This window comes from Bacillus sp. ISL-47 (assembly GCF_018613175.1).
GTDB lineage: Bacteria > Bacillota > Bacilli > Bacillales > Cytobacillaceae > Cytobacillus.
In genome coordinates this window covers 179,219-222,388 of sequence record NZ_JAGGQS010000019.1, presented here as the reverse complement: position 1 = coordinate 222,388, position 43,170 = coordinate 179,219, and the positions used below count along the sequence as shown (strand labels likewise).

Annotated in this window: 36 protein-coding genes (1 of these 36 running past the window's edge); 2 read left to right on the top strand and 34 right to left on the bottom strand. The window is 42.8% G+C overall.

Features of this window, described 5'->3' with window-relative positions:
- Positions 1 to 64 precede the first annotated feature (64 nt).
- The 11 genes from ftsY to J7I93_RS07350 form a co-directional block, all read right to left on the bottom strand.
- Positions 65 to 1,066, bottom strand: a complete 1,002-nt coding sequence (gene ftsY / locus J7I93_RS07400; RefSeq protein WP_214724802.1) for a signal recognition particle-docking protein FtsY — start codon at positions 1,064 to 1,066, stop codon at positions 65 to 67.
- Between the two features lie 75 nt (positions 1,067 to 1,141).
- Positions 1,142 to 4,708, bottom strand: coding sequence for a chromosome segregation protein SMC (smc, locus tag J7I93_RS07395; protein ID WP_214724800.1), 3,567 nt, complete (start codon positions 4,706 to 4,708; stop codon positions 1,142 to 1,144).
- A gap of 194 nt (positions 4,709 to 4,902) precedes the next feature.
- Positions 4,903 to 5,646: a ribonuclease III gene (gene rnc / locus J7I93_RS07390; protein ID WP_214724798.1), complete on the bottom strand. Its 744-nt coding sequence runs from the start codon at positions 5,644 to 5,646 to the stop codon at positions 4,903 to 4,905.
- A gap of 375 nt (positions 5,647 to 6,021) precedes the next feature.
- A complete protein-coding gene (locus tag J7I93_RS07385; protein ID WP_009330799.1) occupies positions 6,022 to 6,255 on the bottom strand; it encodes an acyl carrier protein in 234 nt (77 codons plus the stop codon).
- Positions 6,256 to 6,345: 90 nt separating this feature from the next.
- Positions 6,346 to 7,089 carry a 3-oxoacyl-[acyl-carrier-protein] reductase gene (gene fabG, locus J7I93_RS07380; protein WP_214724795.1) on the bottom strand — a complete coding sequence of 248 codons (744 nt, stop codon included), beginning with the start codon at positions 7,087 to 7,089 and terminating at the stop codon, positions 6,346 to 6,348.
- Positions 7,086 to 8,033: an ACP S-malonyltransferase gene (fabD, locus tag J7I93_RS07375; protein WP_214724793.1), complete on the bottom strand. Its 948-nt coding sequence runs from the start codon at positions 8,031 to 8,033 to the stop codon at positions 7,086 to 7,088. The genes fabG and fabD overlap by 4 nt, the downstream gene beginning before the upstream one ends.
- A gap of 86 nt (positions 8,034 to 8,119) precedes the next feature.
- A complete protein-coding gene (gene plsX / locus J7I93_RS07370) occupies positions 8,120 to 9,124 on the bottom strand; it encodes a phosphate acyltransferase PlsX (protein ID WP_214724791.1) in 1,005 nt (334 codons plus the stop codon).
- A gap of 21 nt (positions 9,125 to 9,145) precedes the next feature.
- On the bottom strand, positions 9,146 to 9,706 hold the full coding sequence (gene fapR / locus J7I93_RS07365; RefSeq protein ID WP_214724789.1) for a transcription factor FapR: 561 nt from the start codon (positions 9,704 to 9,706) through the stop codon (positions 9,146 to 9,148).
- Positions 9,707 to 10,168: 462 nt separating this feature from the next.
- Positions 10,169 to 12,217, bottom strand: coding sequence for an ATP-dependent DNA helicase RecG (gene recG, locus J7I93_RS07360; RefSeq protein WP_214724787.1), 2,049 nt, complete (start codon positions 12,215 to 12,217; stop codon positions 10,169 to 10,171).
- Between the two features lie 351 nt (positions 12,218 to 12,568).
- Positions 12,569 to 14,245 carry a DAK2 domain-containing protein gene (locus tag J7I93_RS07355; protein ID WP_214724785.1) on the bottom strand — a complete coding sequence of 559 codons (1,677 nt, stop codon included), beginning with the start codon at positions 14,243 to 14,245 and terminating at the stop codon, positions 12,569 to 12,571.
- Positions 14,246 to 14,261: 16 nt separating this feature from the next.
- Entirely contained in the window at positions 14,262 to 14,624 is a 363-nt protein-coding gene (locus J7I93_RS07350; RefSeq protein ID WP_214724783.1) for an Asp23/Gls24 family envelope stress response protein, read from the bottom strand.
- A 456-nt stretch (positions 14,625 to 15,080) separates the two neighbouring features.
- On the opposite strand from J7I93_RS07350, the gene rpmB reads away from it, so the two are divergent.
- On the top strand, positions 15,081 to 15,269 hold the full coding sequence (gene rpmB / locus J7I93_RS07345) for a 50S ribosomal protein L28 (RefSeq protein WP_019381740.1): 189 nt from the start codon (positions 15,081 to 15,083) through the stop codon (positions 15,267 to 15,269).
- A gap of 158 nt (positions 15,270 to 15,427) precedes the next feature.
- Here rpmB and spoVM read toward each other — a convergent pair whose 3' ends face one another.
- From spoVM to J7I93_RS07260, 17 genes are all read right to left on the bottom strand, one after another.
- Positions 15,428 to 15,508 (bottom strand): stage V sporulation protein SpoVM, encoded by an 81-nt coding sequence (gene spoVM, locus J7I93_RS07340; RefSeq protein WP_019381739.1) that lies wholly within the window; start codon positions 15,506 to 15,508, stop codon positions 15,428 to 15,430.
- Between the two features lie 173 nt (positions 15,509 to 15,681).
- Complete coding sequence (locus tag J7I93_RS07335) at positions 15,682 to 16,326, bottom strand: thiamine diphosphokinase (protein ID WP_214724781.1); 645 nt, start codon at positions 16,324 to 16,326, stop codon at positions 15,682 to 15,684.
- Positions 16,327 to 16,436: 110 nt separating this feature from the next.
- Positions 16,437 to 17,081, bottom strand: coding sequence for a ribulose-phosphate 3-epimerase (rpe, locus tag J7I93_RS07330; protein ID WP_214724779.1), 645 nt, complete (start codon positions 17,079 to 17,081; stop codon positions 16,437 to 16,439).
- Between the two features lie 3 nt (positions 17,082 to 17,084).
- A complete protein-coding gene (gene rsgA, locus J7I93_RS07325; protein WP_214724777.1) occupies positions 17,085 to 17,966 on the bottom strand; it encodes a ribosome small subunit-dependent GTPase A in 882 nt (293 codons plus the stop codon).
- Between the two features lie 18 nt (positions 17,967 to 17,984).
- Positions 17,985 to 19,952: a Stk1 family PASTA domain-containing Ser/Thr kinase gene (gene pknB, locus J7I93_RS07320; protein ID WP_214724776.1), complete on the bottom strand. Its 1,968-nt coding sequence runs from the start codon at positions 19,950 to 19,952 to the stop codon at positions 17,985 to 17,987.
- Positions 19,953 to 19,958: 6 nt separating this feature from the next.
- Positions 19,959 to 20,708 carry a Stp1/IreP family PP2C-type Ser/Thr phosphatase gene (locus J7I93_RS07315; RefSeq protein WP_214724775.1) on the bottom strand — a complete coding sequence of 250 codons (750 nt, stop codon included), beginning with the start codon at positions 20,706 to 20,708 and terminating at the stop codon, positions 19,959 to 19,961.
- A 4-nt stretch (positions 20,709 to 20,712) separates the two neighbouring features.
- Positions 20,713 to 21,798, bottom strand: a complete 1,086-nt coding sequence (gene rlmN, locus J7I93_RS07310; RefSeq protein WP_214724774.1) for a dual-specificity RNA methyltransferase RlmN — start codon at positions 21,796 to 21,798, stop codon at positions 20,713 to 20,715.
- Positions 21,799 to 23,154: a 16S rRNA (cytosine(967)-C(5))-methyltransferase RsmB gene (gene rsmB / locus J7I93_RS07305; protein WP_214724773.1), complete on the bottom strand. Its 1,356-nt coding sequence runs from the start codon at positions 23,152 to 23,154 to the stop codon at positions 21,799 to 21,801. It abuts the gene before it with no gap.
- Positions 23,151 to 24,101, bottom strand: coding sequence for a methionyl-tRNA formyltransferase (fmt, locus tag J7I93_RS07300; protein WP_214724772.1), 951 nt, complete (start codon positions 24,099 to 24,101; stop codon positions 23,151 to 23,153). The genes rsmB and fmt overlap by 4 nt, the downstream gene beginning before the upstream one ends.
- A complete protein-coding gene (gene def, locus J7I93_RS07295; RefSeq protein WP_214724770.1) occupies positions 24,098 to 24,583 on the bottom strand; it encodes a peptide deformylase in 486 nt (161 codons plus the stop codon). Before def ends, fmt begins: the two co-directional genes overlap by 4 nt.
- Before the next feature lie 75 nt (positions 24,584 to 24,658).
- Complete coding sequence (gene priA, locus J7I93_RS07290; RefSeq protein WP_214724768.1) at positions 24,659 to 27,073, bottom strand: primosomal protein N'; 2,415 nt, start codon at positions 27,071 to 27,073, stop codon at positions 24,659 to 24,661.
- Positions 27,070 to 28,278: a bifunctional phosphopantothenoylcysteine decarboxylase/phosphopantothenate--cysteine ligase CoaBC gene (coaBC, locus tag J7I93_RS07285; RefSeq protein ID WP_214724766.1), complete on the bottom strand. Its 1,209-nt coding sequence runs from the start codon at positions 28,276 to 28,278 to the stop codon at positions 27,070 to 27,072. The genes priA and coaBC overlap by 4 nt, the downstream gene beginning before the upstream one ends.
- A 239-nt stretch (positions 28,279 to 28,517) precedes the next feature.
- On the bottom strand, positions 28,518 to 28,739 hold the full coding sequence (rpoZ, locus tag J7I93_RS07280) for a DNA-directed RNA polymerase subunit omega (RefSeq protein ID WP_214724764.1): 222 nt from the start codon (positions 28,737 to 28,739) through the stop codon (positions 28,518 to 28,520).
- Between the two features lie 2 nt (positions 28,740 to 28,741).
- Positions 28,742 to 29,356: a guanylate kinase gene (gmk, locus tag J7I93_RS07275; RefSeq protein ID WP_214724762.1), complete on the bottom strand. Its 615-nt coding sequence runs from the start codon at positions 29,354 to 29,356 to the stop codon at positions 28,742 to 28,744.
- Between the two features lie 10 nt (positions 29,357 to 29,366).
- Entirely contained in the window at positions 29,367 to 29,630 is a 264-nt protein-coding gene (gene remA / locus J7I93_RS07270; protein ID WP_026585597.1) for an extracellular matrix/biofilm regulator RemA, read from the bottom strand.
- A gap of 60 nt (positions 29,631 to 29,690) precedes the next feature.
- On the bottom strand, positions 29,691 to 30,569 hold the full coding sequence (locus J7I93_RS07265; protein ID WP_214724760.1) for a YicC/YloC family endoribonuclease: 879 nt from the start codon (positions 30,567 to 30,569) through the stop codon (positions 29,691 to 29,693).
- Between the two features lie 216 nt (positions 30,570 to 30,785).
- The gene (locus J7I93_RS07260) at positions 30,786 to 33,464 is read right to left on the bottom strand and encodes a calcium-translocating P-type ATPase, SERCA-type (protein WP_214724758.1); all 2,679 of its coding nucleotides are present in this window, start codon (positions 33,462 to 33,464) and stop codon (positions 30,786 to 30,788) included.
- A gap of 822 nt (positions 33,465 to 34,286) precedes the next feature.
- Here J7I93_RS07260 and J7I93_RS07255 point away from each other — a divergent pair.
- Positions 34,287 to 35,999 (top strand): Rqc2 family fibronectin-binding protein, encoded by a 1,713-nt coding sequence (locus tag J7I93_RS07255; RefSeq protein ID WP_214724756.1) that lies wholly within the window; start codon positions 34,287 to 34,289, stop codon positions 35,997 to 35,999.
- A gap of 136 nt (positions 36,000 to 36,135) precedes the next feature.
- Here J7I93_RS07255 and pyrE read toward each other — a convergent pair whose 3' ends face one another.
- The 6 genes in view from pyrE to J7I93_RS07225 are tightly spaced (each overlapping or abutting the next) and all read right to left on the bottom strand, a layout consistent with a single transcriptional unit that may run on beyond the window.
- Positions 36,136 to 36,768 (bottom strand): orotate phosphoribosyltransferase, encoded by a 633-nt coding sequence (gene pyrE / locus J7I93_RS07250; protein WP_214724754.1) that lies wholly within the window; start codon positions 36,766 to 36,768, stop codon positions 36,136 to 36,138.
- A complete protein-coding gene (pyrF, locus tag J7I93_RS07245; protein ID WP_214724752.1) occupies positions 36,758 to 37,477 on the bottom strand; it encodes an orotidine-5'-phosphate decarboxylase in 720 nt (239 codons plus the stop codon). The genes pyrE and pyrF overlap by 11 nt, the downstream gene beginning before the upstream one ends.
- Positions 37,449 to 38,390, bottom strand: a complete 942-nt coding sequence (locus J7I93_RS07240; RefSeq protein ID WP_214724750.1) for a dihydroorotate dehydrogenase — start codon at positions 38,388 to 38,390, stop codon at positions 37,449 to 37,451. The genes pyrF and J7I93_RS07240 overlap by 29 nt, the downstream gene beginning before the upstream one ends.
- Entirely contained in the window at positions 38,387 to 39,163 is a 777-nt protein-coding gene (locus J7I93_RS07235; RefSeq protein WP_483297128.1) for a dihydroorotate dehydrogenase electron transfer subunit, read from the bottom strand. The genes J7I93_RS07240 and J7I93_RS07235 overlap by 4 nt, the downstream gene beginning before the upstream one ends.
- Complete coding sequence (gene carB, locus J7I93_RS07230; RefSeq protein WP_214724746.1) at positions 39,163 to 42,375, bottom strand: carbamoyl-phosphate synthase large subunit; 3,213 nt, start codon at positions 42,373 to 42,375, stop codon at positions 39,163 to 39,165. Before carB ends, J7I93_RS07235 begins: the two co-directional genes overlap by 1 nt.
- Positions 42,354 to 43,170 carry the 3' portion of a carbamoyl phosphate synthase small subunit gene (locus J7I93_RS07225; protein ID WP_214724744.1) on the bottom strand. 290 nt of this gene lie beyond the right edge of the window, so only the last 817 of its 1,107 coding nucleotides appear in the window; its start codon lies beyond the right edge, outside the window; the stop codon is at positions 42,354 to 42,356. Before J7I93_RS07225 ends, carB begins: the two co-directional genes overlap by 22 nt.

Below are 43,170 nucleotides of genomic sequence, written 5' to 3'. Positions count from 1 at the left end.
CCAACAAATATTATAGAACCAAAAAAACAGCCAAAGATTCCTCTCCGGCTGTTTTTCATTCTTATTATTCTTCTTCCTCTTCTACTTCTTTTTCAACCATGTCGGCAAATAGGCCGTAAACATATTGTTCTGCATTGAATTCCTGGAGATCATCCATTTTTTCGCCAAGGCCGACGAATTTAACCGGTATTTCCAGTTCGTTTCTGATGGCGAGAACAATTCCGCCTTTTGCTGTACCATCCAGCTTGGTAAGGACAATACCTGAAACATCAGTTGCTTCTTTGAAAGTTTTCGCTTGGATCATCGCATTTTGTCCTGTGGTTGCATCCAGAACCAGTAAAACCTCGTGCGGCGCGCCGGGAACTTCCCTTTCAATGACACGCTTGACCTTTTCCAATTCCTTCATCAAGTTTACCTTGTTTTGCAAACGTCCTGCTGTATCGCAAATCAAAATATCTGCTTTGCGCGATTTTGCAGATTGAACTGCATCGTACATGACTGCAGCAGGGTCAGAACCTGCCCCCTGCTTGATGACATCAACTCCGACTCGTTCTCCCCACACCTCAAGCTGTTCAATCGCTCCGGCACGGAACGTATCGCCTGCTGCCAGTAATACACTTTTCCCTTCATTTTTGAACTTATGGGCAAGCTTGCCGATAGTAGTGGTTTTTCCAACACCATTAACACCTACAAACAGGATAACGGTAAGTCCATCAGGCTGAATATTTAAGTCTGTGGAGACCTCACCAGCACTTTCATATATTTCCACAAGCTTTTCTGAAATGACACCTTGTACCTCACGCGGATCCTGGATATTCTTACGCTTGACTTCACTCCTTAGCTCTTCCACCAATTCCATGACAGTGTCGAAACCCACATCTGCTTGAATTAAAATTTCTTCCAGTTCCTCGAAAAATTCTTCATCAACTTTACGGTACCTGGAAACAAGATCATTCACCTTATTGGAGAAGTTATCGCGTGTTTTTGTTAATCCATCTTTGAACTTTTCAGTAACTGTATCTGTTTGCTTGGTGATTTTTTCTTTTAATTTCTTAAAAAAACTCATTTTCTCACTTCCTTTTTTAAAAGCTTAATATGTACGGGTGTGGAACAGCTTTAAAATGCTGCTCCACAAATAATGCTATTGAGGAATTAATTCCTTCGTTTCTTCAAGACGTACAGATACGAGTTTTGACACTCCGGATTCCTGCATGGTAACACCATAAAGAACATCTGCTTCCTCCATTGTTCCCTTTCGGTGGGTGATGACAATGAATTGTGTTTCATCACTGTACCTCTTTAGGTACTGGCTAAATCTTTGCACATTCGCTTCATCCAGCGCAGCCTCAACTTCATCGAGGATACAGAACGGTACCGGCCTGACTTTCAGGATTGAGAATAAGAGTGCGATTGCGGTCAGCGCCCTTTCTCCCCCTGATAGAAGGCCAAGGTTTTGCAGCTTTTTGCCTGGAGGCTGTGCCACGATTTCCACCCCGGTGTTCAATAAGTCATCAGGCTGGGTCAATCTTAAGTCTGCTCTCCCGCCGCCAAATAATGATTGAAAAACAGATTCAAAATGGAAACGAATTCCCTCGAAGGTTTCTTCAAAGCGCCTTTTCATTTCTACATCCATCTCATCAATAACCTGAAATAATGTGTCTTTTGCTTCCTGAAGATCCGTTTTCTGTTCAAGCAGGAATTCGTAGCGCTCCGAAACACGTTCGTATTCTTCAATTGCGCCAAGATTGACAGCACCCAGCTCTTCAATAGCCAGCTTAATTAGTTTTACCTTTTTACGAGCCTCTTCCACTTCGATTAGAAGCGGGTATTCATCTTTGGCAGCTTCAAAGGAAAGCAGGTATTCTTCCCTTAGATGGTTTAGCCTATTTTCAAGCTCTACATCCAGGCGGGTTTGCTTCACTTCTTCATCCTTAAGTACCTCAACCATGCCTTTGTGCTGTCGTTTTAATTCCTTTGCCTCCAGCTCGAGGTCCTCCAATTCTATTTGAAGCTTTAATCGCTCTTCCCGTCTTGATGCAATCAATTCAAGCGTTTCGTTTTTTTCTTTGAATTTCTGCTGTGCAGCTTCTTCCAAATGCTGTTCTCCAGAAGAACTATTTGTCATTTCCGAAGATAAAAGCTCCAAATCCTCTTTAACCGTCTTCAGCTTATCATCATTAATAGCAAGTTCAGAGATTATTGCTGCCAGCTTATCTTCGGCATGATTCAGCTGTTCGCTTTTGGAAGCGAACCCGATCTTAAGCTCATTAATCTCAGAGACCAATGTTTCTTTTGAAGTTTGCTGAGTATTTTTTCTATCGGTTAAAGCTTTTATTTCCTGGTCCAGATTGCTTATTTGTTTTTGCTGATCTTCCAATAGGGATCCGAGCTCAATCTTTCTGCTTAAAAGCTTTTCCCTGTCTTCTGAAAACTGGGCCTTGTCCATATCATAAAGAGACAAGCGTTCATTAATGCTTTTCTCCTCAAATTCCACTTCCAGAAGGTCGCCTTTAACAGCTTGTTCCCTCATACGAAGTTCTTCACCGGCTTTTCTGAGCTTTTCAATATGGGCTTCCTGCTTTTGAATCTCGCTTTTTTGAAGCTTTACTTGCTTTTCGAGGTTTGCTGTTTTGGATTCCATGTCGGCAATCCGGTCTTTCAGCTCCTCCAGCTCACCTTTACGGGATAAAATCGAAGAGTTTTTTTGTTTTACAGCTCCACCTGTCATGGAACCGCCAGGATTAACGACATCACCTTCGATGGTTACAAGTCTCACACGATACTGAAGGAGTTTTGCCAGTTCATTGGCACCTTTTAAATCCCTTGCAATGACAACATTGCCCAGCAAGTTTTCAATTGCGGGCTGATGTTTGCCATCAAACTGTATAAGTGAAGTTGCTTCGCCAATAAAGGCAGGGTGTGCTTTTACAGATTGCAATTGGGCAGAGTTTAGCTTTTTCCCTTTTACTATACTTAATGGAAGGAAGGTTGCTCTGCCAAATGAGTTCTTCTTCAAGTAGTGAATTGCATTTCGGCCATCCTGTTCAGTCTGGACAATGATATGCTGCATGGCTCCGCCAAGTGCCGTTTCTATCGCGGTGCCGTACTCCTTTGGCACCTGAATCAATTCGGCCACCGCTCCTTGAATCCCCTGGAGCTTACTCCCGCGTGCTTTCAGAATCTCTTTTACCCCCTGGAAGAAGCCTGAATAATCTTCTTCCATTTCTTCGAGCATTTCCTGCCTTGATTTGGCTTGCTGCAGATACTGATATGCTTGATATAAGGTCTTTTCCTGCTTTTGATAATTATTTTTCAAGGATTCAAGATGACGATCTTCATTCCGGAAAAGATGGACCTGGCCCTCTAATTCTTTCTGCAGATCGTCGAGATTTGACTGTATGGCATGCTTTTTCTCTTCAATTTTCTTGCGCTCGGCAATGTACTTTTCATTGTCCATTTCAAGCTTTGAGCTCCGCTGTCCATGCTGGCTCAGCTGCTGCTCAATATTTTGCAATTCATTTCTGGAAGCTGCCTGACTGTTAAGCACTTCGATATAATCACTTTTAAGCGATTCTATCTTTTCTTCTGTATTCTCACTGAAAAGCTTGAGCTGCTCCTGCTTTTCTTTCAAAGCCTTCTGAAGCTTAAGTGCCTCAGCCTTTACTTTCTCTTTAGAAGCTGCTTGTTTTTCTTTTTGCTCTTTCAGGCCTGTTATTTTTAAAGCCAGTTCTTCCATATTTCTTTGAAGCTGGTCTTTATTTTGGTTTGCATTTTTCTTCCGCTCTTTTAGTACTTCTTTTCTGCCTTCAAGCTTTTCCAGCTCTTCACTTGCATGGAGAAGGACCTCCTGCAAATCATTTACCGACTCATCGAGGGCAGCGATATGGTCTTTTAGTTCCTCCATTTTCGCTTCTTTGTACTGCAGCACTGAGGAAAGTTTCATTTCGTCCTCTGTATGCTGTTCAAGCTGGCGAGAAAGCTGTTCCCATTTTGAGTGCAGGTCTTCTATTTCATAGACAGTGAGAGCAACCTCTATTTTCTCCAATTCTTCTTTCTGCTGCAGGAAATCCTTTGCAATTGAAGCCTGAATCTTTAGAGGCTCGACCTGGTTTTCAAGTTCATAAAGAATATCATGAACACGATTTAAATTATCCTGTGTTTCAGAAAGCTTGCTCTCCGCTTTTTTCTTTCTTGTTTTATATTTAAGAACACCTGCTGCTTCTTCAAATATTGTGCGGCGCTCTTCCGCTTTGCTGTTTAAAATTTCTTCGACCCTGCCTTGGCTTATGATCGAAAAAGCTTCTCTCCCCAGGCCGGAATCCATAAATAAATCCACAATGTCTTTAAGTCTGCAAGTTTGCTTGTTGATTAAATATTCGCTGTCTCCTGAGCGGTATACCCTTCTCGTCACACTAACCTCACTGTAATCAATCGGCAACCCTTGATCACCATTATCAAGTGTCAAGGTAACCTCTGCAAAGTTCTGCGCTTTTCGGGAATCGCTGCCCGCAAAAATGACATCCTCCATTTTAGCGCCGCGAAGGGATTTAGCCGATTGCTCGCCCAATACCCAGCGGATAGCATCCGTAATATTGCTCTTACCGCTTCCGTTCGGACCTACAACAGCAGTAACACCTGGAACAAAATCAACAGTGATTCTTTCAGCAAATGACTTAAATCCAACTACGTCAAGCCGTTTTAAAAACAACTTTGCTCCCCCTCTGTCTCCTCCGAGTCTCCATTCTTTGCTGTCAGAGTTTACTTTATCGCAGTCTAACAGGCAGTAACCCCACTCATGACCTAATATCTGTAACCTACCTAATTTTTAGTGGGGCACAACTGCCCGTAAGGCCCGATTGGTTCAACTAACATCAGCGGAAAGGTCATCCGCTGATTGAAGTTTCACTTTATATGGTTCTTCAATACTTCCAGAGCCATTTGGGCAGCATGCTGTTCCGCTTCCTTCTTTGAACGTCCTGTGCCTGTTCCGAGCTCCCTGCCATTCAAGGAAACGGTGGAAACAAATTCACGATTGTGAGCAGGCCCTTTTTCCTGAAGTATTTTATATTCAATTGAACCTGCGCCGTCACGCTGGACCAGCTCCTGCAGCTGGCTCTTAAAATCCATCACATGCGAAAAAGCACCTGAATCGATTTTTGGAAAAACGACTTTTTCCAAAAAGGCAACAACTGTATTCAACCCTTTATCCAAATACAAGGCGCCAACAAAAGCTTCAAATACATCTGCAAGCAGTGCAGGACGAGCTCTTCCGCCTGTCATTTCTTCTCCTTTTCCAAGGAGGACAAGATCTCCAAAGGATAATTCATGGGCAAAAGAAACCAGGGATGGCTCACAAACAACTGCCGCTCTCAATTTAGTTAATTCTCCTTCGCTCATCATAGGATATTTAAGATAAAGGAATTTCGAAACAGTCAATTCCAGGACAGCATCCCCCAAAAATTCAAGTCTTTCATTATCCTCGTAGGGTTTTCTCCGATGCTCATTCACATAAGATGAATGGGTAAAAGCTTGTTTCAAAAGCTTTTCATTTTCAAATTGAATTCCGATTTTTGACTGAAAATCTTTAAATTGTTTTTCGATTGCGCGAAATGATTTTCTTTCCTTGTCTTTATTGTTACTGCGCATAATACATCCACCTTGCTAACATAATATATTCTTGCTTTCTTAGTATCATTGTTAAAGATAGAGTTTAACATGGTCTTCCCTAAGTTTACGTAATAAAAATGAAAAACGCAAAAAACTTCGATGCTTTTTACCGTCCAATACAAACTAATTGTGCATAATCCATTTTTCACAGAAGAAAGCCCCGTTATCTAAACGGAGCTTTTGTAGAATCATATTTACTGTCCGCAGCCACCTGATTGAAACTGGCAGATATCGTCTTGGCACGAATCTAGCTTCTGGCAAATGCAACAGGTAACAACGGACAGTAAACATCCACTGTTAAAATTGCTGCAGTGAGGGGGAGTCCCTCACTGCAGAGTTTGGTTCACCTAACGATTATTGGCTAGCTTTTATGTAATTTACAGCGTCACCGACTGTTGCAATCTTTTCAGCATCATCGTCAGAAATTTCCATATCAAACTCATCTTCTAATTCCATAACTAATTCTACTACATCAAGGGAATCAGCGCCAAGATCATCTTTAAAAGAAGCTTCCAATTTCACTTCAGACTCTTCAACACCAAGACGGTCTACGATGATCTTTGTTACACGTTCTAATACTTCTGCCATGCTTGTTCACCTCCCCTCAAGTATTATAGATTATTTTAAGCCTTTATTGAACGGTTTTATAAATTTTTTTGCATTACAAGCCTGTTACAGCTACATAACCATTCCGCCATCTACATGCAGGGTCTGCCCTGTCATATAGCGGCTGTCATCGGAAGCAAGAAATACTGCTACATTTGCAATATCTGCCGGGTCGCCAAAACGTGCTAACGGAATTTGTTTTAGCATCTGGTCTCTAACTTCCTCGTTCAGCTTATCAGTCATGTCAGTTGTAATAAAACCTGGAGCAATTGCATTAACCGTAATCCCTCTTGTTGCAAGCTCCTTGGCAGATGTTTTAGTCAGGCCAATCACCCCAGACTTCGCAGCCACATAGTTAGCCTGACCAGGATTACCGCTTACACCTACAATGGAGGAAATATTGATAATGCGTCCGCTGCGCTGCTTCATCATCTGCCTTGTTACAGCTTTCGTACATAGGAATACCCCTTTGAGGTTTATGTTAATAACATCATCCCACTCGTCTTCCTTCATTCTCATAATCAGATTGTCTTTTGTTATGCCGGCATTATTGACAAGAATGTCAAGCTTGCCAAACTTTTCAATCGTTTCCTTTACCATGTTTGCCACTGATTCACTATCGGAAACATCGCACTGAACCGCAAATGCATTTCTGCCCAATGCTTTGATTTCATCAACTACTTCATTTGCTCTTTTTTCGCTTCCTGAGTAGTTAACCGCAATATCTGCCCCCTGCTTTGCAAGACCAAGAGCGATTTCCCTGCCAATTCCACGGGAAGCACCTGTTACCAATGCTGCTTTTCCTTCCAATTTCATCGTATTTCCTCCTTTAGGGACTCTTGTACAGCCAGGCAGGTTTCTGCATCAGAAACCGCATAGGTTTTTAAGGAACGATCAACCTTTTTAACCAAACCTGACAATACTTTTCCAGGTCCTATTTCTATAAAAGTATCGACTCCAAGATCTACCATTTTGCGGATGGAGTCCTCCCAGAGTACAGGTGAATACAATTGTTCAATCAATCTGTTGCTAATCTCGGAGGCAGATGTCATTTCAGATGCAGTAACATTTGCGATAACTGGTACTGCAGCATCCTTTATTTCAATTTCGTCCAAGATCTTCTTGAACTTCTCAGCAGCTGGCTTCATAAGTTCGGAATGGAAAGGCCCGCTTACATCCAAAGGAAGCACGCGTTTAGCTCCTGCTTCTTTAGCCTTTACGGAAGCTTGTTCTACACCTGCTCTAGAGCCGGAAATAACGATTTGGCCAGGACAATTTAAGTTTGCCAGCTGCACAGAGTTCCCTTGTTTGGTTACCTCTTCTGTCACAGCAGCCAGCTTATTCCTGTCAAGACCTAAAACAGCTGCCATGGTACCTTCCCCATTCGGGACAGCTTCTTCCATAAATTCTCCTCTTTTTCGGACAGCATATACACCATCTTCAAAGGATAGAGCCCCTGCAGCAACCAGTGCTGTATACTCGCCAAGACTGTGGCCTGCTACGTAATCTGGTGTAAGGCCAGATCTTTTAAAGTAATCGAGAATAGCCATGCTTGTTGTCAGCAGCGCAGGCTGAGCATTTGTTGTTAATGTCAGCTTGTCCTGCGGCCCTTCAAAAATAAGTGATGAAAGTGAAAAACCCAGTTTCTGATCAGCACTTTCGAAAAAGGATTTTACCTTCTCATCTTGTTCAGCTAATGCTTTTCCCATTCCTGCAGTCTGTGATCCCTGACCTGGAAACAAAAAGGCGATCTTACCCATCGTGCATCCCCCCAAAATAAAAATGAATGACTTTTTAATCCAGCTCTGTTAAACTTGCCTATTGCTTAAGCTTTAAAACAGCCTATTTATTTAATAGCTGCTTTGCCTGCTTCTTTCTCAACAGCAGCCTTAATCGTTTCGGCAACATTGTTTTCGACCATATTTCGGGTTTGCCTTACCGCATTGTATAAAGCATTCGCATCCGAAGAACCATGGGCCTTAATGACAGGCGCCTTTAGCCCAAATAATCCCGCTCCGCCATATTCGGAATAATCCATTTTGGATTTAAGCTCATATAAGTCAGGCTTCAAAGCTGCTGCTGCCAGTTTGGTCTTAAAGCTGCTTGTCAAAGCTGTTTTTAACATTTTAAAAACAGAAAGGGCCGTGCCCTCAATTGTTTTAAGTACCATATTTCCGGTAAATCCATCTGTTACAACGACATCGGCGGCACCTTCAAGCAAATCGCGTGCTTCGACGTTGCCGATGAAATTTATATCTGCCTGCTTCAGCAAGCCGAAAGTATTTTTAGCTAGTTCATTTCCTTTTTTATCTTCTGTACCAATGTTTAAAAGGCCGACCCTTGGGTTTGATACACCGCGTACCTTTTCTGTATAGATGGAACCCATAATCGCATATTGGAGAAGATGTTCAGGCTTTGCATCCACATTAGCTCCTACATCCAGCAGAAGGAAACCTTCCCCGCCAATCGTTGGAAGTGTCGGTGACAATGCCGGGCGTTCAATCCCTTCAATTCTTCCTACTACAAAAAGGCCGGCTGCCATTAAAGCGCCCGTGTTGCCTGCCGATATACAAGCATCTGCCTTTCCGTCGGATACGAGCTGGGCCGCCAGCACCATCGATGCATTCTTCTTTTTCCGGACCGCCCTTACCGGTTCATCTTCCGGCAATATGACTTCAGCTGTATGTAAAATTTCTATCCGGTCATTTGGTGTTAAGTGTTCTTTAATTTTAGACTCGTCCCCAACTAGGGTAATATGTATATCCTTAAACTCCGCTGCAGCTTTCATCGCTCCCAGTACAATTTCCTTCGGAGCGTTGTCGCCTCCCATTGCATCAATTGCAACTTTCATGATGATTCATCCTTTTAGTCTTTATTTTTTTCTGAACATATCAAATTCGCCTTTAAAAACTAATTCATTGTTGACGAAGCTATTTACCTCGACAATCGTCCTCCCGCTGGCTTTGTCGATTGTCAGCACTTTGGCTTTGGCAATAACGCGTTCATTCAATCTTACAGGTCTTGTAAAATGAATACTTGCTTTTGCTGTTAAGGCAAGCTCATCGTTTATAACAGCTACTGCCAGTGAGTTGGCCTGTGCAAACATATGGTGTCCGCGGGCTATTTGATTTCTTTTAAAAACATGCTCTTCCTTAACATCAAAAATGGAAATAGCCGTTTTATCCAATTCTATATCTATTATTTCACCGATTATTTCTTCTATAGGCAAGGAACGGACTTCATCCTCAAATCTTTTCTCAGCCACATGCTTGATCCGTTCGCGCAATTCGGGAATGGATAATTCAAGGCGGTCGAGCCGGATCGTCTGGACGCTTACCAAAAATTTTTCAGCAAGCTCTTCATCCGTAACAAAAGGGTTCTCTTTTATTGTATCCGTTAATAATTGCTGGCGCTCTTTTTTATTTCTTTTCATAAAATCCCACCGTCCGAGATATTAAGACTAGGTACTAATAGTAGTATATAATCAAAAAAAGCAGATTGCAAGAATGAACTTTTCTGCAATTCTGCTTTGGTGATCCATTGAATTTTGTTTTAGCTTATGAATGCTGACCGTTGATTTCCGCAGCAGGTACTTGCTTACCTATGGGAGGAATGAGAGCCCCCTCGGCTTCGCCTGTGGGGGCTCACACTCGCTCTCCTCCCGCAGGACATTGAATTTGCTTCCATGAATTCGTTGTAAGAAAATGCGAATGCATTTTCGAGGATCAAGTACCCTCCGCTCCAATCAACTCTGTGAATTAAACCTAGTTAAAAAAATACAAGATCAACCGTCATAAAGGAAAAAAGCATCATACCAGCTCTTTGATCCAACTTCTTGGCCATTTCACAATATTATCCGCTCTTTTGTGCTCCTGATCCATCGGACCCTCTGGCCCTAGTCCAGCTTTTCTCCTTCAAGAACTCCAGTTTCCTTTAGATAATTCCTTAATGGCAAGTATTCATCAGAGTTCCAAAACTCGTTTGATTCAACCAGGGCAGCTGCGTCATTTCTTGCTGTTTCAAGTGCGCGGTAATCATGGACCATATCCGCAATTTTAAACTCAGGGAGGCCGCTTTGTTTTATTCCAAAAAAGTCTCCCGGGCCTCTTAGCTCCAAATCCTTTTCACTGAGCGCAAATCCATCATTTGTTTCAGTCATGATCTTCATACGCTCTTTTCCTACTTCTGATTTTGGATCTGCAAGGAGAATGCAGAAGGATTGTTTATCTCCCCGGCCAACCCTTCCCCTTAACTGATGGAGCTGTGCAAGTCCAAATCTTTCGGCATCATAGATAACCATCATGGTAGCATTGGGAACATTTACGCCAACCTCTACAACCGTAGTAGAAACCAGAACCTGAATTTCATTCTTGCTGAACGCCTTCATGACGTTTTCTTTTTCTTCTGGATGCAGCCTTCCATGCATTAACCCGACTTCATACCGGGCATGGAAATGGTGCATCAAAGTAGCATGGACATCAATGGCATTTTGGACATCCAATTTGTCTGATTCTTCAATAAGGGGGCATATTACATATACCTGCTGGCCGGCTGAAAGCTCTTTTTCCATAAAGCCCAGAACCCGGTCAAGCATTTCCGGCTTGGCCCAATACGTTTCAATTGCCTTTCGGCCTGCGGGCATTTCATCGATGATGGATACATCCATTTCCCCAAAGACGGTGATAGCCAAAGTTCTTGGAATAGGAGTAGCGGTCATGAATAGCACATCGGGATTTTCCCCTTTTTCCCTTAGAATTCGGCGCTGTCCTACACCAAATCTGTGCTGCTCATCGGTAATGACAAGTCCCAGTTTTTGAAACTCCACCTCTTCCTGGATTAGCGCATGGGTTCCTATGAGAACATCAATTTTGCCTTCTTTAAGCTGCTGAAGAACTTCTCTTCTCCGCTTTCCCTTCACTGAGCTAGTCAGCAGTTCGCAGCGCAATTCAAATGGCTCAAGCATGGCTTTTAAAGATTCCGCATGCTGTTCTGCCAATATTTCTGTCGGAACCATTAAGGCTCCCTGGAATCCAGCTGTTCTGCTGGCAAATAGTGCAATGGCTGCTACGGCCGTCTTACCCGAACCTACATCTCCCTGCAGAAGCCTGTTCATCCGGTAAGGAGATTTCAGATCAGCCAGAATTTCGTTTTCAACTCTTTTTTGCGCGCTGGTTAGTGAAAAAGGCAAAGAATCTACAAATTCCATTAACCTGGGAAGATCATAGGCTTGTACAATTCCTCTTGAATGCTCTCTTTCAATCTTTCGAAGTGCCTGCATTTTTAATTGAAAATAGAAAAATTCTTCATAGACGAAACGCCGCCTTCCCTGCTTCAGCTCATTTTCATTTGCAGGAAAGTGAAGGGATCTCATTGCATCTCTTCTATTAAGAAGCCTATATTGCAATAAATAACGTTCAGGCAATGTTTCTTCTATCTCATTCCCGTATTGAGAGAAAGCCATATTGATAAAGCGTCTGATACCTTTAACGGTTATTTTGCCCTTAACAGCATAAACCGGCTCAAAATCTTTCGTATTAGAGGCTGAGCCAATTTTCAATTCATTCGCCGTAATAACCTGACGGTGCTGGTCCCACTTGCCTGTAACCGTTACCGTTTCATTCAAAGTGATTTTATTTTTTAAATACGGCTGATTAAAAAGGACTGCCTGAATAAGATATCGGTCGACAAGCACCCTGACTGTCAGCCTCGATCGTTTTCTTCCATAATAAACAAGAGAAGGCTCACTGTGGACCTTCCCTTCCACGGTCACTCTTTCATCATGTTTGATATCCGCGAGGTCCTTAAGCCGGTAATCCTCGTACCTGTAAGGAAAATGCTCAAGCAAGTCCATGACAGTATTTATATTCATTTCGGCCAGTGATTCTGCTGTTTCCTCGCCTATTCCTTTAACAGCTGTAACAGACTGGTTTAAGTTTAGATTCACGTTTATTGAGCAGTATGCCAATTATTTTTTGTATTTGTCTTAAAAGGCAGACCGCCAACCCTCCCTGCGCAGTTTCTTTTATTCTGCAGGCATTAAAATACCTAGTTTATACCTAGCACATTTTCATTTGAATATGCAAATAAATAAATCACATCTAATCATTAATTTCAGGCTCACGTCAGAGAAGGAAATGCTAGTGCATTTTCGAGGATTTCGCACCTTTCCCCTCCCATCAGCAAAGTGCCAAAACAACATCGCCTTTAGAACGGCCTAATTTTCTCTGTGTGCCGTAAAAAATCAAGATTTTTAAACAGTCAAAAAGCGAAGGCAGTGCCCTCGCTTTTATCATTATTATTCAATTGAGAAGATGAAAGAGTATAGCGGCTGTTTGCCATCATGCACTTCCACTTCGACATCTTCATACTTTTCTTCAACATAGCTGATAAGTGCGTCAACTTCTTCCTCTGCTACATCTTCACCTTTTAATATGGTTAAGATTTCAGTATCATCGTCGATCATTTGATCAAGAAGCTCTTTAGCAGATTGCACTCTATCCTTGTTTTTTACAACTATTTTCCCATCCGCTATGCCCATGAAATCATCTTTTTCAATTTCAAGTCCATCAATGCTCGTATCGCGGACAGCAAATGTGATCTGGCCCGTTTTAACATGCTGAAGGGCATCTGTCATGCCTTCCTCGTTTTGGCCAAGATCAGCACTTGGATTAAAGGCAAGAAGCGCAGCCATTCCTTGTGGAACAGTTTTTGAAGGTACAACGACTGCATCTTCCTCTGTCACTTCTGCAGCCTGCTGAGCTGCCATGATAATATTTTTATTGTTTGGCAAAATAATGACTTTCTTTGCATTCACTTCTTTGATGGCTTTCACGATATCCTCCGTACTTGGATTCATCGTCTGACCGCCTTCAATAACTGCATGTGCTCCAATGCTGCGGAAAAGATCAGCGATTCCGCTGCCCATTGATACTGTAACAATACCATATTCCTGCTTTTCTTTCGGCTTTGCTTCTGCAGCCAAAGGAGTCTGTACTTCTTCTACCAAATTTGTATGCTGCTGGCGCATATTCTCAATCTTCATATTGATTAAACTTCCGTAGCGCTGGCCATAAGTTAAGCAATCGCCAGGCTGCTCGGAGTGAATATGTACTTTTACTAGCTGCTCATCTGCAATTACTAACAGGGAATCACCATATTGGCTTAAATCCTGGCGGAATTTTTCTTCTGAGAAAGGACTGGCAGATAGCTTTTCATCTTCAAACCTTACCATAAACTCGGTACAATAGCCGAATTCAATATCTTCAGTGTTCATGAAACTATGAACATTTTTGTGATGCTCCGCGCTGACCAGATCATCCATTTTTGGAAGTGCAGCCGGTGTATCCGGGAGTTTCTCGCCTTTAAGCTCTGCAAGGAATCCCTCATAGACAAAAACAAGGCCTTGGCCGCCGCTGTCTACAACACCCACTTCTTTTAGAACAGGGAGAAGGTCTGGAGTCCGGTTTAACGAAGCTTTTGCTTCTTTTAAAACCTCTTCCATGATGGCAATAATATCGTCTTCATTTTTCGCGGCTTGCACAGCCTTCTTGGCCGAATCCTTGGCAACGGTTAAGATTGTTCCTTCTACAGGCTTCATTACTGCTTTATAAGCAGTCTCAACCCCAGAATTCAAGGCATCAGCGAACTCTTTTCCATTAATATCAGCTTTCTGTTCAATGGCTTTGGAGAAGCCACGGAACAGCTGGGAAAGAATTACACCGGAATTTCCGCGGGCACCCATTAACAAGCCTTTGGAAAGGGCAGAGCCCACCTTTCCGATATGTTCCTGAATATTACTCTTAACTTCCTTTGCACCGGAAGTCATGGACAGATTCATGTTTGTTCCCGTGTCACCATCAGGAACAGGGAAAACGTTTAATGCATCTACTAATTTTGCATTAGCAGATAAATGGTTCGCTCCTTGTATAACCATTTCGGCAAAAAGCTTCCCATCTAAAACTTTTTTTGACACAAGTCTTTCCTCCTCACTACGGGTTCGTTACACGAACTCCCTGAACGTAAATATTAACCGAGTCCGTGCTGAGCCCCACTGTTTTATCAAGGGTGTACTTAACTTTAGATTGCACATTGTGGGCAACCTCGGAAATTTTCGTTCCGTAACTAACAATAATATACATGTCGATATGTACTTCATCATTTTCCTGGCGAACAATGACTCCGCGCGTGAAATTCTCTTTGCGAAGAATATCAGTTAAGCCATCTTTAATCTGGTTCTTAGAGGCCATTCCTACAATACCATAGCAGTCAACTGCTGCTCCTCCTGCGATTGTTGCAATAACGTCATTTGAGATATCAATTTGCCCGAAATTAGTTTTTAGTTCGATGGACATGTTTCGTTCCCCCTTTGGAAATTGCTTCGAATTAAGAAAAGCGAACTGCACTCAAACGCTCCTATTCTTGACGGAGCGCTTGCGTTCCTCTTGGAAACTGCCGCTAAGCCCTAGCTGCAAAATAAAAACAATGCGGCTTCCTTCAGCCGGACAGATTTCTTTCTAACTCCCAAGCTTTAAGCATATCTTATGACATTTTACTATATGGGCTGTAAATTTGAAAGTCATACTTCCCCATCTCTATTATAGCTCATGTTGCCTACCCCTATGTCAAGGGAATTTTCTTGAAAGCAAACTATTGCAATCAGAAGGGTTGTGTGATAAATTATTAAAGTATCTTTTAATGTCGAAAGCCGAACAGGATTTTCACATTAATTCAGATGGATGAATCTGACTATTGCAAATGAAAGCATGAAAAATAGTTTCAGCTTTGGTATAGTAAGGAGGGAAACATACATGCCACGCAAATGTGTTGTAACTGGTAAAAAAACAACTTCAGGTAATGCACGTTCTCACGCGATGAACGCTAACAAGCGTACTTGGGGTGCTAACCTTCAAAAGGTACGTATTCTTGTAGACGGTAAGCCTAAACGTGTTTGGGTTTCTGCAAGAGCACTTAAATCAGGTAAAGTTGAGCGCGTATAATATGCGCAGGACATCCATTCTGGATGTCCTTTTTATTTTGCCGGAATTCTACTCCATAACCAGTTTTCCCAACTCTGCCAAAAAATAAAAGCACCCCGATGATGAGGTGCCCAGCTTTAACTCTAATATTTGCTTTTATCTGTTTTGCATGTATGGGTTTAGCCCTTTTTGAAGGTTCCTAGCATGGCACGTACAATGCCCCCTAAAAATTTCGGAAGTTTAATTGTATAAAATCTCATTACTCGTGTCCCTCCTCACGATCTTACGCATCCATTCTGTCCTTAAATCGTCCTTACTATCTTATTCAAATGATGAAAGATAAGTACTCATGATTTCTAAAAATGATTAGAAAGCAATTCCAACTTAGACAGATGTGTGGTTCCGGCATCATCTGGTGCTCTCAGCTTTTCATTTAATCCTTGCTTCTTACAACCATTAATATGCCTTCAGTAAAAGAAAAAGTACCATAATCATTAATAAGTTCATTACTTATACATAGTGTCGAACCGATAGGAATTGAACGATTTGCCAGTGGATACTTGAAATCCTTAAGCGTAATGTCTTTAACTTCCATGGTGATCGGGATAAACGAAATGTACTTGAAATCTTTATTTTTTTGTATAGTGTACTCTCCGGCCGGTTTTATATAAACGATATTGGTTCTGTCGATTATTTCAATTTGAACATAGTTCTCTTGCAGAACAGGATTTATAAGAAGTTGAATATTGGCGAACAAGTGATCAAGCCTTCCTCCCGTTGCCCCAAAGAGCCTAATTCTCTCAGGACTTTGGCCCAGAGCCCATTTCAATGCAAGCTCCATGTCTGTTTCATCTTTCTCAGGCTTGAACCTGTTTAGCTCTTGTACTTTTTGTTCAATTAATGACATCTCTTCCGTCGTCACTGAGTCAAAGTCGCCAAATGCAAGACTTGGCTGAATGTCATTTCTGATCAGTGTCAAGACTCCTCTATCTACTCCGATCCAAATACCGCCATCAATATAAAGTGACAACTCCGGAAGCAGGTCCTCCGGTCCGCCTGCCAGAATATTTATCTTCATTTATCTTCACTCCAATTCCACAGCAAAATACGCGCTCATAGCTGCTCTAAGAATATTTCTTGTATTTGCAAAAGGAAGCCAGCTGGTGCTCAGCTGGCTTCCTTTTATCTTCAACCTTTTAAAGCGGCAATTGCCTTGGCCCTGTCAGTTTGATTATAAATTGCAGATCCGGCAACAAGGACATTTGCTCCTGCTTCAACACATAGCTTGGCGGTTTCTTCATTCACGCCGCCGTCAACCTCAATTTCAATTTCCAATCCCTTTGCATCTGCCATTTTCTTAACAGCTGAAATCTTTGGAAGTACTGAAGGGATGAATTTCTGGCCGCCAAAACCCGGGTTAACAGACATGAGCAAAACCATGTCGAGATCTTCAATGATGTGCTCAATTGCATTTACCGGGGTTGCCGGATTAAGGACCACACCAGGTTTTACACCAAAGGATTTAATATATTGGACAGTTCTGTGCAAGTGCCTGCATGCTTCAACATGAACAGTTATATAGTCGGCTCCTGCTTTGGCAAATGCCTCAATATAAGCATCAGGGTTTTCAATCATCAGATGGACATCCAATGGCAGCTTCGTTACCGGACGAATGGCATCCACAATTAAAGGTCCAATCGTGATATTGGGAACAAAATGGCCATCCATCACATCCACATGGATATAATCTGCTCCTCCCCGTTCAACGTCCTTAATCTCTTCCCCCAATTTGGAAAAATCGGCAGATAAAATAGAAGGTGCGATTTTAACCATAAATTAATACCTCGGCTTTCTATCTTTTATTTCCTGTAAGAAAGTTTTGTAGTGCTCGTACCTATAGGAAGGAATTTCGCCATTTTCACTTGCTGCCTTTACGGCGCACTTTGGCTCTGCCATATGGAGGCAGCCCCTGAATTTGCATTCCTCGCTTTTCGCCTGAATTTCAGGAAAACAGAAGTTCAGCTCCTCCATTTCAATATCTGTGAAATCCAGAGAACTGAATCCTGGAGTATCAGCAACAAGCCCCTTGCCTACCTCAATAAGCTCTACATGCCTTGTCGTGTGCTTCCCCCTGCCTAAGTGTGAAGATATATCATTGGTTTTCAGTTCCAAATCTGGCCTCAAAACATTTAAAAGGGAGGATTTCCCCACACCTGACTGTCCGGCAAATACCGAAATCTCACCTTCCAAATATGGCATTAGATCCTTGACCCCTTCCTCTGTTTCGGAAGAAGTGAGCAGGACATCATATCCGGCTTTTCGGTAATCTTCTGCATATTGCTGAATCTGCTTATATTCCCCTTGATTTGTCAGGTCTATTTTCGTAATACAAATGATTGGCTTAATATGGTTATATTCCACCAGAACTAAGAACCGATCCAAAAGCGTCGTGCTAAACCCTGGTTCAACCGCCGAAAATACCAGGATAGCCTGGTCCACATTTGCAATCGGCGGCCGTATCAGTTCGTTTTTCCGGTCCTTCACTTCCAGAATATACCCTTCAGTATTATTCTCGGCCTGGAATACCACTTCATCACCGACAAGCGGGGTTACCTTATTTTTGCGGAAAACTCCCCGGCCGCGGCATTGGATCGTTTCCTCACCGCTTATCACATAATAAAACCCGCTTAAGGCTTTAATAATTTTGCCCTCAGGCATAGCAACACTCCTTGCTTATCATTCTTCTGGATATGGAACTTCTTTCTGGTCATAAACCTGGCCATCTATCTGAACTTTATAGAAGCCATTTAGTCCAGGAGCAATAGTCATATCTATCGTTATGACTGTATCTTCCTCAATAAACTGATCCACTGCCGGTGCATCGCCAGTATTGTTCATATCCCTAAAAAATATTTGAATATGCTGAGGCTCTCCTTCTACTTTAGGCTGGTATGGCACGTTTATATCCACATTCACTGTTTTTGGCGGAAGTTCTTCCTTCCCTTTTGATAGCACCACTGTAACCTTCTGGCCTCTTGTAAGGTTTGTGCCAGGTGCAGGATTTTGCTTAATAACAAGACCTTCTGGAACTTCATCATGAAACTCAGCTTCGCCATATTCTATTTTTAGGCCAGATGACTCTTCATATTCCTGCAGGCCTTTTTCATTATATCCCTGTAAATCTTTCAATGAAATGGGAGCGGGGCCTTTGCTGACGGTAAATACCAGGTCCGTTTCTTCAGGAACGACAAGATCGCCTTCCGAAAAGTTTTGGTCAAGGATTGTTCCTGCCGGCTCACTTTCATTAGTTTCTTCAGTCTTTTCGATGCTTTTAAAATTTTTGCCTTCAAGCAATCGAACAACTTCATCATATTCACGGCCCTGGTAGTCGGATAGTTCAAACTTTTCCTTGCCAGTGCTTTCATAGATGTCTATGGAGGTTCCTTCTTTAACGGTTCTACCCGCTTTCGGATCCGTTTTAACCACAAGTCCTTCTTCTATTTCAGGGTCGCTGACCGGAATGGATTCATTGACGGCAAACCCAGCAGCAACAAGCTCTGCAACCGCATCTTCCACTTCTTTCCCGGACACATCGGGAACCTCGACATCCTTCGGTTCCAAAAGGTCAGGAAGAACGGTTACAGTCAGAACTCCTAATGTAATTAGTGTCAGAAACAATGATACCAAAATGATTGGCCATTTCTTTTTCTTTTTCTTCTTTTCCGGCTTTTGCTTGGCAATCGGCTGGGTATCAGCTTTATGGTCTTTTGTGTGAACAAGCGTCTCATCCATATTTTGATAGGGCCGGTCATCTGTTATGACAGGTATTGCTTTTGTGGCGTCATCATCTATTGGAGCCATGAATTTTTCTTCATGCAGCCTCTCCGGGTCAAGCGCAGTTCTTATATCCTCTTCCATTTCATCCACAGTGTCATATCGGTGGAAAGGATCTTTGGCTGTGGCTTTTAAGACAATATTTTCAACACTCTGAGGTATTGACGGGTTCCATCTTTTAAGAGATGGCGTCTCTGACTGCAGATGTTTAAGAGCAATAGATACAGCTGATTCGCCGGAAAATGGCAGCCTGCCAGTCAATAGTTCAAACATTACAATTCCGAGGGAGTAGATATCCGACTTTCTATTGGCCATTCCTCCCCTGGCCTGTTCAGGAGAAAGATAATGAACAGATCCCAGGACAGAGTTAGTCTGGGTTATGCTAGTCGCACTTAAAGCCATAGCAATGCCGAAATCGGTGATTTTAACATTTCCATGCCTGTCTATTAAAATATTATGCGGTTTAATGTCCCTGTGGATAATATGGTTTTGGTGTGCATGTGAGATAGCGGAAGTGAGCTGTTTCATAATCTCCAGAGCTTCATCAATTCGCACCGGGCTGTTTTGCTGTATGTATTGCTTTAAGGTTTGTCCATCTACATATTCCATCACAATATAATAGATTGAATCCTCTTCGCCAACATCATAGATACTTACTATGTTCGGGTGGGCTAAGCTTGTAGCAGATTGGGCTTCACGATGGAAACGGCGGATAAATTCCTCATCTTCGGCAAAGTCCAGCCGCAGCACTTTAACGGCTACATCGCGGTCCAGGATCATATCATGTGCCAGGTAGACATTTGCCATGCCCCCTCCGCCAATCATATCAAGAATTTTATAGCGGCCGCTTATTCTTCTGCCTTTAATCATTTTTTATCACCCGCTCTCACTGCCATCATAAAACTCGACAATCACGAGTGTAATGTTATCCTCGCCGCCATTATTGTTAGCTTGCTCAATCAGCTCTGCAGCTTTTTCCTCAAGACTTCGTCCACCCTTTAGGGTTTCTTTCATTTCTGATAATGTGACCTTGTTGGATAAGCCGTCAGAGCAAAGCAATAGTAAGTCATCTTCTTCAAAAGTGATGGTTTTGATATCCATTTCAACTGATGATTCTGTCCCCAATGCCCTGAGAAGGACATTTTTTCTTGGGTGATGCTCGGCATCTTCCTTTGTAATTTGCCCTGAACGAACAAGTTCGTTAACAAGGGAATGATCTTCTGTCAGCTGCTGGAAACCTAATTCATTAAGGATATAACAGCGGCTATCACCTATATTGGCAATAGTTGAAAATCGGTCTGTACAGATGGCCGCAACAATGGTTGTACCCATCCCCTCACATTCAACGTTCTCCTTCGAATGTTCAAAAAGGATTTTGTTCACCTGGTCAATATGCTGCTTGAGCCAATTCTCTGCTTGTTCTGCTGTTTGTATTTCATCCGTTTGTTCCCAAAACTCTTTTAAACTGATTATGGTCATTTCACTGGCTACATCGCCAGCACGGTGGCCGCCCATGCCATCTGCGACGATGGCAAGGCGCTGCCCGATGCTGTTCATAAAGATGCCGCCATTGTCTTCATTATGCTGTCTGACTTTGCCACGATCTGTCATAAAAACAGCTCTCATTCTGTCACCTCGTCTCCTCTTTTCGCTCCTTTGCACGAAGTTGTCCACATGCTGCATCTATATCATGACCGTGCTCGCGGCGAATGGTTACATTAATGCCATGTTTCTTTAATGTTTTTTCAAACGCAAAAATTTGATCCTTTGGTGTCCGGACATAATCTCTTTCAGGCACATAATTTACCGGAATCAGATTGACGTGGCATTTAACATCCTTAATGAGTTTTGCCAGTTCCTCTGCATGTTCAACCTGATCGTTGACACCGCCGAATAAACCGTACTCGAAGCTGACACGCCTTCCTGTCTTATTAATATAATACCTGATGGATTCCATCAGATCAGGCAATTTATAAGCCCGGTTAATCGGCATCAGACGGCTTCTGATTTCTGTATTCGGAGCATGCAGGGATATAGCAAAATTGATCTGCATATTTTCATCCGCAAACTTATAAATTTTAGGGATGATGCCGCTTGTGGAAACGGTGATATGGCGCGCTCCGATATTAAGCCCTTTATCATGGTTGATGATTTTTAAGAACGAAAGCATATCGTCATAATTATCAAATGGCTCGCCGATGCCCATGATTACAACCGAGCTGACACGTTCATTTGTTTCATCTAGTGCCTGTTGTACTTTTACGACCTGGGCAACGATTTCTCCTGCTTCAAGGTTGCGTTTTAACCCGCCTAATGTAGAAGCGCAGAAAGTACAGCCGATTCGGCAGCCTACTTGAGTTGTTACACAGACAGAATTACCGTAATCATGCCTCATTAGGACGGTTTCAATCGAATATCCATCGTGAAGTTCAAAAAGGAATTTGATTGTACCGTCAGCAGATTCCTGCTGAATAATGGTTTTAAGAGTTGTCAAAGAAAAATTCTCAGACAGTATATCCCTTAATCCTTTTGACAAATTGGTCATTTCTTCAAAGGAAGAGACTCTTTTTATATATAACCAATCAAAAATTTGTTCTGCACGAAAAGCTTTCTCATTATTTTCTTTTAGCCAGTTTTTTAACTCATGCAGCTGTAGAGTGTAAATGGATGGCTTTTGTTCTGCTGTTGTTATTTTCTCAGTTGCTGTTTGTTCCATTTATTGCACCTTCTTTCTCAGACAGGCGATATAAAACCCGTCCGAACCTATATCTTGCGGCAAAATTTGCAGTTCATATCCATCTATAAACGGAGCTACGGGTTTTGGCATTCGCTCCCGGACTGATATGTCTCCTTCAAATTCCGCATGTTCATTTAAAAATGACTGTACGACATGCTGATTTTCTTCCTTGTCCACTGTACATGTACTATAAACAAGAATACCACCTTTTTTCAGCAAAGGCGAAACTGCAGCCAATAGATTTCTCTGAACCTTATGAAGATGGTATAAATCCTCTTCCTTTTTCGTGTATTTCATATCCGGTTTTCTTCTCATAACACCGAGGCCGGAACATGGAGCATCCACTAAAATCCTGTCAAAAGATTCTTTTTCAAAATGCTCCTGCACTTTCCTGCTGTCAAGCGCATTTGTTTTGATATTTGATAATCCCAGTCTCCTGGCATTATCATTAATCAGCTTAACCTTATGCTCGTGAAGATCCAGCGAGACCACCTGTCCAGTATTTTGCAGTTTTTCGGCGATATGCGTCGATTTTCCGCCAGGAGCAGCACATGCATCCAATACGGTTTCATTCTCATTTCCGCCAAGCGCATAGGCAACGAGCATGGAACTCTCGTCCTGAATCGTTATCAGCCCTTCTCTAAATATCTGTGAGTTTGCCAAATGCCCTCTCAAGCACTTAATAGCTACAGGGATAAACGGACTCGCTTCTACCTCATAACCCTCCTCCTCAAGGAGCGTTAAGCATTCTTCTCTTGAAGCTTTCACCTCATTAACCCTTGCAGTCTGCAGCGGCGCAGTCAAATTGACTTCGCACATTTTCTTTGTCTCTTCATAACCAAGCTGCTCAACCCATCTTTTTACGAGCCACATTGGATGGCTTGTTTCAATGGATAGACGCTCAACCGGATCCTCTATTTGTTCCAGGGATGGCAGCCCTTGTCTTTGAACATTTCTCAGTACACCGTTAACCATGCCAGAAATCCCTTTATGTCCCTTCCGCTTGGCAATTTCCACTGCCTCGAAAATAGCTGCTCGGTCAGGGATCTTATCCAGGTAAACCATCTGATATAGAGTCAGCCTTAACAGCTGTTTTACCCAGCTCTCGACTTTTTTATTTCCTTTTAAAAAAGGATTTAAGTAAAAATCAAGGGTCATCCGGCGCTGAAGCGTGCCGTATATCAATTCTGTAAGCAGTCCAATATCCTTCTGGCTGATTTCATTCTTTTTTATGGCATTATTCAGCAATAGATTGCTGTAGGACTGGTTTTTTTCTATGGCTTCCAGCAGTTCTAATGCAGTTTCTCTGACATTTTTCGTTTTTTGATTCTTCATTCGCTGTCTCCCAGACGGCTACCGGCAGAAAGATGGGAGCCTGCCCCTCTTAAAAATTGTTCCGCAGGCATCCTTTTCTTGCCGGAAGGCTGCAGCTCTGTGATTTTGATTGCAGTATTATTTCCGGTTGCAACTACTACTCCATCCGCTTCAAGCCTGATGATCGTCCCAGGTGCCTCGCTGCCTGCTGATTTTTCCTTTTCTGAACCCCAAACTTTAATCACCTTGCCATCAAATGTTGTATATGCAACTGGCCAGGGATTCAATCCCCTTATATGGTTGTAGATTTCCTCACCAGTTTTGCTCCAGTCGATTTGTTCCTGCTCCCGTTTAATGTTATAAGCGAAGGTAGCATCCTCGTCTTTTTGCTTTATAGGTGTTAATTCACCATTCAGCAGTTTTGGCAATGTTTCAGACAAAAGCTTTGAACCAGCTGCGCTTAACTTATCATGCAGGGTGCCTACTGTATCTGTCTCAGTGATAGGCACTTCCACCTGTGTTAATATATCGCCTGCATCAAGCTTTTCAGCCATATACATGATTGTAATGCCTGTCTTTTCCTTTCCCTGTAAAATGGAATAGTGGATCGGCGCTCCGCCGCGCAGTTCCGGAAGAAGCGAAGCATGGACATTGATACAGCCATTTTTCGGTGCTTCCAAAAGCTCTTTCGGCAAAATTTGGCCAAACGCGGCTGTCACGACTAAATCAGGCTTAAGTGCAAGAATTTTTTCCAGTTCCTCAGGCTGGCGGATTTTCTCAGGCTGGTAAACAGGAATGCCCTGTTTTTCAGCTTCCACTTTGACTGGCGGAGGAGTAAGAACTTTCTTTCTTCCAACTGGCCTGTCAGGCTGAGTGACAACTCCAATCACTTCATAGCCATCCTTTATGATTTGCTGCAACACTGGTACGGAAAAATCAGGTGTCCCCATAAAAACAATCTTTGTCATTCAGCTTCCAATCCTTCCAACTCTTCTTCATTCAAATACTTGGTCACTTTTGATGTAAATAAAACTCCGTGCAAATGATCAATTTCATGCAGGATCGCTCTTGCCAGAAAATCTTCAGCTTCAAGCGTATAGTATTTCCCCTTGCGGTCCTGGGCCTTTATTTTTACATAATCAGGCCTTTTAACTTCCCCGTATAAACCAGGAAAACTTAAGCATCCTTCAGGCCCTGTTTGTTCTCCATCTGTCTCAAGAATTTCCGGATTAATCATCTCAATAGTGCCAAATTCATCATCTATATCAACGATGGCGATTTGCTTGTCAAGACCGATCTGCGGAGCAGCGAGCCCGACACCATCGAATTCAACCATTGTATCGTACATATCGTTTAATAATTTGCCCAGCTTTTTATCAAAATCCTTTACAGGATTGCATTCTGCTTCCAGGATTTCAGCCGGGTACGTAACTATCCTTTTAACCGCCAAAATATTTCCTCCATTTTTATCTATTTTCAACCAATTCTTGCTTATTCATAACCATTATTAAGACAACATGAATCTCTACATTAAAATATACGGATTCAGGTCAACTGAAATAGTAAGTCCACCTGTGGCGATTTCCTGCTGATAATTGTCAAGGACTTTTTTCAGTGCCTGTCCTAGCCCAGGTTCCCGTTTGTATTTTATCAAACATTGATAGCGATATCTATTATTGATCCGCGGAATTGGCGATGCAACCGGACCAAGCACGATGCTTTCCGCCGTTAGGCGGGACTGAATATATTGAGTGATTTTTTCAGTAACGGAAACGGCCTTCATCAATTCCTCATGACTAACTGTGACAAGGGAGATATAGTAGAAAGGAGGGTATCTATGAATTTTGCGGACCATCATTTCCCTTTCATAGAACTTATCGTAATCCTGCTCTCCTGCAAGCTCGACACTGTAATGTTCAGGTGTATAGGTTTGGATAATAACCTCACCCTCAAGCTCATGCCTCCCTGCGCGCCCGCTAACCTGGGTCAAAAGCTGAAAGGTTTTTTCCGAAGAACGAAAATCAGGCAGATGAAGCATTGTATCAGCTGAGAGAACACCTACCAAAGTAATATTGGGAAAATCAAGACCCTTTGCTATCATTTGCGTACCAAGGAGAATATCCGCATGACCTTCCTGAAATTGGTCTAACAGCTTTTCATGGGAGCCCTTTCTGCTCGTAGTGTCCACATCCATTCTGATGACCTTTGCTTCAGGCAAAACCTTTGCCAGCTCTTCTTCAACCTTCTGTGTCCCGGTTCCAAAATAACGGATATGTTCACTTTCACATTCCGGGCATGTATTTGGGACTGATGCTTCATAGCCGCAGTAATGGCATTTCATTTGCTGGTTAAACCGGTGATAAGTCAAGGAGATGTCACAATGAGGACAATTAATGACATAGCCGCAATCCCTGCACATAACAAATGAAGAATGCCCTCTTTTATTAAGAAATAAGACAATTTGTTCCTTCTTTTCAAGCCTGTCTTTTATTTTATCAAGGAGCATTCTCGAAAACATGGAACGATTGCCTTCCCGGAGTTCTTCTCTCATATCAATAATCTCAACTGATGGCAGCGCCTGATTATTCATCCTTTTAGGCAGAGATAAAAGCTGATATACTCCTTTGTGTGCTCTTGCAAACGATTCAAGCGAAGGAGTTGCACTGCCCAGAACAACCGGGCATTTATATTTTGCAGCCCTTTCAATCGCCACATCCCTTGCGTGGTACCTCGGGTTCTCCTCCTGTTTGTAGCTTGTCTCGTGTTCTTCATCGATAATGACAATTCCGAGGTTCTCAAAAGGAGCAAAGATTGCGGACCGTGCTCCGACAACCACCTTTACTTCCTTCCTTTGAATTTTTCTCCATTCATCATACTTTTCCCCGGCAGAAAGGCCGCTGTGCATAACGGCAACCTGATCGCCAAATCTTCCTTTAAAGCGGTTGACCATTTGTGGAGTTAACGAAATTTCAGGAACCAGGACAATTGCTTCTTTTCCGTCCTGAAGGACTCTTTGTATTGATTGAAGATAAACCTCTGTTTTGCCGCTGCCTGTTACGCCATACAGCAAAAACGTTTCATGCCTTTTTTCCTCTATGGAATTCAGGATGGGAATCATTGCTTTTCTCTGTTCGTCGGTCAAAGAAAGGGGTTCCGTTCTTTTAAACTCCCGGTCCCCGAAAGGATTTCGGTAAATTTCCACTTCTTTCTGACCAAGAAGATCTTTTTGAATAAGCCCTTTGATTGTTGACGAGGTTATTCCCAACAAGGATAGTATCTCTTTTTGTTCAATCGGGCTGCCATCCTGAAGGAAGTATTCAAGCACCTCTTTTTGCTTTGTTGCATTTGCAGGCAGCTTTTCGATGTATTCCTCAATGACATTTTGGTCTGCGGCTGGAAATAGCTGCTTTACTTTTTTCTTTTTCACACGTTCTTTTACTTGATAGATAATGTCAATATTCCCATTTGAAGCTTCTTTCTGCAAAAGTGACAGAGTTCCATCCTTCACTGCTTCGTCCCAGGGTATTGCCTCTCTATTTTCAAAAAGAATTTGCATTTTTTCTGGAAGCGCCACACGGTCTGCTTTTTCCGCCAATACTAGTTTTTTTTCATATTTTGCCTTAAGGGCTGCTGGCAGCATTGCCTGGTAGGCTGATATTTTATAGCATAGTGTTTTCTCTGTCAGCCAATCTCCCAGAGACAGAAGCTCCTGATTTAGAACAGGATTTAAATCCATTGGTTCTGCAATTGACTTTAATTGGCTGAATTCCGATTCTGTCTTCAGGCCTGTTACAAAACCCTGGATTTTCCTGGGACCGAATGGAACGATGACTCTCATGCCAGGCTGTATGACACCTGCCAAATGGTCAGGTATTTTATAGTCAAACGCTCGGTCTGTCTGCTTGGCAGGTACATCAACAATTACACTGGCAATATTCATTTTTGCTCATCCTTTAGTAAAATCGCAGCTTCCTCGAGAATCTTTGCAGCAACATCTTTTTTGGACATAAGAGGGAGCTCTTCAGAAGTTCCATCTTTTTTAAACAGTGTAACAATATTGGTGTCTGTTCCGAATCCGGCACCTTCTGATGTTACATTATTTGCAACGATCATATCGGCGTTTTTCTTTTTTAGCTTGCCCTGTGCATATTCATCAACCCGTTCAGTTTCAGCAGCAAATCCTATTAAAACTTGGCCCTTCTTTTTCTGCCCGAGCTCAAACAAGATATCTTTTGTTCTTTCAAGCTTCAATACTTCATCTCCAGGCTGCTTCTTCATTTTTTGACTATAGCTTACTTTTGGACGGTAGTCTGAGACCGCTGCTGTTTTTATAACAATATCAGCAGTTTCAAACTCTTCCATTGCAGCCTGATACATTTCTTCGGCGCTTTCAACATTTATAAGCTTGGCTCCATCAGGGGCTTTAATGGTTACAGGCCCTGAGATTAAAGTAACTTCTGCACCGGCAGCAGCTGCTTCTTCCGCAATCGCATAGCCCATTTTTCCCGTAGAATGATTGGTAATGTAACGGACCGGATCAATTTTTTCCCTCGTGGGGCCTGCCGTAATCACAACTTTTCTTCCTGCGAGATCTTGCTTTGGCTTGCTGAAAAACAAACGGATTATCTCTGTAATCTTCTCAGGCTCCTCCAGTCTGCCCTTTCCAACATAACCGCAGGCAAGATATCCTTCAGAAGGTTCAATAAACCTGCACCCAAAGCTGTATAATGTTTCAATATTTTTTTGGACTGCCGGATGGCTATACATATGTACATTCATTGCAGGAGCAATCCAAATAGGCGATGTGGCAGCCAATAAGGTTGTTGTAATCATGTTATCCGCTATTCCGTTGGCCAGCTTTCCAATTACATTAGCTGTGGCCGGAGCAACAAGAATCAAATCTGCCCAGTCCGCAAGATCAATATGGGCAATCACCTTTGAATCTTTTTCATCAAATGTGTCAGTATAAACATCGTTTCTGGACAATGCCTGAAATGTTAAGGGAGTCACAAATTTTGCGGCAGAGTCACTTAATATAACTTTTACATCCGCTCCCGCCTGGGTAAGCTTGCTCGTCAATGCTGCTGCTTTATAAACAGCAATTCCCCCCGTAACGCATAATAATATTTTTTTGCCTGAAAGCATTATTAGACCCACCAATCTTAGATAAAATAATCGTATCTATTTAATGGCCTGGCCCCTTGTTAACACAGTTTATAAAGTGTTAATCTCCTAATGGCCAATACCGCACGATTGATTGAATTTTTTGGCTGGATATTCCCAGCTAGTTTTATTATGCAAGAAGAGCTGTCAATTTTCATCTATTAAAACCAAAAGAAGAAATAAAAATAACAACCTTTTTGAAAGGTTGTTATTCAGCGTTTTTACTCGTATGATTCATTAGCCTTTTTCTCACCCAGACGGTAGTGAAGCTGGTCGGCATGGATTTCTTCCAGAGCCTTGCCCACATTTTTATGTGATTTATAGTTTTCAAGCTGTGGCCTTGCGTTTAATTGCAGCTTACGTGCACGTTTGGCAGCAACGGAAACAAGTGAATATTTGGAATCAATCTTAGTCATTAAGGAATCAATAGAAGGATAAAGCATCTTTATTCAGCCTCCAGCATCTTTTTATATTTCGGTTCTACACGTTCCCTGCGGCAGTGTTCAGCTACCACAATGGATTTAATTCTCTCACAGGCAAGGTCAATTTGATCATTTTCCACCACATAGTCGTAGAGGTTCATCATTTCAATTTCTTCTTTTGCCACACTCATGCGATTGTTAATAATATCTTCCGTCTCTGTTCCTCTTGTCACGATACGGTTCTTAAGCTCTGATAAGCTTGGAGGTACAAGGAAAATAAATAGACCATCAGGAAATTTCTCACGGACCTGGCGGGCACCTTGAACTTCTATTTCCAGGAATACATCTTTGCCGCGGTCCAGAGTCTCTCTAACATAATCTACAGGCGTACCGTAATAATTCCCGACAAATTCGGCATATTCAAGCAGTTTGTCCTGGCGGATCAGTTCTTCAAATTCTTCACGGGTTTTGAAAAAATAATCAACCCCGTCTACTTCTCCCTCTCTTGGCGCTCTCGTTGTCATGGAGATAGAATACTCAAACGAGGTATCTGGCTGAGAAAATATTTCTTTTCTAACAGTTCCTTTTCCTACACCTGAGGGTCCGGATAGAACAATTAATAACCCTTTTTCTTTCATTTAAACAATCCTACCCTTCCTCAATAATTTCATCACGGTCGTTTAATCGGTGCGCGACAGTTTCCGGCTGGACCGCAGACAAAATAACATGGTCACTGTCCATAACAATAACAGCCCGGGTGCGCCTCCCATATGTCGCATCAATCAAAGAGCCCCTGTCACGCGCGTCCTGAATGATCCGTTTAATTGGGGCAGATTCAGGACTTACTATAGAAATTATCCGGTTGGCAGAGACAATATTGCCAAAGCCGATATTGATCAGTTTAATTGACATTTGGGTCCTCCAATCATCAGTTATTTATTTTGACCCCCAAAGCGGCAATCTAAACAACTGCTATTCAATATTTTGAATTTGTTCCTTCATTTTTTCCAGCAGGCTCTTTATTTCAACCACTTCTGCAGCAATCGCCGCATCATTCGCCTTGGATCCAATCGTATTGGCTTCCCTGTTCATCTCCTGCAGAAGGAAATCAAGCTTTCTGCCAACAGGTTCTGTTAGCTGAAGCGTTTTTTCAAATTGGCTGATATGACTTTGCAGCCTTGCCAGCTCCTCATTAATATCCGCTTTATCAGCAAACACCGCAACCTCTGTTAATATCCTTGATTCATCAATCTGGCCGTCCAGATAATCTTTTATGCGCTTTTCCAATCTTTCCTGGTATAGCTGAACTACTTTTGGAGAGAGCTCACGCAGCAGGATTACCCTTTGGCTAAGCAGACCAAGATGGCAGCGGACATCCTTCTCTAACTCAAGCCCCTCAGCTTGACGCATCTGGGTTAGATGCAAGCATGCTTCTTCAGCAGCGGAAAGGACATGCTGGCTCAATTCCTCATTGCCAGCTTCCTTTTCCTTTTCCTCTATGCCAATCAGTTCTTCCCGAATAATGTCCTCTATAGAAAGATCATTTTGGATATCGTACTTTGTTTTAATTGCAGTTATGTATTGATAATATTCATCTAAAAGTTCCCAGTCAACATTTACTTTTCGGCTGGCCAAACCTTCGCCTTCAATTGTGACATAAACTTCTATTCTTCCTCTTCCAATATGCTCGCCAAGCTTTTTCTTAATTTTATCTTCCATGTGCATCAGCTGCCTGGGCATACGCATATGAAACTCGGAAAAACGATGGTTTACAGTCTTAATTTCGACAGTAATAGAAAATTGCCCGGAATCTTTCTTGCTTCTGCCAAAGCCAGTCATACTTACAACCATTTCTTACACTTCCTTTTGGGAAAAGCACAGCTTTTAAGAGGATCTATGGCCTAACAGTTAACCCTTCAAAAAAGAACAACAATCCAGCTCACAAAAAGACTGTGCCATCTATGATAAAGATATAGTAATTTATGGGGATTATAACTTGCAGTTTTTTTTACGCAAAAAAGAAAGGTAATAGAGTCATCTCTACTACCTTAAGGATTATAACATATTTTATTTTGTTTTTCTTGCCAAAAATGTACCGGCCAGCAAAAATGTTGGAATAGCTGACAGTCCGGTAATCATAAACCAGTCGCGCATGTCAATCGGAACCGTGTGGAAGATAGGCTGCAGCGGCGGATAGTATATAACAATGAGCACTAAAAGAAGGGATGAGATAACTGCCCACACCAAATACTTATTGCCGAAAGGATTCCTTGAAAAAACAGATTTTTCACTACGGCAATCAAACACATGGATCAGCTGTGCCATAACCAAAGTGGCAAAAGCAACAGTCTGGGCGTATGCCAGGTGGTCAGGGTGTGCTTTATAGGCAAAAATAAACGCAAGCAATGTGACAAGCCCGATTAAAAACCCTCTCGATACAACCTTCCAGCCCAGCCCCCTGGAGAAAACACCTTCCTTCGGGCTTCTCGGTTTTCGCTTCATTACATTTTCTTCCGGCTGGTCAAGGCCTAGCGCCATTGCCGGCAGACCGTCGGTTACCAGGTTGACCCAGAGAATCTGGATAGGCACTAAAGGCAGCGGAAGAGCAAGCAGCATTGCGAAAAGCATAACAAGAATCTCTCCCACGTTAGAAGCAAGCAAGTATCTGATAAATTTCCGGATGTTTTCGTAAATATTTCTTCCTTCTTTTATGGCGGCTTTTATCGTAGCGAAATTGTCATCCAGTAGTACTAAAGCAGATGCCTCTTTAGCCACGTCTGTTCCGGTAATGCCCATCGAAATGCCTATATCTGCCGCTTTTATTGCAGGGGCATCATTGACTCCGTCTCCGGTCATAGCAACAATATGGCCTCTATTTTGAAGCGCCTTAACAATCTTTAGCTTATGCTCTGGTGATACCCTTGCGAATACGGCCACATCCTCAACCACATCTTCAAGATCTTCAACCGACATCTCGGCAAGATCTTTCCCTTGAAGAACTTGGGAGCCCTTTGTTAAAATGCCTAACTGTTTGGCAATTGCCTGGGCTGTAATGACATGGTCGCCAGTAATCATGACCGTTTTGATCCCGGCTTCCTTGCATTCCTTGACAGCTTCTCTGACTTCAGGCCTAGGAGGATCGATCATCCCTTGCAAGCCAATGAAGGTAAGCCCCTGTTCTGCTTCTTTCTCGTCAAGAATCACGTTCTTTGAAGGAATTTCTTTATAGCCGATCGCAATTGTTCTTAATGCCTGCGAAGCCAGTTCCTCAATCGCTCCCTGAATCTTGCCTGTAAGCTCCCTGGTTAATATCTGGCGTTTTCCATCCCAAAGAACCGCTTCACTCTTGCCGGCTAAAACATCTGGCGCTCCTTTTGTCACGATAAATTGTCTGCCATTATGGTCCTTAACGACAACACTCATCATTTTCCTGGCAGAATCAAATGGAAACTCATTGATAATCCGGAACTGATTCAACAAACTGCTCCGGTTATAGCCCGCTTTCATAGCAGCTACAAGCAATGCCCCTTCCGTCGGATCCCCATCAATTATAAATTCATTATTTTTCTGCTGTATCTCTGCATGGTTGCAGAGCATCCCAAACATGAGCATCTGCTGAAGCGCCTTATCACTTTTAGGTTCAATTTGATTATCATTGCGGTAAAATTGTCCTTGTGGCTCATAGCCAATGCCGTCAACTCTCCACTCTTTTCCGCCGCTCCATAAATGAGTAACCGTCATCTTGTTCTGTGTCATCGTACCGGTTTTATCTGAGCAGATTACAGAAGCACAACCGAGCGTTTCGACTGCCGGAAGCTTTCGGACGATCGCCTTTTTCTTTATCATCCTTTGGACACCAAGTGACAGGGCTACTGTAACGATTGCCGGAAGTCCTTCTGGAATAGCAGCAACAGCCAGTGATACACCCGCAAGGAACATTGTATATAACTCCTGGCCCTGCGCTACCCCAGCTGCAACGACTAGCACGGTTAGTAAAATAGCGGCAGTAATCAAGATCTTGCCGAGCTGTTCGAGTCTGCGCTGCAAAGGTGTAACCATTGTTTCCGCATTCTGCAGGAGATCAGCAATTTGCCCCATAGCTGTATTCATACCTGTTCCAACTACAACACCTAATCCATTGCCGCGGGTCACCATCGTACCCATAAAAGCCATATTTTCCATATCCCCTATGGCAAGATTGGCAGTTTTTAAAGACCCGGTCGTTTTCTGGACAGGCAGAGATTCACCTGTTAAAGCGGACTCCTCAATTTCCAGGCTATTCGACTCTACTATTCTCACATCTGCCCCTATTCTGTCACCCGTAACAAATTTCAGAAGATCGCCTACCACTACTTCTTTCGAAGGGATCTTCATCCACTGGCCATCTCTGAGCGCAATTACTTGGGGAGCTGATAATTCCTTAAGTGCATGAAGCGATTTTTCTGCTTTCCTCTCCTGGAAAAAACCTAAAAACCCATTTATGACCACTATTGCAATAATTGCTATCGCATCAATATATTCACCAAGCAGCCCTGAAATCAAGGTGGCGGCTAATAAGACAAGGACCATGAAATCTTTAAATTGACTAAAAAATAAGAGCAAAGCCGACTGCTTTTCTCCCTCTTTTAACTCGTTATAGCCGTATTGTTTGCGCCGTTTCTTTACATCATCTTCCGTTAAGCCCGCCTTAATATCTGTATTTAAGGCTTGCTCGACCTCTCTTTCGTTCATTTCATGGAACTTCATCCGGACATCACACTTCCTCCTTTGTGGTTTGAGAAAAGCGGAGAGCGGCTTGGGACACTGGAATTAATCGAATTCCCGCTTGCTAAAACGATGCATCCATCACTTCCAGCAGCGCTCACAGCTAGACATTAAAGAGAATCCGCCATGCGGCGGACCGTCCTGCTTCTTTTGCTAAATTCAAGTGAAGCAGAGTTGTCCAATCTCACTCTAAAGAAAGCTTATTCAGCCCTGTCCAAAAAAATGCTATTATTAATTAGAAAAGCGGAATCGGTTTGTCTATTAAGAGATTAACTGCTAAGATCGCTTTCTTGTACAGAATGAATAGCATTTGGGTTATGGTCGTTTATCGGCAGGATTAACTACCTTTTCCGCTCTCCGGCTCGGATTACCGTCGTTAATCAGCGGCATTAACTACCTTTTCCGCTCTCCGGTACGGATTATCGTCGTTTATCGGCAGAATTAACTACCTTTTCCGCTCTCCAGATCGGATTATCGTCGTTAATCGGCGGGATTATCTACCTTTTCCGCTCTCCGGTACGGATTATCGTCGTTAATCGGCAGGATTAACTACCTTTTCCGCTCTCCAGATCGGATTATCGTCGTTAATCAGCGGGATTAACGCCTGCATACCTTTTCAAAGCTTTCGTCCGTTAACCAGCTGGTAAAAATCGTAAGAGATCTTAAACAGACCAAAATAGAATCGGGGCTTTAGACTTGATTTTTATTATTTTAATGAAAGAATAATTCTATAACTTTAAATAAAAATGTCAGAGAAGCAAATCAATATCAAAAGCAATTTCCAATAGAAGAGGATGTTCCAATATGTCATTTGACGGTTTATTTACAAGAGCTATGACCGAAGAGCTCAACAATACTTTAAAAGGCGGAAGAATAAATAAAATCCAGCAGCCTTTTAAAAATGAAATTATCATGGTTGTGCGCGCAAACGGCAAAAATCACAAGGTTTTGCTGTCCGCGCATCCAAGCTATGCCAGAGTACAGCTTACGAATGAGGCACATGAAAACCCTTCCGAACCTCCAATGTTCTGCATGCTTTTAAGGAAGCATTTAGAGGGATATATACTTGAAGATGTCCATCAAATTGGATTGGACCGGATCATTATATTTGAAGTGAAAGGAAGAAATGAGATTGGCGATACGTCCTATAAGCAGTTAATCGTGGAAATCATGGGCCGGCACAGCAATATCACGCTGGTGGATAAAACTCGAAACATTATCCTGGACAGCATTAAGCATGTGTCGTTTGCGGTTAATAGCCACCGAGCAATTTTGCCGGGACATGAGTATGTTCTTCCGCCTTCACAAGACAAACATAACCCCTTTGAGGCAAGTGAACAGGAAGTATTATGCAAAATTGATTTTAACAGCGGTAAAATTGATAAACAGATTGTTTCAAGCTTTGCTGGAATTTCACCGCTTTTTGCAAAAGAAGTCATTCACCATGCAGGCCTTGCCAACCGGACAACGGTTCCAAAAAGCTTGTTGCATTTTATTAACCTTGTGAAAAACCATTCCATACAACCGTCTATCACAGCTGGAGAACAAAAAGAAAACTTTTACTTATTTCCGCTCCAGCATTTAAAAGGCAAAAGCCGCGAGTTCAATTCACTAAGCGACATGCTTGACCGCTACTATTTCGGAAAAGCTGAAAGAGACCGGGTCAAACAGCAATCAAATGACCTGGAGCGCTTCATTGTGAATGAAAAAGAAAAAAATGAAAAGAAAATCGAAAAACTGAAAAGAACATTGAAGGAAGCTGAAAATGCCGATAAGCATCAATTATTCGGCGAACTGATTACGGCTAATATCTATGCAATTCAAAAAGGAATGAAAGAAGTTGAAGTTATCAATTATTATGATGAAGATGGCGGAACCGTTGTAATTCCATTGGATCCACGTAAGTCACCATCCGAGAATGCACAAAAATACTTTACAAAATACCAAAAGGCGAAGAACGCAATCATTGTTGTGAAAGAGCAAATTAAAAAAGCTGAAGAAGAAGCAGCCTACTTCGATTCTCTCTTACAGCAGGTGGAAACGGCTTCAACGAGGGATATTGCCGAAATTAGAGAAGAGCTTGTTGATGGCGGTTATATAAGAGAAAGACAAAAGCGCGGCGGCAAAAAACATCAAAACATTAAGCCCAACCTTGACCGTTATATGGCCACAGACGGCACAGAAATATTGGTTGGGAAAAATAATAAGCAAAATGATTATTTAACCAACAAGGTGGCAGCGAGAGATGAAATTTGGCTGCATACAAAGGATATACCGGGGTCCCATGTTGTTATCCGCAGCAAGCAGCCAGCCGAGCAAACTATACTCGAAGCCGCTTCCCTTGCTGCTTACTTCAGCAAAGCCCGCAGTTCCAGCTCAGTACCGGTGGACTTCACCCAGGTTCGGCATGTAAAAAAACCGAGCGGCGCTAAGCCGGGATTTGTGATCTATGACCATCAGCAGACAGTGTATGTTACACCGGATGAAGAGATAGTACTGTCTTTAAAACAAAATTAAGTAATTAAAAGAAAAAGCAAGCAAAAGATGCTTGCTTTTTTCTTTATGAAAATTAATTTTTCAAAACTGGATATCGATATTTTAGGAACAACAAACCTATTTAAGCCATTCCTAAATTCAATTTACACTAAGCAGGTTATTGCTTAACCTTCCCCCACTCGGCAGGGTCTTTACGCCACTCCATCAATTTCTCCATATCCTCTTCCTGAATATAACCCATCTCGATTGCTACATCTGTTAGAGCTTCGATATCTGTCAAAGTGATTGCCTCAATATTCTCTTCAGCAAGCATTTCTTTGCCTTTTTCAAGCTGGTATGTAAAGATCGCGGCAACACCCAATACTTCACAGCCTGCTTCTCTTAGCGCCTTTACCGCAGTTATTGCGCTTCCCCCAGTTGAAATCAGGTCCTCTACAACAACTACCTTCTGTCCCGCTTCAGCTTTTCCTTCAATTTGCTTGCCTTTGCCATGCCCTTTTGCCTTAGAGCGGACATAGCACATAGGGAGATCCATTAAGTCACTTGTCCAGGCTGCATGCGGAATGCCGGCTGTAGCTGTTCCAGCGATGAGCTCGGCATCAGGAAACTTTTCATTAATGATTTCCTGAAGGCCAGCAGCAATTTCTTTCCTTACAGCAGGGTAGGATAGTGTCAAACGATTATCGCAATAAATTGGGGCACGCAGTCCTGATGACCAGGTGAATGGATCGTTTGGGTTTAATGCAACTGCCTTGATGTCCAGTAATCTTTCTGCTATTTTACGCTTCATTGAGTACGCCCTCCCATGATTGCTTGCATTGCATATATTTTTCCAAAGGATTTTCCGACTTTGTTATTGAACGTCCAACCACAATGGCTGAGGCTCCCTCCGCTCTTGCGAACTCAGGTGTGGCAACCCTCTTTTGATCCCCGCAATTATCTGATAACATCCGGATCCCTGGTGTAACCGTTAAAAAAGTTTCTCCTAAACGGGCACTGATTTCTTTTGCTTCAAAACTTGAACATACAACACCATCAAGCCCCGCCTCTTTGGAAAGACTGGCAAAATGCAGAACTGATTCATTCAGTGATACAGGTATTAATTGCTCTGATTTCATTTGCTGTTCAGAAGTGCTTGTAAGCTGGGTAACTGCAATGCAGAATGGCCTTTTGCCAGATCCGCGGCCTGCTTCCAGCCCTTCAAGAGCAGCTTCCATCATGGATTTTCCCCCGGCAGCATGAACGTTGATCATATCGCAGCCTAGTCCTGCCAGGCCTTTCATCGCATTCTTTACTGTATTCGGAATGTCATGGAGTTTAAGATCCAGGAAAATCTCATGTCCTTTTTCTTTTAATTCATAAACAATGGATGGCCCCTCCTGGTAAAATAACTCCATCCCAACTTTCAAAAATAGTTTCTCATTCTCAAAGTGTGCAAGAAAACGATTTACATCATTTTTCCCTGCAAAATCAAGAGCAATAATAAGCGGCTTGTTCATGTTTCTTCCAACTCCTTCCTGTACACTCTGATATATGTTCATAGCCGAGATTTTTTAAAAGTTCAGGCAGCTCATCAATAATCTTCGGACAGACAAACGGGTCTACGAAATTCGCTGTACCAACGGCCACTGCACTTGCTCCTGCATAATAGTACTCTATTACATCCTCGGCAGATTCGATTCCGCCCATTCCGATAATCGGAAGGGATACCTGCTGGCTGACTTCATAAATCATTCTTAGTGCAACCGGCTTTATCGCAGGTCCTGAAAGGCCCCCAGTTTTATTTGCCAGAATTGGATTGCCTGTTTTCAGGTCCAGTCTCATGCCAATTAGCGTGTTGATCATCGTTAATCCGTCTGCGCCGCCATCCTCTACTGCTTTTGCCAATTCTACTATATTTGTGACATTCGGAGAAAGCTTTACATATACGGGAACTTCTGAAACTTCTTTTACTTTTTTTGTTAAGTTCCTGGCTGTTTCTGGAATCGTTCCAAAGGCAATTCCACCTGTTTTGACGTTCGGGCAAGAGATGTTAAGTTCAAGAGCATGCACATTCTTGGCAGCTGAAATTCTTTTTGCCACAGCAACATAATCTTCTTCCTGTGAACCGGCAACATTAGCTATGATGGGTACATCAAATTGCTCGAGCCACACTAACTCTTCATTCACAACTTTTTCTAATCCCGGATTTTGCAGCCCAATCGCGTTCAGCATACCTGCTGAAGTTTCCGCAACTCTTGGGGTTGGATTTCCAAATCGAGGTTCAGAAGTGGTCGCTTTAATCATAATCGCTCCCAGCTTACTCAAATCGTAGAGCTGGCTAAATTCTCTGCCAAATCCAAAACACCCTGATGCCGGCATAATTGGATTTTTTAAATCAAGCCCTGGAAGGCTAATGTTTAATGAGCTCATATAACAACCTCCCCTGCTTTAAAAACTGGTCCGTCACTGCAAACCTTTTTATAGCTGTAGCCTGCAGGATCATCTCCGGTATGGCAGACACAGGCAAAGCATGCGCCGATTCCGCAGCCCATCCGTTCTTCAAGTGACAGATATACGTTTTTATGTCGATACTGACTTTCCAGTGCCTTAAGCATTGGTGTCGGGCCGCAGGAATAAAGAATATCGAAGTCCAGTTTCAATTCATCTATTACATTCGTGACAAAGCCCTTTGTCCCAAGGCTGCCATCGGCTGTGGCAATATAGGTTTCTCCGAGTTTCGAAAATTTTTCTTTATAAAAGGCAGCACTCTCTGTCTGAAAGCCTAGTATATGAACTACCTTTACGCCCAGTTTTACAAGCTGCTTGGACAACTCATAAAGCGGCGGTACACCAATCCCTCCGCCAACAAGCAGGGCTGTATCCCCTGGTTTTGCTTCGTGGACAGGGAAGCCATTTCCTAAAGGGCCCAACACATCAACAGCATCACCAGCTTTTCTCTCTGAAAGCTTAACCGTGCCCCTGCCTTCAGCCCTGTAAATCATCTTAAATTGACTCAAGTCAGGAGCGATTTCAGCAATACTGATCGGCCTTCTAAGCATGGGATCAAAGCCCTCTGATACTTTTAAATGGACGAATTGACCTGGCTCGGTCATTTCATGGACAAGCTCACCTTGAAGGGTGAGCTCGTAAATGTTATTTGCAATTTTATGTTGAGCGATTACTGTGCATATTTCCTGCTTGATCAAGATAGAACAGCCTCCCGAATTTGTTCTGGTTTATCCATCGCATCCGCGGAGAAATTCATAGATTCAATCACTCGAAGGATTGCTTCAGCCGTATCCAGTGAAGTTAGGCATGGTACGCCATTTTCAACAGATTCACGGCGGATTCGGAATCCATCCCGGGCTGGCTGTTTGCCTTTTGTTAACGTATTAATCACAAAATGTGCTTCGCCATTTCTAATTACATCCAGAAGGTTTTGCCCTTCAGATCCGATCTTTCCGGTCACTTTAACAGGTATGCCGGCAGATTGAAGAAATAAAGCTGTTCCGCTTGTCGCCATCAGTCTGTAGCCTATAGACACGAAACGTTTTGCGAGCTGCAGGGCTTCTTCTTTATCTTTGTCCGCTACTGTCATAAGCACGGTTCCGAATGGCTGAATTTTCATGCCGGAAGCAACAAGGCCTTTATAAAGGGCTTTTTCTAACGTTGTGTCTTTCCCCATAACTTCCCCGGTTGATTTCATTTCCGGCCCTAAAGTGATGTCCACTCTTCTCAGCTTGGCAAAGGAGAAGACCGGAACCTTAACAAACACGCCGCTTCTTTCTGGAAGAAGTCCAGATCCGTACCCCTGGTTGGCCAATGACTGTCCTAAAATAACCTTTGTAGCTATTTTGGCCATTGGTACATTTGTAATTTTGCTCAAGAAAGGCACCGTCCGGCTTGAGCGAGGATTAACTTCAAGCACATATACCTCCCCTTTAGCGATTACATACTGGATGTTTAGAAGACCGATAATCCCCAGTCCTTTTGCCATCTTTTGCGTGTACTCAACCAGCTTTTCTTTGATTTCCTCTGAAATATTTTGCGGAGGATAAACCGCGATTGAATCCCCAGAGTGGACGCCGGCTCTTTCAATATGCTCCATAATACCTGGGATAAGAACATTCTCGCCATCAGAAATCGCATCTACTTCAATTTCTTTTCCGGTCAAATAACGGTCTATTAATACCGGGTGCTCCGGATTTACTTTAACCGCATTTTCCATATAGTGAAGCAGCTCTTCTTCTTTGTACACGATCTCCATCGCTCTTCCGCCAAGTACATAAGATGGACGAACCACCACAGGATAGCCGATTTCACTTGCTATTGTGACAGCCTGTTCCACTGATAAAGCTGTTTTTCCCTTTGGCATTGGAATAGCCAATTCAGTAAGAGCTTGCTCGAATTTGTCACGGTCTTCTGCTCGATCAAGGTTCTCAAGGGAAGTTCCGAGAATTTTCACGCCTCTTTCTACCAGCTTTGCAGCCAGGTTGATGGCTGTCTGCCCGCCAAACTGTACAACCACTCCTTCAGGCTGCTCCAAATCAATAATATGCATTACATCTTCAATTGTCAGCGGTTCAAAGTAGAGTTTATCGGAAATACTGAAGTCTGTTGAAACAGTTTCAGGATTATTATTTATGATGATTGCTTCATAGCCTGCTTCCTTAATGGCCCATACTGCGTGAACTGTTGAGTAATCGAATTCTACTCCCTGGCCAATGCGGATTGGACCAGATCCGAGGACAACGACACTCTTGCGGTCTGTTACCAAAGATTCGTTTTCATCTTCATACGTTCCATAGAAGTATGGTGTTTCAGATTCAAACTCCGCAGCACACGTATCAACCATTTTGTAAACAGGGACGATATTATTGGATTTCCTCCAGCTGTATACTTCGATTTCCTTGGCTCCCCAAAGCTTGGCGATTACCGAATCGGCAAATCCCATTTCTTTTGCCACTTTTCCTGTTTCCTGGTCAAACGGCTTTTCAGCTAATACTTTCTCAAAGGCTATTATTTTACTAATCTTGTGCAGGAAGAACAGGTCGATCTTGCTCCACTCATGGATCGCATCAATGGTTACTCCCCTGCGAATAGCTTCCCCGATATAAAACAGGCGCTCGTCGCCTGCTTTTCTTATCCGTTTTTCAATCAATTCATCTGAGATTAGTTCAGCATCCTTCAATTCAAGATGGTGGATATTTGCTTCAAGTGAGCGGACTGCTTTTAGTAAAGATTCTTCCAGCGTACGTCCGATCGCCATTACTTCTCCGGTTGCCTTCATCTGTGTTCCAAGAGACCGGTTTGCAGATTCAAATTTATCAAACGGCCAGCGCGGAATTTTTGAAACGATATAATCCAGAGCCGGTTCGAAGCAGGCATAAGTTTTTCCAGTAACAGGGTTCATCATTTCGTCAAGTGTCAGTCCTACTGCAATCTTTGCTGCAAGCTTCGCAATCGGATAACCTGTAGCTTTTGATGCCAGTGCAGAGGAACGGCTGACACGTGGATTTACTTCTATGATGTAGTAATTGAAACTGTGTGGATCCAACGCGAGCTGAACATTACAGCCTCCTTCAATCTCTAATGCGCGTATAATTTTTAGTGAAGTGTTTCTCAGCAGCTGGTACTCGCGGTCACTGAGAGTCTGGCTTGGTGCTACAACAATGGAATCGCCTGTATGGATGCCGACCGGATCAAAATTTTCCATATTACAGACAACAATCGCATTGTCATTGGAATCTCTCATTACTTCATACTCTATTTCCTTGAATCCTGCGATGCTCTTTTCAAGAAGGCATTGGGTAACAGGGCTGTTCTTCAAGCCGCTTGCCACAATTTCAATTAATTCTTCTTCATCATGACAGATTCCCCCGCCGGTACCTCCGAGAGTGAAAGCAGGGCGAACAATTACCGGATACCCGATTTTATTTACAAATTCGAATGCTTCATCCAGGTTATGAATAATTTCACTTTCAGGTACAGGCTCGTCAAGCTCATTCATCAAATTGCGGAAAAGATCTCGGTCTTCTGCTTTCTGAATGGCAGATAATTTTGTTCCAAGAATCTCAACGCCGCATTCCTCCAAGACACCAGATTCAGCCAGCTCGACAGCCAGATTCAAGCCAGTTTGGCCACCCAGTGTCGGAACAAGCGCATCTGGACGCTCTTTCCGGATGATACGGCTGACAAATTCGAGGGTTAGCGGTTCTATGTACACCGCGTCAGCAATTTCTGTATCAGTCATAATCGTTGCCGGGTTTGAATTTACTAGGATTACGCGATAGCCTTCCTCTTTCAAAGCGATGCAGGCCTGTGTGCCCGCATAGTCAAACTCTGCTGCCTGGCCGATTACAATAGGTCCCGATCCGATTACTAAAATGCTTTTTATATCTGTACGCTTTGACATGCTGCAGCACCTTCCTCTTTTTGTGTTTCAATCATTTGCAGGAATTGTTCAAATAACCCGTTTGCATCTTCTGGTCCTGGTGAAGCTTCCGGGTGGTATTGTACGGTAAAAGCTGGTACTTCTTTATGTTTCAGCCCTTCGATCGTTCCATCGTTTAACGCAATATGAGTAATTTCAAGCGGTGTGCCCGCTATTGAATTTTCTTCAACTGAATAACCATGGTTCTGTGAAGTTAAAGCTACTTTTCCAGTACTCAGATCTTTTACTGGATGATTAGAGCCCCGGTGGCCAAATTTCATTTTTTCTGTATTGGCACCGCACGCCAATGCAAAGAGCTGATGGCCCAGGCAAATCCCGAAAATAGGCACATTACCTAATAGTTCCTTAATCATTGTGATGGCTTCCGGAACATCTTTCGGGTCCCCAGGTCCATTGGACAGCATGACACCGTCAGGGCTCAAGCTGAGAATTTCTTTAGCTGAAGTATTGTAAGGAACAACAATCACATCACAATCCCGCTTATTTAGTTCCCTTAAAATACCGTGCTTCATTCCGAAATCTACGAGGACAACCCTGCTGCCGCGCCCTGGGCTTGGATAAGATGTCTTAGTAGAAACCTGCTTTACCTGGTCGTTGCGCAGCATGGTTGCACGCAATTTTTCGATGATCGTTTCAGGGTTTTCATTCATGCTGCAGATAGCCCCTTTAAGCGTTCCATGCCGGCGGATGATTCTTGTTAATTTTCTTGTATCGATTCCCGCAATACCCGGAATATTCTTCATCTTGAAATATTCG

Bases quoted from the DNA above. Each gene is read 5' to 3' on its own strand.
- J7I93_RS07240 (WP_214724750.1), bottom strand. From the start codon at position 38,390: ATGAGCTCATTAAACATTAGCCTTCCAGGGCTTGATTTAAAAAATCCA.
- J7I93_RS07255 (WP_214724756.1), top strand. From the start codon at position 34,287: ATGTCATTTGACGGTTTATTTACAAGAGCTATGACCGAAGAGCTCAAC.
- J7I93_RS07385 (WP_009330799.1), bottom strand. From the start codon at position 6,255: ATGGCAGAAGTATTAGAACGTGTAACAAAGATCATCGTAGACCGTCTT.
- rpmB (WP_019381740.1), top strand. From the start codon at position 15,081: ATGCCACGCAAATGTGTTGTAACTGGTAAAAAAACAACTTCAGGTAAT.
- rpe (WP_214724779.1), bottom strand. From the start codon at position 17,081: ATGGTTAAAATCGCACCTTCTATTTTATCTGCCGATTTTTCCAAATTG.
- spoVM (WP_019381739.1), bottom strand. From the start codon at position 15,508: ATGAGATTTTATACAATTAAACTTCCGAAATTTTTAGGGGGCATTGTA.
- fmt (WP_214724772.1), bottom strand. From the start codon at position 24,101: ATGACAAAGATTGTTTTTATGGGGACACCTGATTTTTCCGTACCAGTG.
- priA (WP_214724768.1), bottom strand. From the start codon at position 27,073: ATGAATATTGCCAGTGTAATTGTTGATGTACCTGCCAAGCAGACAGAC.
- pyrF (WP_214724752.1), bottom strand. From the start codon at position 37,477: ATGAACAAGCCGCTTATTATTGCTCTTGATTTTGCAGGGAAAAATGAT.
- pknB (WP_214724776.1), bottom strand. From the start codon at position 19,952: ATGATTAAAGGCAGAAGAATAAGCGGCCGCTATAAAATTCTTGATATG.
- remA (WP_026585597.1), bottom strand. From the start codon at position 29,630: ATGTCAATTAAACTGATCAATATCGGCTTTGGCAATATTGTCTCTGCC.
- carB (WP_214724746.1), bottom strand. From the start codon at position 42,375: ATGTCAAAGCGTACAGATATAAAAAGCATTTTAGTAATCGGATCGGGA.
- fabG (WP_214724795.1), bottom strand. From the start codon at position 7,089: ATGAAATTGGAAGGAAAAGCAGCATTGGTAACAGGTGCTTCCCGTGGA.
- plsX (WP_214724791.1), bottom strand. From the start codon at position 9,124: ATGAAAGTTGCAATTGATGCAATGGGAGGCGACAACGCTCCGAAGGAA.
- ftsY (WP_214724802.1), bottom strand. From the start codon at position 1,066: ATGAGTTTTTTTAAGAAATTAAAAGAAAAAATCACCAAGCAAACAGAT.
- J7I93_RS07335 (WP_214724781.1), bottom strand. From the start codon at position 16,326: ATGAAGATAAATATTCTGGCAGGCGGACCGGAGGACCTGCTTCCGGAG.
- coaBC (WP_214724766.1), bottom strand. From the start codon at position 28,278: ATGCTTTCAGGCAAAAAAATATTATTATGCGTTACGGGGGGAATTGCT.
- fapR (WP_214724789.1), bottom strand. From the start codon at position 9,706: ATGAAAAGAAATAAAAAAGAGCGCCAGCAATTATTAACGGATACAATA.
- rpoZ (WP_214724764.1), bottom strand. From the start codon at position 28,739: ATGCTTTATCCTTCTATTGATTCCTTAATGACTAAGATTGATTCCAAA.
- rnc (WP_214724798.1), bottom strand. From the start codon at position 5,646: ATGCGCAGTAACAATAAAGACAAGGAAAGAAAATCATTTCGCGCAATC.
- rlmN (WP_214724774.1), bottom strand. From the start codon at position 21,798: ATGGAACAAACAGCAACTGAGAAAATAACAACAGCAGAACAAAAGCCA.
- J7I93_RS07350 (WP_214724783.1), bottom strand. From the start codon at position 14,624: ATGTCCATCGAACTAAAAACTAATTTCGGGCAAATTGATATCTCAAAT.
- J7I93_RS07260 (WP_214724758.1), bottom strand. From the start codon at position 33,464: ATGAAGTTCCATGAAATGAACGAAAGAGAGGTCGAGCAAGCCTTAAAT.
- J7I93_RS07265 (WP_214724760.1), bottom strand. From the start codon at position 30,569: ATGGTTGTAAGTATGACTGGCTTTGGCAGAAGCAAGAAAGATTCCGGG.
- gmk (WP_214724762.1), bottom strand. From the start codon at position 29,356: ATGAAAGAAAAAGGGTTATTAATTGTTCTATCCGGACCCTCAGGTGTA.
- rsmB (WP_214724773.1), bottom strand. From the start codon at position 23,154: ATGAAGAATCAAAAAACGAAAAATGTCAGAGAAACTGCATTAGAACTG.
- rsgA (WP_214724777.1), bottom strand. From the start codon at position 17,966: ATGCCTGAGGGCAAAATTATTAAAGCCTTAAGCGGGTTTTATTATGTG.
- pyrE (WP_214724754.1), bottom strand. From the start codon at position 36,768: ATGAAGCGTAAAATAGCAGAAAGATTACTGGACATCAAGGCAGTTGCA.
- J7I93_RS07315 (WP_214724775.1), bottom strand. From the start codon at position 20,708: ATGAGAGCTGTTTTTATGACAGATCGTGGCAAAGTCAGACAGCATAAT.
- fabD (WP_214724793.1), bottom strand. From the start codon at position 8,033: ATGGGTAAGATCGCCTTTTTGTTTCCAGGTCAGGGATCACAGACTGCA.